We start from the raw sequence: 56,962 nt of genomic DNA, 5'->3' as shown, positions 1-56,962 counted from the left end.
CCCCTGCAGCAGGTCTGGACCCGGGAGGCGGCCGGCGCCTACCAGGCTGAACAGCTGCGATGGCAGCACGCGGTCAGCGCACTGAACCAAATCCTGTTCGACCTGGGCGGCGCCGTGCGTGACGGCGCCGCCGACGTTGCGGATGCCGATCGGCGCGCTGCGGGAGCTTGGGGGAGGTAGGAGAGGCCGCCCCCGAACACGGTGTGGCCCCGGCGGTGGACAGTCGGCGGGGCCACACCGGCCCCCATGCCGGTGATCGCCGTTTTGACCTGCCCCGATCACCGCCGGTAGGCTGCACCGTTGGCGTGCGGTGCCTCTTGGCACAGCGGGTTCTCGGGTCAATGTCGGTCGCCGAGAATCTCCCCGTGTCCACGCCTGACCGGCACCCGGCTCGCACCGGGATCCGCCAGAACCGGGTAACCCCGGCTCGAGTAAAAGAAGAGGTAAGCGCTGTGCCCACCTATGCGCCGAAGGCGGGTGACACCACACGTTCGTGGTATGTCATCGACGCCACCGACGTGGTGCTCGGCCGGCTCGCCGTTGCGGCAGCAACCCTGCTGCGCGGCAAGCACAAGCCGACGTTCGCGCCGAACGTTGACGGCGGTGACTTCGTCATCATCATCAACGCCGACAAGGTCGCCATCAGCGGCGACAAACTGCAGAAGAAGATGGCTTACCGCCACTCGGGCTACCCGGGCGGGCTGCGCAAGCGCAGCATCGGTGAGCTGATGGAGACCCGTCCCGACCGTGTCGTGGAGAAGGCGATCCTCGGGATGATCCCACACACCAAGCTGGGGCGTCAGATTCAGCGCAAGCTGCACGTCTACGCCGGGCCGGTGCACCCGCACGCCGCCCAGCAGCCGATCCCGTTCGAAATCAAGCAGGTGGCGCAATGACCGAGACGGCAATTGAAGGTACCGAGGCCGCCGAGGCCGCCGTGGTTGACGAGACCGTAGAGGTGCACGCTGAGGCGGCGCCGGTTTACGAGCCGCACGACCTGGGCCGTCCCATCCAGACCGTCGGCCGCCGCAAGGAGGCCGTGGTGCGTGTGCGCCTGGTGCCCGGCACCGGCAAGTTCAACCTGGACGGACGCACCCTGGAGGACTACTTCCCGAACAAGGTGCACCAGCAGCTGATCAAGGCTCCGCTGGTCACGGTGGACCGGGTGGACCACTTCGACGTCTACGCCCACCTCGACGGTGGCGGCCCCTCCGGGCAGGCCGGTGCGCTGCGACTGGCCCTGGCCCGCGCGCTGATCCTGGTCCAGCCCGAAGACCGTCCGGCGCTGAAGAAGGCCGGCTTCCTGACTCGTGACCCTCGGGCCACCGAGCGCAAGAAGTACGGTCTCAAGAAGGCCCGCAAGGCTCCGCAGTACAGCAAGCGCTGATCTGCGATTGCACTCTGGCAGCGAGTTGGGGGCGCCTTCCGCACGCGGAAGGTGCCCCCGGCTTGCTTTTGAGGGTGCGTGTTTCCGGTCCGCCACCGGCGTGTCGGGCCGGGCGAACGCGCGCTCGCGGCGATAAAGGATAGTTATGGGTCGACTTTTCGGCACCGACGGCGTCCGCGGGGTCGCCAACCGCGAGCTCACCGCCGAGCTGGCACTCGCGCTGGGCGGCGCAGCGGCGCAGCGCCTGGCCACCGGCACCGGCCGCCGGGTGGCAGTGGTCGGCCGTGACCCGCGGGCCAGTGGCGAGATGCTGGAGGCCGCGGTCATCGCCGGGCTCACCAGCCAGGGCATCGACGCGCTGCGCACCGGTGTGCTGCCGACTCCGGCCGTGGCATACCTGACCAGCGCTTATGAGGCTGATTTCGGTGTGATGATCTCGGCCTCGCACAACCCGATGCCCGACAACGGCATCAAATTCTTCGGCCCCGGCGGACACAAACTCGACGACGCCACCGAGGACCAGATCGAAGACCTGGTGGCCGCCGGACCGGGCTTGCGCCCCATCGGCGCCGAGCTGGGCCGGGTGGTGGACGCCAAGGATGCGCTGGACTGCTACCTGCGGCACCTGGGCGAATCCAATCGCACACGGCTGGATGGTCTGACCGTGGTGGTGGACTGCGCGCACGGCGCCGCATCGGAGGCGGCGCCGCGGGCCTACCGGGCCGCCGGCGCCACCGTGATCACGATCAACGCCGAACCCGATGGACTCAACATCAACGAGGGTTGCGGCTCCACGCACCTGGAACCGTTGCGCGACGCGGTGCTCGCCCACGGCGCCGATCTGGGCCTGGCGCACGACGGGGACGCCGACCGCTGCCTGGCCGTCGACGCCGCCGGCAACGTGATCGACGGTGACGCCATCATGGTGGTGCTGGCGCTGGCCATGCGCGAGGCCGGAGAACTTGTTGACGACACCCTGGTGGCAACCGTGATGAGCAATCTCGGGCTGCACCTGGCCATGCGCGAGGCCGGGGTCACGGTGCACACAACCGACGTCGGCGACCGCTATGTCCTGGAGCAGTTGCGGGCCGGCGGGTTCACTCTCGGTGGCGAACAGTCCGGCCATATCGTGTTGCCCCAGGTGGCCACCACCGGTGACGGCATCATCACCGGCCTGCGTCTGATGGCGCGAATGGCTCAGACTCGCGCCTCGCTGGCCGGCCTGGCGTCGGCTATGCGGACGCTGCCGCAGGTGCTGATCAATGTCGAGGTCACGGACAAGGCCGAGGCGGTGGGCCGCCCCGCTGTGCGGGATGCGGTGCGGCGTGCCACCGAAGAGCTCGGTGATACCGGGCGGATCCTGTTGCGTCCGTCGGGCACCGAGCAGCTGGTCCGGGTGATGGTGGAAGCGTCCGACGAGCAGACGGCCCGCCGGATCGCCGGCGACGTCGCCGACGCGGTACGCACCCGGCGCTGAGCCCAGCGAAACCGGGAACCCGTTCAGCGCTGTCGGCGTCATACCCGTATGGGACGACAACAGCTCTACCTCGACGCCTCGGCGCTGCGATCGGTGGCGGACCACTATGACGCCGCCGCGGCGGCCATCGATTCGGCGTCCCGTATCCGGTTGGGGGAGTTGACCTTCCACGGTGGCACAGCCGGACGTGACCATATCGGGGCGGGGGAGGCGCTGCGTCGTGGTTTGCAGGCATGGCTGCCCGAGTTGACGCGCTGGTCGCGGGCCAACACCGAGATCGCTGCAGCACTGCGAGTCGGCCTGGCTCGTTACAGTCAGGCCGAGGCCGCTGCCGGCGAGCGGCTGGGCTGACGTGGCCCAGCGATACGACGTGCCCGGACGGCTGGCCGAGGGGCGCGAGGCGGTCACCCGCGCACAGACTTACGTGTCGGCCTGTCATCGGCGGGGATACCGGCATCCGGAACTCACCGGCTACGACGGTCAGCTCACCGACCACTACGACGGTGAAGCCGGCCTCGACCTGCGCTCGCTCGACGCCGACTGTGCCGCGCTCACCGCGCTGGCCGCAGTCGCTGATGAGGTACTGCGCACGCAACGGCAGCAACTGATCGAGTTGAACCATGCCTGGCACGGATCGGGTGCTGATGTCGCAGCGGAATTCCTGCTCCGGCACCGCGATGCCGCGGCGCAGCTGACCGCCGGGCTGCGCGCCGCTGCGACGGCCTGTGGCGTGCTGCGCGATGAGCTGTGGCGGCTGGTGGACGACAAGGTTGCCGCGGTGAAGGCCGTCGATGAGCGGGTGGACGCCCACCGGCATTCCTGGCTGGCGGCCGCGCACGCGGTGACCTCCGGTGCCGCCGATGAGGGTGCCGCCGAAGTGGTGGACAAGCAGGTGATGCCTTATGTGGACAACGACGTCGGCGGCGAGTGGGTGGCGGCTGTCCGCAAGGCGCGCGACGGCATTGATGCGGCCTACCGCGCCGCGGTCGCGGCGGCCGAGCCCGGGGTGGGTGTGGTGTTCGCGATTCCGGGGGACCTCGGCCCGGTGGGTCAATCGGACGGGGCGGGGCTCGGTGTGCCGTTTCCCGTTGCGCAGATGGCGGGTTCCGGTGCTGTTCCGCCGGCTCAGCCGGTCGCCGTGGCGCCGGTCCCCCCGACGCGCACCGGCGGCGACCCGGCGCCCGCCGCAGCGCTCGATGATCTGCCGGGTGACCTGGACCGGCCCGGTGCCCTCGGTCTGCCCAGTGACCTGGGGCTGCCGTCGGGGGGCCTGCCCGGCAGCGCGGGCGGCGGGTTGGGCGGACTCACGGGCTTGGGCGGGCTGATACCTCGGCTTGTCGATGCACTGGGCAATCCCGGCGACGGGCAACCGTTCGACGAGCCGTTTGACGACGACGCTGATCCCACGGACACCGACGACGCTGATCCCACGGACACCGAAGACCCCGACGATTCCGAGCCGGCCGAAGCCGACACGGAGCCGGATTCCGAGGACCCGACGACGGACGTGCCGGTCGACGATGCTGAGCCGGAGCCCGCAGCCGAATCGACCGCACCCGACAACGGCGACAGCGAGGCCGACGAGGCTGCTGAGCCGACCGAGGTCATCGCGCCCAAGACTCCGTGCGAGATCGCGGCCGAGGAATTGCCGCAGGTGGGGGAGTGATGCGCACTGTTACGGGCCCGCTGCTCGGTTCCCGAGAACCCCGGTGCCTTGCGGCTGGTGGCAGGTCAGGATGGCACCAGGGCGCGCAGCTCCTCGACGTAGCGCAGGACTTCGCTCGGGTCGGTTGCCAACGGTGCGACCAGCAGAGTCGTCACGCCGGCCTCGGCGTAGGCCGCCAGCCGCTGGGCCACCAGACCGCGCGGCCCGACCAGTGAGATGTTGCGCACCAGCTCGTCGGGCACGGCGTCGATCGCCTCCGCCTTGCGACCGGACAGGTACAGCTCCTGAATGCGGTTGGCGACATCGCCGAAGCCGTATCGGGTGGCCAGGTCGTGGTAGAAATTTCGGCCCTTGGCCCCCATTCCGCCGATGTACAGCGCCAGCTGCGGTTTCACCCACGCCAGCCGGTCCTCGACGTCATCGCCGATGGCCAGTGTCGTCCCCACGATGACATCCAGCGGCCCCAGTGCCGGATCGCGTTTGGCCGCACCGGCTTTCAGGGACTCGCCCCACACGTCATCGGCCCGTTCTGGATAGAAGAAAACCGGCTGCCAACCGTCGGCGATCTCGGCGGTCAGTTCGACGTTCTTGGGGCCCAACGCGGCGATCGAGATCGGAATGCGTTCGCGTACCGGATGATTGATGAGCTGCAGGGACTTGCCCAGCCCGGTGCCGCGCTCGGCGGGCAGCGGCAGTTGATAGTGCTTTCCGTCGTAGCGCAGGCGCTCACGCCGCCACACCTTCCGGCAGATCTCCACGACTTCGCGGGTACGGCCCAGCGGTGCGTCGAACGGCACGCCATGGAAGCCCTCCACCACCTGGGGCCCCGAAGTGCCCAGACCCAGGGCGAAGCGGCCGTCGGAGACGTAGTCCAAACCGGCGGCCGTCATCGCCAGCAGGGCGGGCGTGCGGGTGTAGATCGGCAGGACCCCGGTGAGCAGCTCGACTCGCGAGGTCTTCGCCGCCAGGTATCCCAGTTGGCTGATCGCGTCGAACGAGTACGCCTCAGCGACGGCGACTACCTCGATCCCGACACGCTCCAGCTCAACAACCCGTTCCGCCGCTTCCTTGAACCCGCCCGCATAGGACAGCTGTATACCGATTCGCACCCTCCACTCATACCAGGCATCGGGCCAAAGGCCATCCGTATCAGGAACAGGACTCCCGTTCACTCTCAGGGAACAATTATGCCGTGCCGCGATATAAGTAGAGGTGAACGACTCTGACCTGCAAAAATGATTGAAAATTATCGCAGGAAGATATTTTCATCTTAAAGTTACTCACGGTTAGGGCCAGGCGCGCGCGGCAGCGCAGTAACGCGAGTCCAAGAGGTCACCAATAGTGTCGGGTTCCATCGACGTACAGGGGCCCAGGTCAGGGCTGCACTGGCGCCGCGGGCGCCGGGGGGTGCCTCCGTCAACGTCGGCGAGGGGCATGGCCGCCGGAGGTGCGGCAGGCCCGGGCGGTGCCGCCACCGGTACCGGCACCCCCGGTCAGGGCGCAGTCCGGGCACGCCGGCAACCACCGGCGCGGCCGTCGGCCCGGCGCATAGCCGAGTTGTAAGAGCGCGAGCCTCGGCGACCCGGCGGGGTATTGGCTTGTCGAGAGTTGGCTACCGAGATCTGCAAGAAGTCCACCGAAGAGGCGCTTGGGGCGCTCATGATGGCAACAGATCCACATGAGAATCCGGATGCCAAAAGCTCACAAGTTAACTGTCAACTGGATTTGAGGTATTTGCGCCGCTCTCGCCGGAATTCGAGCATTTTCCGTTGTTCCCAATAATTTCATATCCGTGCAGGTAAGTGCACTTATATGAACGGAATTGCCAAACGGGGGTCGAGCGGTCCACGGTGCGACTGCGCGCCGGGGGATAGTTCACGATGGCAGCGGCGGGACTGGATGCAGCGGACGCCGCAGGGTGAGCTACTTGAAGAGCGCGGCGACCTTCTCCTCCGGGCTCACCGGCTCCGGCAGGGCGTCGAGCGCCTTGGTCTTAGGCAGGTGGACCTGGGGGTCTGCGAAGTCCCGGAAGGTCTTGTCGCCTACCAGCTGGGCCAGCAGAAATCCGGTCAGCAGGGCCCGTACCCGCCGCTGGGAGTGCCGGTCCGAGGTCGGTAGGCCGAAGAACCGGGTCAGCCGGCGGCCCTGCGGCAGCCCGGCCGGTGACACCTTGTCGACAACCCGCAGGGTGGACGTCTGCCAGGCATGCGCCAGCGCGGTCGCGTTGGAACGCAGGTCCTTCGGGTCGCCCGGACTGCTGAACACCACGCCCGGCACATCCAGCGTCAACGCCGCCTGCTCCGCGGGTGGCGTGGTGGCGCTCGGGAAGATCGCCGCCACGGCCTTGGGTGTCACCGACAAGGTGGTCGCGGCGAACACCGCGGCCGACCCACCGAACCCGTGGCCGGCCACTGCGAGCCGATTGCGGTCGACACTGATCCGGCCCGGCCCCAACCGGACCTCGGTGGCGATCTCCAGGGCCCGGCCCAGGTCGGCGGCCAGGTCCAGCACCGACGGCGCCAACCCCCGCCCGGTGTCAGGAGCCGCCGCCACGATGCCCCATGAGGCCAGGTGCTCCAGCAGTCCGGCGTAGTGCTCCGCGCCGGTCAGCCAGTCGTGGCCGAAGGCCACCGCGGGAAGCCGGTATCCGGAAGCCGGGGTGTACACCACCCCGGCCAGGCCGGCATAGGCCAGATCCCCACGCAGGACACGATGCGGTCCGGGTCGGGTCAACGAGGCGTAAAGACGCTTGATGCTGGCCATCTGATGACCGTAACGCACGTCGGCGCGCGTGTTGATCCCTCAGCCCTGCCGTGCCTTCCAGTACTGCAGTGCCACCGCCCGCTGCGCCGCCGCAGCGGTCTGGGCCGCCGCCAGGGGCTCAGCCGGACCGCCGGTGGAGTCCTGCGCCGCGCGCCACTGCGCCACCGCGGTGAACCCCCCGTCGAGGAACTGCTGCCGGGCGGCGAGTCGCTGGATCTTGCCGCTGGAGGTGGTCGGGATCGAGCCCGGTTTCACCAGGACCACGGCGTGGGCCCCGATTCCATGGTGGCGGTCGATGGCGGCGTTGATGGCCTCCGGTACGCCGGCCAACGCTGCGGCGTCACCGGCGGCTCCGGTCTCCTGTACGACCACGAGCTGCTCGCCGGCCCCTGGTTTGGGCGTCACCGAGAAGGCCGCCCCGCGACCGGACAACAGCGCTGCATGGCTGCCCTGGACCGTCTTCTCGATGTCGTTGGGGTAGTAGTTGTTGCCTCGGAGAATGATCAGGTCCTTGCAACGCCCGGTGATGAACACCTCGCCTGCTCGCATAAAGCCCAGGTCGCCGGTGCGCAGGTAGGGCCCCTCGCCGGTGTCGGCCAGGTAGGCGCCGAACGTCTGCTCGGTGTCCTCCGGCTTGCCGCGGTAGCCGTGGGCGACGCATGGACCGGAGACCCAGATCTCGCCGACCTGCTCGGAGTCGCGGCGCCGGCGAGTCTCTGGATCGACGATCACGATTTGCTGACCGCCGCGGGGCTTGCCGCACCCGACCAACTCCACCAAGCCCGGATCATCGTCGGCGGCGTCGGCGATCTCGACGACCCGATCCTCACCCAGCGCATTGCGGTCGATACGTCGGATCACCGGCGCGGCGGAGTCCGATCCGCCCGAGACCAGCAGGGTGGCTTCGGCCAAGCCGTACACCGGAAGGAACGCCTCCGGCCGGAATCCGGCGGGAGCGAATGCTTCGGCGAAGGCGCGCAGGGTGCTGGCCTGGACCGGTTCGGCCCCGTTCATCGCCGTTGACCAGTGCGACAGGTCCAGCGCCGCGCGTTCCTCGGCGGTGCTGCGTTCGACGCAGAGCTGGTAGGCGAAATTCGGGGCGGTGGTTCCGGTGGCGCGGTACTTCGACATGGCCTCCAGCCACCGCATCGGGCGGGTGATGAACGCGGCCGGCGACATCAACACCGTGGTGCAGCCGACGTAGATCATCTCCAAGATGCCGCCGATCAGGCCCATGTCGTGGTGTTGCGGCAGCCAGTACACGGTGATCGCATGGCCGTCGCCGCCCCACGCCTCACCGATCGCGGCCAGGTTCGCCAGCAGGTTGGCGTGCGTCAGGACCACACCTTTGGGTGCTCGGGTGGACCCTGAGGTGTATTGCAGCGTGGCGACGGTGTCACCGTCGATGTCCGGTGGTTCCCATTGGTCTGGGTCGGCGCCGGGGTCTTCCGGGGCCAGCCACTGCAGCGGGCGTCTGGTCAGACCGTCTACCTGCGACCTGATTCGGTCCTGCGTCGTGGCGTCCGCCAAGGCGAGACGGGCTCGCGCATCGGGGGCAATCAGCGCCAGCCGGCCGATCCGGTCCTGTACGGGCACGGCCACCGCACCGGCGTACAGGCAGCCGAAGTAGGCGGCCACACTGTCCAGGCCGGGTCGGCAGACGACAAGCACCCGACGTCCCGCCGCTCCCTGTTGTTGGAGGCCCGCTGCGATCGCCCGCGCGCGGCGGTCAAGTTCGGCATAGGTCAGCCGGCCCTGTTCCTCTGCGCCGTCTGGGTCGAACACGAACGCGACCTTGTCGGGGGAGCGGTCGGCCTGTCGACCCAGTAGGTCCACCAGCGTGCGTGGGGTGGCTGCATCGTCGTGGGGCATGTCGTCACCTAGACCGTCGTGTTCTGGCCGGCCCCGCCGTGGGTGTGCGCGGGAGTCCCAAACATAACCGCTGCAGTCCGCCTCCGAGCCGGGTTGGCCGCAATGCCCGGGGCAGTCCGAGAATGTGCGAGTCGGAGATATCCGCATCGTGCCGCGGCTCCCGCAAGAAAATAGATAATTCGAGATTCAAACCTTGTGTCACAGGTTTTTATTAGATATGGTTTTCCTCACATTGAGTTGTCTCCATGGTCGCGTCATCTGATGTTGAGGAGCTACACAAATGAATTCCACACTTCGTCCCTTTGTCACCGCCGGCGTTGCGCTGGTAGGGGCCGGCATGATCACGGTTACGCCGGTGGCCACGCCGATGCTCGAGGCTCATGCGATGCACGATGTCGCTCTGACCGCCGATCTGGACTTCACAGGCGCTTGGTCCGACGCGATCGCCACCGCGCAGGCCAACCTCGCGGACTTGCAGACCGCGGCGCAGGACGCCAACAGTGCCTTGGATGAGGTACTGAGTGACCCTGAGAACCTCAACATGGACTTGGAGCAGTTGGGTGCTGCGCTGACCTTCCTCGCCGGGGACCAGAAGACGTTCATCGACCCGTTGACCGCATGGACGCTCAACGGTGCCGGACCCGACGGCGATGCCACCGTCGACGCCACCCACGCTCTGCTGTTCCCGATCCTGACCAATCAGGCCGGCGAACTTGCTCCTGACCTCTTCCCGACGATCCCGGAACCGATTCCGGAGATCGTCAACTTCCTGGCATCACCACTGTCCGGGGTCCTGATCGGAGCTCTGGGGCCGTCGGTGGCGCCGCTGGTGGCGTTGGCCAACAGTGTCGAAGCCATCGGCGCCAATCTCGGCGGTGAGGATCCGGACGCCATGGCGGTGCTGCAGGAGCTGATCAACATCCCGGCCAACATGTTCAACGGCTGGCTCAACGGCGCCACCCTCAATCTGGACTTCTTGATCCCCGTGGTCAGCGAGGCCGGCCTGCTCCCGGAGGGTGCCGACATCACATCGCTGAGCTTCGCCTTCGGCGGACTCCTGACTCCCGGCGTTGTCGGCGCCGATCCGACCGACTTCGGAACCTTCGGCGATGCCATTCCGGGGGGCGGCTCGATCCTCAACTCGCTGGGCCTGACCCTGAGTATCACCGATCCGCTCGAACTGGAGCTGCCCTTCCTCGCTCACGGGGTCGGGCTGGCCGGCGCGCTGATCGGTTTGGAGCAGGTGCTGGCGGAGGTGCTCAGCGGCGTCTTGGACTTCGATGGGCCTCCTGTCGAGGTTCCGGATCTCGGGGCGGCTACCGACTTCGACCTGTCCTGGGTGGCCGACCTGTTCAGCGGTGCCTGGTAGCACTCGGCGGGGGATGATCGCCCCGGGGAGTGAGAGTCTCGGCGCATAGCCCGGATGCCACTGACCTGCGCGGTTGTCTGGGGCGGGCCGCCGGTGCACTACCCTGAACAGCTATGTGTGGAATCGTCGGCTACGTCGGGCAGCGCCCTGCTTGCGACGTGGTCGTCGAGGCCCTTCGCCGCATGGAATACCGCGGTTATGACTCCGCGGGCGTTGCCGTGGTCGACGGGATCGGGCAGCTGACTGTCCGGCGGCGGGCCGGCCGGCTGGCCAATCTGGAAGCCGAACTGGCCGCGACCGATCCCGCACTGCTGGTCGGGGGTACCGGGTTGGGGCACACCCGGTGGGCCACCCACGGCCGTCCCACCGATCTCAACGCCCACCCGCACTGCGACGCGTCCGGCAAGTTCGCCGTGGTGCACAACGGCATCATCGAGAACTTCGCGGTGCTGCGCGATGAGTTGGAACGCGGCGGGGTGGAGTTCTCCAGCGAGACCGACAGCGAGGTGACCGTCCACCTGCTGGCGCGGGAGTACCAGTCCGGCGACACCGCCGGGGACTTCGTGGCCTCGGCGCTGGCGGTGCTGCGCCGGCTGGAAGGCCACTTCACTGTGGTGTTCGCCCACGCCGATGAGCCGGGCACGATCGTGGCGGCGCGTCGATCCACTCCGCTGGTGGTCGGTATCGGCGACGGCGAGATGTTCCTGGGCTCGGATGTGGCGGCATTCATCCCGTACACCCGCGAAGCCGTCGAGCTGGGCCAAGACCAGGCGGTGGTCATCACCGCCGACGGTTACCGCATCACCGACTTCGCGGGCAATGACGACGCTGTCCACGCCCGGCGCTTCCATATCGACTGGGACCTGTCTGCCGCCGAGAAGGGCGGCTACGAGTACTTCATGCTCAAGGAGATCGCCGAGCAGCCCACTGCAGTGGCCGAAACTCTGTTGGGGCACTTCGAAGACGGTCGGATCGTGCTCGACGAGCAGCGCTTGAGCGATCAGGAACTGCGCGAGATCGACAAGGTGTTCGTGGTGGCGTGCGGCACCGCCTACCACTCCGGCCTGTTGGCCAAGTACGCGATCGAGCACTGGACGCGGCTGCCGGTGGAAGTCGAGCTGGCCAGTGAATTCCGCTACCGCGACCCGGTTTTGGACCGAAGCACCCTGGTGGTGGCGATCAGCCAGTCCGGCGAAACCGCCGACACCCTGGAGGCCGTTCGGCACGCCAAGGAACAGAAGGCCAAGGTGCTCGCGGTCTGCAACACCAACGGATCGCAGATTCCGCGGGAGTGCGACGCAGTGCTCTACACCCGGGCCGGGCCGGAGATCGGTGTCGCGTCTACGAAGACCTTCCTGGCGCAGATCACCGCGAATTACCTGGTCGGCCTGGCGCTGGCGCAGGCTCGTGGCACCAAGTACCCCGACGAGGTCGAGCGCGAGTACCGGCAACTGGAGGCGATGCCCGAGTTGGTGTCGCATGTGTTGGAAGGCATCGACTCGGTCGCCGAGTTGGCGCGTCAGTTCGCGTCGTCGAGTGCGGTGCTCTTCCTCGGGCGCCACGTCGGCTACCCGGTGGCCTTGGAAGGTGCGCTCAAGCTCAAGGAGCTGGCCTACATGCACGCCGAAGGCTTTGCCGCCGGCGAACTCAAGCACGGCCCGATTGCGCTGATCGAGGACGACCTTCCGGTGATCGTCGTGATGCCGTCGCCCAAGAACGCGGCGATGTTGCACTCCAAGCTGCTGTCCAACATTCGCGAGATCCAGGCCCGCGGTGCCGTCACCATCGTGATCGCCGAGGAGGGCGACGAGACGGTACGCCCCTACGCCGATCACCTGATCGAAATCCCTGCGGTGTCAACGCTGTACCAGCCGTTGTTGTCGACCATCCCGCTGCAGGTGTTCGCTGCCGGGGTGGCGCAGGCTCGCGGCTACGACGTGGACAAGCCGCGTAATCTGGCTAAGTCAGTCACCGTCGAGTAGCGGGAGCTTTCAGTGCGAGGATTGTTGGCGATGGCGTGCGCCACCATGGCGGTGCTTACTCAGGTCCCCAATGCCGCTGCGGCAAACGAGGTTCCCGACCTCGGCCCACTCTTCGACGACAGCGGGCCGTTGCCCGGCACGGTTGCCGACCTCACCGGAATCCCGGATCTGGCGTTCACCACCCCGTCAGGTCTGGCCTGCCGTAAGAGCCGCGGGAAGGTGACGCACAGTGTGGCCTGCGCCGGAAACCTCGTCGGCGTCCCGGCGGGGACCCGTCTGGTGAGTCTGGGAACTGTCTCTGCGGACGGCAGCGGCCCGGCCCAGTTCTTGCCGACGGCGCCCACCGGGCTGCTCGGCGACCCCGCGAAGGTTCCGTCGATCATGTTGTTTCCCGGCCACAAGATCGTGTTCTGGGATTTCTCGCCCACCGAGTCACTGGTGTGCGGCGCGCCGCTGGGCACCGATGTCGCGTGTGTGCTAAAGGCTGCGCGTGAGAGCGGCGCCGAGGGCGGCGGCTCGCCGGTGACGCACGGGTTCGTGATCTCGGCACCGCACAGCGAGGTCTTCTGACGCGCCGCAGATTGCGGGACAGCACCGGATGTGGTTGCCTCAGACCCATTTATGTGTCGCTCGTCGGCGGAAAACTCGGCGGCAGTCGCGGTGACGATGAGACGATGCAGCCGTTGTGGTCGATCGCCGGGCTGACTGAGTGAGGGAGAACCGTCTTGGCCAACGTGGATCCTGCCGTTCACTTCAACCGGCCCAGGCTATTTCTGATCATCGGTATGACGATCTTCTTCGTCGCGTCCTACTTCGTCACCGTCAAGCTGTATGAGCGGGCGGGGTGTGGATGCCCGCGCCACCTGACCGAAGCTGTGGAGTCGTCGGATGGAACGGCCGTCACCATCGACATCGAAGATCTCCAGACGGTGAAGGGGACCCTGACCGGCAAGGTCACCCTCACCCCGGGACCGGGGCTGCTCGACCCGGTCACTCACGGCCTCACCCAGGACGTGAGCGTCGCGGTGCACTCCGCGGTCACCCCGACCAAGCGCAGCTGGACGAAGGGGATGGTGCCCGGCGAGTTTCCGGTGCCGTTGACCATCTCCGGCAATTCGGCGAAGTGGCCGTTCGATCACTACAAGACCGGGCCGATCACCGTCGACGTCCTGCGCGGGGATGCCGCACTGCCGGAACGGATGTCGGTGACGTTCATCGACCACATCGCCGGCTGGAAGAATGAGATCGCCGCCGACCGCGACACCGGCCCCTACCGGGTGTCATTGCACCGGTCGCCGAGCACCGTGGCGTTCGGGGCCGTGATCGTCGTCGTCTTGATCGCGTTGGCTGTGGTGGCGGTGGTGGTCGCGAACCTGACGTTTTTGGGCTGGCGCAAATTCCAGCCGCCGATGACGACGTGGTACGCCGCCATGCTGTTCGCGGTGGTGCCGTTGCGAAACGCGCTGCCGGATGCCCCGCCGATCGGCTCGTGGATCGACGTCACCGTCACGCTCTGGGTGATTGTGGCGCTGGTGATGTCGATGATGGTGTTCATCTACTGCTGGTGGCGCGACACCGAACCGAGCCCGTAAGACCGGGCTGACACCCTTGGGCGGCAGCGCAATCAGGCCACCGCCCCAGCGGCTCAGCCGCCGACCTCGGCGATATAGCCGGCAATGCCCGCAACACACGCCGCGGCGGTCAGCACCAAGGTCGCTACGGCGAACGGCCAGGCCGGGTTACGTTGCACCAGCCGAACAATGGTCACGACCGTTCCGGTCACGCCGACTGCTGCGGCAATTGCGAACCCGATCATGATCACCGTGACGCCGGCATCGAGGTTGCAGGTCGCAGGCGGGCAGTAGTCGGTGAAGGCCATCATGAACAGTCCCAGAACCGCCGCCACACCGCTGCCGATGACCGTCAGGACCAGGACGGACAGGGACGCCGCGAGATCTCCTCGCGAGATCGGCGGTTTCGGTTCAGGGAAGCTCTGCGACATTCTCAGGGATGCTACCGATGCCGGTGCCCTGCTGTGACGAGGTTTCGCGAGCTCTGGACGAAGGTTCGGCCGATCCGGTGACGGCGACTCCGCTCAACTCAGCGCCACCGTGCGATGACGAACTGCGACCAATCCGGTTCACGCACCGCCGACCAGTACTCGTCGAGCCGCCACGGGCTCACCGTGTGGATCTCGCCGTCGTCGTTCTTGAAGTAGGAGTACTTGACGGCCGGATGCGCCCACACCGTCTGGGCGATCGCGGCCTGGGTGGCCTGATGCCACTCGGTGGCGGCCTGCACGGTCGGCTCGATCGAGTGCAGTCGTTCGGCGGCGAGCTTGGCCAGGCAGGCGTCGATGTAACGCATCTCCAACTCGGAGTTGAAGATCAGGCTGCCGCCGTGCGCCAGATGTGCGCCGGGCCCGTAGAGCATGAAGAAGTTGGGGAAGCCGGGCACCGTGATACCCAGGTACGCGTACGGCCTGCTGCCCCACAGCTCGTGCAGATCGGCGCCGTCGCGGCCGGTGATACGCATCGGCCACAACACGTCGGTGTGCCGAAAGCCGGTGGCGTAGACGATCACATCCACGTCGTGGTGGACACCGTCTGAGGTCTGAACACCCCGCGGGGTGATCGCGCGAATCGGGGTGCGTATCAGTTCGACGTCGTCACGGCGCAGGGTCCCCAGCCAGGTGCCGTTGTCCTGCAGGGTGCGCTTGCCGGTCGCCGGATAGTCCGGCAGAACCTTGGCCAGCAGCTCGTCGTCGTCGCCCACCTGGTCGGTGATCCAGCCGGTGAACATCTGCCGGGCCAGGGCGTTGAGCTCGCTGACCGCATAGTCCTGATCGGGGTAGTCCGGGTCTACCCGGGCGGCCTCGAGGCCCTTGTCGGCGCCCGGCCACAGCAGCAGGAAGCGGTACCAGCGGCCGTAGAACGGCAGGTGCCGCAACGCCCATCGCACCCCGTCTTCGACGGCGTCGTGATACATCGGGTTGGGGAACATCCACTGTGCGGTGCGCTGAAACACCGTGAGGTGCTCCACCGTGTCGGCTATCGCGGGTGCTATCTGAAATCCGCTGGCGCCGGCCCCGATCAGCGCCACACGCTTACCGGCCAGGTCGACACTGTGGTCCCACGCCGCGGAGTGAAACGCCGGCCCGGCGAAACTGTCCGCCCCGTGCAGGTCGGGCAGATGCGGTCGATTGAGCTGACCGACTGCGGTGATCAGCGCGCGCGACACCAGGGTGGACACCGAACCGTCGGCGCTTCGGGTGGTGACCGTCCAGGTTCCGGTGTCCTCGTTCCACGCGGCGTCGGTGACCTCCGTGCCCCACCGAATATGCTCGCTCAGGCCGTGTTTGGTGACCAGGTCGGTGAAGTATGCCCGCAACTCGGGCTGTTCGGCGAAGTAGTGTCCCCAGTCGTTGTTGGGTTCGAAGCTGTAGCAGTAGAAGTGGTTCGCGACGTCCACCCGGGCGCCCGGATAGTCGTTCTCCCACCAGGTTCCGCCCGGCCCCTCGTTCTTCTCGATGATTGTGAAGGGAATGCCGGCCTGCGACAGCCGGATTCCGGCCAGCACGCCCGATTCGCCGCAGCCGATCACCACCACCGACAGCTCCGCCGCGTGCTCCACCGGCGCAGGGCTGCGCGGGTCCACGCCGTCGAGGTCGAGTTCTTCGGCGAGCAGCCCCAGGTAGGCATCCGGGACGGTCTCGCAGGCCGCCCAGTCCATCATCTCCTTGATCAGCTCGGCGGGTAGGGGAGCGGGTTGCGGGCAGCCGCGGTCGCGGTAGTCGACAATCACCGGCAGCGCTTCGGCGCGAGCGCGGGCCTTGTCCTCCTCGGACATGAACCCCTGAATCTCGTTGAGGAAGAGCCCGTTCTGCTTGAAGTCCCGGATGAATCGGGGGTCGCCGGTGATATGCACGCAGGACAGCAACAGGGTGGGAACAGACACCTGCTCCAGGGCGGCGGCGATGTCAGACGCAGTGGTGGTGAACGGTTCTCCGGCGTAGCGGTTGCGCAACGGCTCGACCTCTCCCCGTATCGCTACTGTGCGACGCGAAATTGAGTCGGACGATACGCGAGGCGCGGTGCCCGATCAAGGAATCGATGACGGGGATCCGGCGGGATCGACTCACCCGGCCGCGTCGACCTTCGAGGTGATGCCGTTGAGAATGTCTTGCGCCGCGTTGGCCGGCATGCTGTTCCCACAGACATCGGCCTGGGCGATCACGTTGTTACGGATGGTCAGAGCGTCCTGACATGACCAACCGCCGCCACCCTCACTGATCGCCGTCGTCTTGACGAGCTCATCGGACTCGGTGACCTCGGTGGTGGTCCAGAAAACGCGCGGCTCGTTGTCGCCGTTGGTCACGGTCATGTTCATGGTGCGGCCCGCGCACCTTTTCCACCTGTCGCTCTGCTTCGCGTAGAACGCCTGCGCGTGCTCCGCGCGCGGAAACATCACCACCGATACCAACAGGCCGTGCTTGAGTTCGGGGGTGTCGATGTCGGGCGGGCTGTACCAGCGCTGCCAGCGGATCGAGGTCCAACCCGAACCGGCGTAGACGGGTCCCGAGGCGACCGAACTGATGCCCTGGCAATCCGTGTCCACCACGGTGACCTCGTCCATCGCCTCACCGCTCATCACAAGACCGAGTTCGGGATCGGCCACCGCCCCGGCGAGGGCTTCTTGGCGAGGCAGCAGCCCTTCGAGCTTGGAGACCGGCACGGGTGGCTTCTCGGGGGATGGCGAGGCAGTTGTCGAGGTCGCCGTCTTCGCGGCGGGCTTGGCGGTGTCGTGGTGACCACGCCCGGACAGCGTCACAGTCAGCACAATGCCGATCACCGCAACCACGGCGACCGTGGCCAACAGGGCCCACATCTTCCGGTTGGGCCCCGATGATCCCGGCGGGGGGCCACCGAGCCCAGGCGGCAGCGGCGGGGGGAACTGCCCGCCCGGTATCGGGCCGAGCGGCTGGTTCATCGGCGCGTAGGGGGGCCGCTGCTGGTACGGATTCGGTATCGGACCGTGCGGTTCGCTCATGAATGCCCCCACATCCCGTCGAGGCCGATCGCAGGCGGATGGCCCGATTTTCACAGAGGTTATCAGCGGACGGTCTGTCCGTGCCTGCGATGAGCGTGCGACGCTGTACGCCGTGGTGGACGTCAGAACGCGGCTGGCCGCGGTGTGGCACTTCGTGCACACCGCGCCGCTGACCTACCTGTGGCTGGCGGTGCTGGGACTCACCACCGTCATCCAGCACCTGGTCGGCCAGCGCCTGTACAGCATGCTCGTCGAGCAATCCACCAACCTGCACCATCTGGCCACCGACCCGCTGGAGGTGCTGGTCTCCAGCCTGCTGTGGATCGACGGCAAGGACTTCTCGCCGTACCTGGTGCTGTTCACCCTGTTCCTGGCGCCGGCCGAACACTGGCTGGGGCACCTGCGTTGGCTGATGGTCGGATTGATCTCCCACGTCGGCGCCACCTATGTCAGCGAGGGAGCGCTCTACGCGCTGATCCACCTGCACCGGGAATCCGAGCGGTTGACCTACGCCCGCGACATCGGCGTCAGCTACTTCCTGGTGGGAGTGATGGCGGTGCTCACCTACCGCATCCGTCGGCCGTGGCGCTGGGTCTACCTGGCCGGTCTGATCCTCATCTTCACCGTGCCCCTGCTCCTCGATCCCGACTTCACCGCGATCGGCCACGCCGCCGCGTTGGTCATCGGGTTGTGCTGCTACCCGCTGACTTTGAGCCATCCGCCACGACATCACCCGAACGTCGTCGGCGGCCACTAGCCTGACAGTCGCGAGCAGGCGAGGAGGTCACGTGCGGCATTACTACAGCGTTGAGGTCATTCGCGCTGCCGAGGCTCCGCTGTTGGCGAGCCTGCCCGACGGGGTGCTGATGCGCCGAGCCGCGTTCGGGCTGGCGACCGCGATCGCGCGGGAACTGGTCGCGCGCACCGGCGGAACAACCGGGCGCCACGTGTGTGCGGTGGTGGGTTCCGGCGACAACGGCGGCGACGCGCTGTGGGCGGCCACCCTGCTGCGCCGCCGCGGCGCAGCGGCCAGCGCCATCCTGCTCGAGCCCGAGCGCGCCCACGCCAAAGGCCTCGCGGCTTTTCGGCGTGCCGGCGGCCGGATCGTCGACAGCGTGCCGCCCGCAACAGATCTGGTGATCGACGGAGTGGTCGGCATCTCCGGGCGAGGCCCGTTGCGGCCCAACGCCGCGGCGGTCTTCGCCGGGGTCGAGGCGGCGGGCATTCCGGTGGTGGCCGTCGACATCCCCAGTGGCCTGGATCCGCACACCGGTGCGGCGGAAGGTCCCGCGGTGCACGCCGCTCTCACCGTCACCTTCGGCGGCCTCAAACCGGTGCACGCACTGGGGCAGTGTGGGCGGGTCGAGCTCGTCGACATCGGCCTGGACCTGCCCGACACCGACATGCACTCTTTGACTGCCGCCGACGTCGAGGCCTGCTGGCCGGCGCCCGGACCGCGCGACGACAAGTACACCCAGGGCGTCACCGGAATCCTGGCGGGCTCGGCGACCTACCCGGGTGCGGCGATCCTGTGCGCCGGGGCGGCGGTGGCGGCCACCTCCGGCATGGTGCGCTACGCCGGAAGCGCTGATGCCCAAGTGGTTTCGCACTGGCCTGAAGTTGTTGCCGCGCCCAGTCCGGCGGCTGCCGGGAAGGTGCAGGCCTGGGCCGTGGGTCCCGGTCTGGGCACCGGCGAACAGGCTGCCGCCGCGCTGTGGTTCGCACTCGGCAGCGATCTGCCGGTGATCGTCGACGCCGACGCGTTGACCATCTTGGCGGCCCACCCGGCCTTGGTGGCCGACCGCAACGCACCCACGGTGCTGACCCCGCATGCCGGCGAATACGCCCGGCTTGCCGGGCACCCGCCCGGACTCGACCGGGTCGGCGCGGCCCGCGAGCTGGCCGACCGCTTCGGGGCCACCGTGTTGCTCAAGGGCAACGTCACCGTCATCGCCGATCCGTCCGGGCAGGTCTACCTCAACCCGGCCGGCGGATCATGGGCCGCCACCGCAGGCTCCGGAGATGTGCTGTCCGGGATGATCGGCGCGCTGTTGGCATCGGGCCTGCCGCCCGCTCAGGCCGCTGCCGCCGCCGCGTTCGTGCACACCCGGGCCGCCGCGGCCTCAGCCGCCGACCCCGGGCCCGGCGACACCCCGACGTCGGCCTCGCGCATCCTGAACCACATTCGCACCGCCCTTGCCCAGCTGTAGAGGAGAGTCGCAAGTGACCCATTCCCACCCGTCCGTGCCGGCGCACGCCATCGCCCCCGCCTACACCGGCCGGATGTTCACCTCGCCGGTCCCCGCGCTGCGATTGCCTGACGACCCGATGGACCCGCAGGCCGCCTACCGCTTCATCCACGACGAGCTGATGCTCGACGGCAGTTCTCGGCTGAATCTGGCCACCTTTGTCACCACCTGGATGGACCCCGAAGCGTCGGCGCTGATGGCGGAGTCCTTCGACAAGAACATGATCGACAAGGACGAGTACCCGGCCACCGCGGCCATTGAGCAGCGGTGCGTGTGCATGGTCGCCGATCTGTTCCACGCCGAGAACCTGCGCGACGACGACCCCGCAAGCGCCATCGGGGTGTCCACCGTCGGCTCCAGCGAGGCAGTGATGCTGGGCGGGCTGGCGCTGAAGTGGCGCTGGCGCCAGCGGGTCGGTGAGGATTGGAAGAACCGCACCCCGAACCTGGTGATGGGCTCCAACGTCCAGGTGGTGTGGGAGAAGTTCTGCCGCTACTTCGACGTTGAACCCCGCTATCTGCCGATGGGCGAGGACCGCTACGTGATCACCCCCGAGCAGGTGGTCGACGCCGTCGACGAGAACACCATCGGGGTGGTGGCCATCCTGGGCACCACCTACACCGGGGAGCTCGAACCCGTCGAACAGATCTGTGCCGCACTCGACAAACTCGCCGCGGGCGGCGGCCCGGACGTGCCGGTGCATGTGGATGCGGCCAGTGGCGGATTCGTGGTGCCCTTCGTGCACCCGGACCTCAAGTGGGATTTCCGGCTGCCGCGGGTGGTCTCGATCAACGTCAGCGGCCACAAGTACGGCCTGACCTATCCGGGTATCGGCTTCGTGGTGTGGCGCAACGCCGACCACCTGCCCGAGGAGCTGGTGTTCCGGGTCAACTATCTGGGCGGTGACATGCCCACGTTCACGCTGAACTTCTCCCGGCCGGGTAACCAGGTAGTCGGCCAGTACTACAACTTCCTGCGGCTGGGCCGGGCCGGCTACACCGAGGTGATGCGGGCCCTGTCCGACACCGCCCGCTGGCTGTCGCACCAATTGGCCGACAGCGGGCACTTCGAGGTGATCAGTGACGGCTCGGCGATTCCGGTGGTGAGTTTCCGGCTGGCCGGTGAGCGCGGCTACACCGAGTTCGACGTGTCGCACGAACTGCGCACGTTCGGCTGGCAGGTGCCCGCCTACACCATGCCGGAAGGCGCCGAGGATGTCGCGGTGCTGCGCGTCGTGGTCCGCGAGGGGCTCTCGGCGGACCTCGCCCGGGCCCTCTTCGACGACATTATGAAGTCGGTGACGACGCTGGACCGGCTCAAGCCGGCGGGCCATTTCGACGATCAGCAGCACTTTTCGCACTGATCGGCGGGTGGCGCCGGCGGGCCGCGAGCCTTGTCGCCGTCACGCGCGCCCTCCACGTTCGCCGAGTGTGCGTTTTGAGTGGCAAATCGGCGCCGGAGCCGATCAAAGCGCACACTCGGCGCCGCGAGGTCACCAGATCTGGGGGCAGCCGCGGCTGACCAGAGCTGAGCCGACGCGCTCCAAAAACCTCCCCGGCGTCAGGTGCAGCGTGCGGCTCGTCAGTTTGATGTCGATCCAGCCGAGGTTGAGCAGGGTGTTGTAGCGTTCGGCGTCACGTTCGCGCTGTTTGGGATCGGTCCAATGGTGGGCGCCCTCGAAGTCGACGCCCACCATGTACTCCTTCCAACCCATGTCGATGCGGGCGACGACGTGGCCGTAGCCATCGTGCACCGGGATCTGGGTCTGAGGGCGGGGGAAGCCGGCCTTCACGAGGACCAACCGCGTGAGGGACTCGTATGGTGACTCAGCGCCGCCGTCGACAAGCCGCAGCGTCTGCTCGAGTCGCCGGAGGCCCCGGGCGCCCGGGTGCGCGGCGGCGACAGCGGCCACATCGCCAACTCTGAGATCTGTGGCGTTGATCAGGGCGTCGAGACGCTGAACGCCTTGGCGCTGATCGAGGCGCCTTCCCAGGTCGAACGCTGTGCGCGCGGCCGTGGTGACCGGCAGCCCGCCCACCACTCGAACCTCGCCGGCTCGGAGCGTGTCGGTGTGTACGGCGAGTAGCTGCGGTGTTCGTCGGTTGGTGTGGACCAGTTCGGCGGGGCTGCCCGGGTCGATCCACTTTGCGCCAAGCAGCGCTGACGCCGAAAGGCCGGCGAGAACACCACGCCGCCGAGACCAGAGCCAGGCCGCGCGAGCCCGTTGCGTTGCCGAGACAGCCGGCTCGCGTGGCACCCAGACGCCCGGGTAGAGACGCAGATAGTCGCGACGCAGCACGCCAGGGGTGACGGCGCCCGCGGCCAGCGCTTCTGACGCCCGAATCGGCCACCGCGGAGCTGACACGACCGCAGTGTGGCGCCCCGGGTGGACTCGGTGTCGACGGTGATCCACAGGACGATCCGGCCGACCGCGAGCCGAGTGTGCGTTTTGAGGGGCGAACGGCGCCCGAAGCCGCTCAAAACGCACACTCGGCGACCTGACGAGCCGGTTTGGCCGCTTCTGGGACAATCGAAGCTGACATGACTGCCGTATCCCGAACGTCCGGCCTGCTCGCGCAGGCGCTGGTGGACTTGGACGCCATCGCCCACAACGTGCGGACGCTGAACGAACACGCCGGCGCCGCCGGGGTGATGGCTGTGGTCAAGGCCGACGGCTACGGCCACGGGGCGGTTCAGGTGGCCCGCGCCGCCCTTGCCGCCGGCGCGGCCGAACTCGGGGTGGCCACCGTCGACGAGGCCCTGACACTGCGAGCAGCCGGCATCACCGCGCCGGTGCTGGCGTGGCTGCACGGACCGCACACCGACTTCGCTCCCGCGCTGGCTGCCGACGTACAGATCGCGGTCTCCTCGGTGTCGCAGCTGAACGAGCTGCTGGACGCGGTAGGGCGCACCGGACAGACAGCGACTGTCACGGTCAAGGCCGACACCGGGATGAACCGCAACGGGGTGGGGGCCGCCGACTTCCCCGTATTAGTGACCGCGCTGCGGCGAGCCGTCGCTGACGACGCGATCCGGGTGCGCGGCCTGATGTCGCATCTGGCCTGTGCCGATGAGATCGCCAGCCCGGTCAACGACCTTCAGGCCCAACGTTTTTCTGACCTGATCGGTCTGGCCCGGGAGCAGGGCCTGGAATTCCCGGTTGCGCATCTGGCCAACTCGGCTGCGGCCATGACGCGCACCGATCTGGCCTTCGACATGGTTCGGCCCGGAATAGCCCTGTACGGCCTGAGTCCCATTCCCGAGCGTGGCGACATGGGCCTGATTCCAGCCATGACGCTGAAATCGCTTGTGGTCCTGGTTCGTTCCATCAAAGCTGGGGAGGCGGTCTCCTACGGGCACACCTGGGTCAGCCCGGTCGACACCACCGTGGCATTGGTGCCGATGGGCTACGCCGACGGGGTGTACCGGTCCCTGAGCGGACGGTTCGACGTGCTGATCAACGGCCGGCGCCGGCACAGTGTCGGTCGGGTGTGCATGGACCAATTCGTCGTCGACCTCGGCCCTGGCCCCGTGGATGTCGCCGAGGGGGACGAGGTCATCCTGTTCGGGTCCGGAGCGCACGGCGAACCGCTGGCCCAGGACTGGGCCGACGCGTTGAGCACCATCCACTATGAGGTGGTCAACAGCCCGCGCGGACGCGTCGCCCGGACTTATCGGGGTACCGGTGGCCGATAACCGCCGCGGGCCGTGGCGGGCCGGTGGTTGGCTGGCCGGGGTGGCCGGCCTGGCCGCCGTCGGCACCATCGCCGGAACCACCATCGCCCGGTCGGTGACACGGCGCACCACCGCCGAAGACGCCTACGCCGACGAAGATTTCGAGATCCTCGACAACGATCACAGTTCGGTGGTCGTCACCGACGACGGCGTCGAACTGGCCGTGCGCGACGTAGGTCCACGCAATGCGCCGTTGACCGTGGTGTTCGCACACGGATTCTGCCTGCGAATGGGGTCGTTTCACTTCCAGCGGGCGCGGTTGGCGGCCGAGTGGGGTGACCAGGTGCGCATGGTCTTCTACGACCAGCGTGGTCATGGCGACTCCGGCGTCGCCCCGCCGGAGACCTACACCGTGCCGCGGCTCGGCCAAGACCTGGAGGCGGTGCTGCGGGCCACCGTGCCGCGCGGCCCGATAGTGCTGGTCGGACACTCGATGGGCGCCATGACGGTGCTGGCGCACGCGCGGCAGTTTCCCCGGCGCTACGGCAGCCGGATCGTCGGTGCGGCGTTGATATCGTCGGCGGCCAAGGGCGTTTCGCGGTCGCCGCTGGGTCAGATCCTGCGCAATCCTGCGTTGGAGGCCGTGCAGTTCAGCGTGCGGTACGCGCCGCAGTTGGTGCACCGAGGGCGCGGCGCGGCCCGTGGGGTGATCGCACCGATCCTGCGTGCGGCCTCCTACGGCACCGACCAGATCAGCCCGAGTGTGGTGGCATTCTCCGAGGAGATGATGCATTCCACGCCGGTCGCCACCATGGTGGGCTTCCTGCATGCCCTGGAAGTGCATGACGAGAGTGCCGCGCTGGTGACGCTGGCCCAGATCCCCACCCTGGTGGCCTGCGGCGACCAGGACCTGCTCACCCCGCCGGGGTACTCGCGGGCGATGGCGGCCGCGTTGTGGGATTGTGAGCTGGTGACCGTGCCCGGGGCTGGGCATTTGGTGCAGTTGGAGGAACCTGATGTCATCGATGAGGCGCTGGTGCGTCTGGTGGAGCGCGCCACTCCGCGCCGTGCCATGCTGACTCGCCGACTGCGCCGAAAGGTCGGACGCAATGGCTGAGCTGCAGGAGGAGATGCTGGCCACCGCTGAGGACACGATGGCGCTGGGGTTCCGGCTGGGCGAACAGTTGCGAGCCGGCGACGTGGTGGTGCTGTCCGGCCCGCTCGGTGCCGGAAAGACCGTATTGGCCAAGGGGATCGCCGCCGCACTCGACGTCGATGGTCCGGTGACGTCGCCGACGTATGTCTTGGCCCGTGAGCACCGGGCCCGCCGTCCGGACCACCCGGACATGATTCACGTCGACCTCTACCGGCTGCTCGACGAATCCGGGCTGGACCTGCTTGCCGAGCTGGACTCGCTGGACCTCGACACCGAACTCGACGACGCCGTCGTCGTGGTCGAGTGGGGCGAAGGACTGGCCGAGCGGCTCTCCGAACGGCACCTGGACATCCGGTTGGACCGCGCGGCGGACTCCGAGACGCGCACCGCGACATGGCGGTGGTACACGCCGTGACCGGAGCGATTCTGACCATTGACACCGCCACCCCTGCCGTCACCGCGGGCGTGGTGCGTCTGGATGAGGCTGGTCGACCGAGCGTATTGTCCGAGCGGGTCACTCCCGATGCGCGAGCCCACGCCGAACAGCTGACCCCCAATGTGCTGGGTGCACTGGCCGACGCCGGACTGAGCATGGCCGACCTGACCGCGGTCGTAGTCGGCTGCGGGCCGGGACCGTTCACCGGCCTGCGGGTCGGGATGGCCAGCGCCGCCGCCTACGGCCACGCCCTGGGTATCCCGGTGTACGGCGTGTGCAGTCTCGATGCGATCGGGGTGCGTGCCCCTGGAGCCACCCTGGTGGTCACCGATGCCCGCCGTCGGGAGGTTTACTGGGCGCGCTATCGCGACGGCACCCGGGTGGCAGGCCCCGCCGTGTGTGCCCCGGCCGACGTCGATCCCGCCGACGCCGCCGCGGTGGCCGGTTCGCCCGCGCATACCGCGCTGTTCGACCTGCCGGCCCTCGAGGTCACCTATCCCAGTCCCGCGGGACTGGTTGCCGCAGTGCGGGATTGGAACCAGGTGCCGGAAACGCTGGTGCCGCTGTATCTGCGCCGGCCTGACGCCAAACCCCCGACTTCGGTCACGGCGCCGGTGACGCTGAGTGCGATGCTGGTCAGCGACGCCGTGCGCTGCGCTGAACTGGAAGCTCAGCTGTTCGACGGCGACGACCCGTGGCCGGCCGCAGCGTTCATCCGGGCGGTCGGCGCGCGCGACAACCACTACGTCGTCGCCCGGGTCGGCGATGCCGTGGTGGGCTACGCCGGAATCGCCAGGCTGGGCCGTACTCCGCCGTTCGAGTACGAGGTGCACACCATCGGGGTGGACAAGGCCCATCAGGGTCGCGGCATTGGGCGGCGACTGCTCGCCGACCTGCTGGACTACGCCGACGGCGGAGTGGTCCACTTGGAGGTCCGCACCGACAACACCGCGGCGATCGCGCTCTACCGCGACGTCGGCTTCGTCGAGACCGGACTGCGTAAGCGCTACTACCGCAACGGCGCGGACGCCTACACGATGCGGCGGGAGGCGACCTCGTGACCACTGTGCTGGCGATCGAATCCTCGTGTGACGAAACCGGTGTCGGCATCACCCGGCTGGAATCCGACGGCACCCTGACGCTGTTGGCCGACGAGGTGGCCTCCAGCGTCGAAGAGCACACCCGATTCGGCGGGGTGGTGCCGGAGATCGCCTCGCGCGCTCATCTCGAGGCGTTGGGCCCGACCATGCGCCGCGCGCTGGCGACGGCCGGGGTGGACAAGCCCGACGCAGTGGCGGCCACCATCGGACCGGGCCTGGCGGGGGCGCTGCTGGTGGGCGCGGCCGCGGCTAAGGCCTACGCGGCGGCCTGGGGCGTGCCGTTCTACGCCGTCAACCACCTGGGTGGGCACCTGGCCGCCGACGTCTACGCCCATGGCCCGCTCCCGGAGTGTGTGGGTCTGCTGGTCTCCGGCGGCCACACGCACCTGCTGTACGTCCGGTCGCTGGGGGAGCCGATCGTCGAGATGGGCAGCACCGTCGACGACGCCGCGGGGGAGGCCTATGACAAGGTCGCCCGGCTGCTCGGGCTGGGCTACCCGGGCGGGCGGGTGCTCGACGAGCTGGCCCGCACCGGGGACCCGACCGCGATCGTGTTCCCGCGCGGAATGACCGGCCCCCGCGACGCGCCGTACACGTTCAGCTTCTCGGGGCTCAAGACCGCGGTGGCCCGCTATGTGGAGCGCAACCCCGGCTTCGTCCCCGCCGATGTGGCGGCCGGTTTTCAGGAGTCGGTCGCCGATGTGCTGACCGCCAAGGCGGTGCGTGCGGCCACCGACCTCGGGGTCGACACCCTGCTGATCGCGGGCGGGGTGGCCGCCAATTCGCGGTTGCGGGAGCTGGCTGAGCAGCGCTGCGCGGCGGCGGGCTTGACGCTGCGGATCCCGCCGCTACGGTTGTGCACCGACAACGGCGCGATGATCGCGTCGTTCGCGGCGCATCTGATTGCGGCCGGAGCGGCGCCGTCGGCGCTGGACGTGGCCACCAATCCTGGGCTGCCGGTGGTGCAGGGTCAGATCGCGTGACTCGGCACAGGGGTCCCCTTGAGTGCTAGCACTCTCATGTATAGAGTGCTAGGTGGCAGTCGATCGGATTCTCGCTCGGCACCCGCGACGACGACGCGAGGGCTCCTAACGAATGCCGAACACCTTAAGTAAGTACGTTCCGATGGGCTCGGCATCGGCCGGGTCGCATCCAGACAATGTGGAGGGCTCCAATCGTGGCGAGCGTGAACATCAAGCCACTCGAGGACAAGATCCTCGTTCAGGCCAACGAGGCCGAGACCACGACCGCTTCCGGTCTGGTCATTCCGGACACTGCCAAGGAGAAGCCGCAGGAAGGCACCGTTGTCGCCGTCGGCCCCGGCCGGTGGGATGAGGATGGCGACAAGCGGATCCCGCTGGACGTCAAGGAAGGCGACGTCGTCATCTACAGCAAGTACGGCGGCACCGAGATCAAGTACGGCGGCGAGGAGTACCTGATCCTGTCGGCGCGCGACGTGCTGGCCATCGTCGGCAAGTAGCCACAGAGCAGCCACCGTGTCCGCCCCGGAGATCCCCGTTTTGCGGGTGATGTCCGGGGCGGCACGCGTAGAGAAAAGGGCTTAAACAGCTATGAGCAAGCAGATTGAGTTCAACGAGGCCGCGCGCCGGGCAATGGAAGCCGGCGTGAACAAGCTCGCCGACGCCGTCCGGGTGACGCTGGGCCCGCGCGGTCGCACCGTGGTGCTGGCCAAGTCCTTCGGCGGTCCGACGGTGACCATGGACGGCGTCACGGTGGCTCGCGACGTGGACCTGGAGGACCCGTTCGAGAACCTCGGCGCGCAGCTGGTGAAGTCGGTGGCCACCAAGACCAACGACGTGGCCGGCGACGGCACCACCACCGCCACCGTGCTGGCTCAGGCCATCATCTCCGGCGGGCTGCGCAACGTTGCGGCCGGCGCCAATCCGATCGCGCTGGGCTCCGGCATCGCCAAGGCCGCCGACGCGGTGTCGCAGGCGCTGCTGGCCGCGGCCATCCCGGTCTCCGGCAAGGAGTCGATCGCGCAGGTGGCCACCGTGTCCTCGCGCGACGAGGAGATCGGTGAGCTGGTCGGTGAGGCGATGACCAAGGTCGGCAGTGACGGCGTGGTCAGCGTTGAGGAGTCCTCGACGCTGTCCACCGAGCTGGTGGTCACCGACGGTGTCGGCTTCGACAAGGGTTTCCTGTCGGCGTACTTCGTCACCGACTTCGACTCCCAGGAAGCCGTCCTCGAAAACCCCCTGATCCTGCTGCACCGCGACAAGATCAGCTCGCTGCCGGACCTGCTTCCGCTGCTGGAGAAGGTCGTCGAGGCGAACAAGCCGTTGCTGATCATCGCCGAGGACGTCGAGGGCGAGCCGTTGTCGACCCTGGTGGTCAACGCGATCCGCAAGACGCTCAAGGCCGTTGCGGTCAAGGCGCCGTACTTCGGTGACCGCCGCAAGGCGTTCCTGGAGGACCTCGCGATCGTCACCGGCGCCCAGGTGATCAACCCCGACGTCGGCCTGACACTGCGGGAGGCCGGTCTGGACGTGCTGGGCACCGCCCGCCGCGTGGTGGTCAGCAAGGACGACACCGTGATCGTCGACGGTGCGGGAACCGCCGAGGCCATCGCCGGACGGGTCAAGCAGCTGCGCGCCGAGATCGAGGCGACCGACTCCGACTGGGACCGCGAGAAGCTCGAGGAGCGGCTGGCCAAGCTGGCCGGCGGCGTAGCCGTGATCAAGGTCGGCGCCGCCACCGAGACCGCACTCAAGGAGCGCAAGCACCGGGTCGAAGACGCGGTGTCGGCGGCCAAGGCTGCGGTGGAAGAGGGCATCGTCAGCGGCGGCGGCTCAGCGCTGGTGCAGGCCCGCGCGTCGTTGTCGGAGCTGGCGTCCTCGCTGACCGGCGACGAGAAGCGGGGCGTGGAGGTGTTCGCCGGGGCGCTGAGCGCGCCGCTGTACTGGATCGCCACCAACGCCGGTGAAGACGGTGCCGTGGTGACCAGCAAGGTCGCCGAGTTGCCGGCCGGGCAGGGCTTCAACGCAGCCACGCTGTCCTACGGTGACCTGGCCGCCGACGGCGTGATCGACCCGGTCAAGGTGACCCGGTCGGCGGTGCTCAACGCCGCTTCGGTGGCGCGGATGGTGTTGACCACCGAGACCGCGGTGGTCGACAAGCCCGCCGACGCCGACGAACACGCCGGCCACGGGCATCACGGGCACGCTCACTAGAAGCACACCCACGCAAACCGCCCCCGCCCCTGTGGCGGGGGCGTTTTCGTTGGATCCCGCGTTCAGCGCACAGCGATGCAGTTGAGGACTCTCGGCCCTGGGAGGCCGAGGGCGGACGTAGGCTTTCTTCGCAGAGCGCGTCACACGTGACGTACATGTCGCGAGCGCGCGGCCAGAGAGGGGGCCGTCATGGGCCGACCATCCGAAGTCACGTCTGTCAGCTCACTGGACCTGGACCGTTACCTCGGGCTCTGGTACGAGATCGGACGGCTTCCGCTGCGGTGGGAGCATCCCGAGTCCAGCGATATCACCGCGACCTACACGCGCCGCGACGATGGCAGCGTGCGTGTCGACAACCGGTGCATCGACGAGAACGGCAAGCCGTCGCAGGCGATCGGCCGGGCAACGCCGGTGGACGGCCATCCGGGCCGGTTGCAGGTTTCGTTCCTGCCGGAACTGCTGCGCTGGATACCGTTTACGAAGGGTGACTACTGGGTGCTGAAGATCGACGGCGCCTACTCGGTTGTTCTCGTCGGCACTCCTAACCGCAAGAACCTGTGGTTGCTGGCCCGTCAACCGGTGATCGACCCTGCGACGCAGGAGGCCTACCTGGCTGAGGCGACGCGGCAGGGGTTCGGTCTCGACGAGTGGATCGTGCCGAGGCAGTCCGGTGCACGCGTCACCGACGACCAGCTGAACGGCTGACAGGGCCGAATCCGCGGTACCCCGCCAGGCGAGCACCGCAGCGGCAATCGAGTGAGGCGACCCGATGGAAGAACCGCTGGTAGTAGAGCACCGCGATGATCGCGGGGTCGTCACGCTGACCCTGAACCGCCCGCAGTCGTTCAACGCGCTCTCCGAGGCGATGCTCGCCGCGCTGGGGGAGACGATTGATGGGCTTGCCGACGACCCGGGGGTGCGCGCCGTCGTGCTCGGGGCAGCCGGCATGGCCTTCTGCGCCGGCCACGACCTGAAGGAAATGCGGGCTGAGCCGTCGCTGGAGTACTACCAGCAACTGTTTGCTCAGTGCACCGCCGTGATGCTCGCGATCCAGCGCCTGCCGGTCCCGGTGGTTGCCCGGGTTCATGGTCTGGCCACTGCCGCTGGTTGCCAGCTGGTCGCGATGTGCGATCTGGCGGTGGCGAGCGAGACCGCGCGCTTCGCCGTGAGCGGCATCAACGTCGGGCTCTTCTGTGCCACTCCGGGTGTGGCGCTGTCCCGCAATGTGCCCCGCAAGGCCGCCTTCGAGATGCTCGTCACCGGCGAATTCGTCACCGCTGAACAGGCTCGGGTGTTGGGGCTGGTCAACAAGGTGGCGGCGCCCGAGGCGCTGGACGATGAGATCGAGGCCCTGGTGGCCGGCATCGTCGCGAAACCGGCTGCCGCCGTGGCTATGGGCAAGGCCCTGTTCTACCGGCAGCTCGAAGCCGGCATCGAGTCGGCCTATGAGGATGCGGCCGCGACGATGGCTTGCAACATGATGGAACCGAGTGCGCTCGAGGGCGTCGCGGCATTCATTGAGAAGCGCCCGCCCCGGTGGTGAGGGCCGGCCTACTCGCCATTTCGGGCCGAGTGTGCGGTTTGGTCGGGCATGTCTGCGGGGGTCGGTGAGTGAACCGCACACTCGAGCGGTGCTGGCGGAATCCGCGCCGTGCTTGACGCGCCGCCCCCCGCGGCGCAGTGTGTGATGCACGTCATGAGATCACCGGCAAAGGCGGCAGTGAATGACCACAAGGGACCAGTACACCGAAGTGCCCACGCCCTACTCGTGGGAGGTACCCAGCGCCGGCGACGCGCGCTTCACCTGGGAGTACGACGACGGGCGATCCCGGCTGCTGTCGCTGTATCAGAAGGGCAAGGACAAGCAGTGGGACGCGCAGTCACGCATCGACTGGTCCCAAGACGTCGACCCGCTGAACCCGATCGGGCTGCCTGACGAGGCCCATCCGCTGTTCGGCAGCCCGATGTGGGAGTCCGCGGATGAGGCGCGTCGGGCCGAGATGCGCCAGCATTCCCAGGCCTGGCAGTTCTCCCAGTTCCTGCACGGCGAGCAGGGCGCGATGGTGTGTGCGGCCAAGATCGTCGAGGTCGTCCCGGATCTGGACGCGAAGTTCTACGCGGCCACCCAGACCATGGACGAGGCGCGGCACGTCGAGGCGTTCTCGCGGTTCCTGCAGGAGAAAATCGGCATCGTCTACCCGATCAACAAGAACCTGAGCGCGCTCCTCGGGGACACCCTGCGCGACTCGCGCTGGGACATGCCCTATCTCGGCATGCAGGTCCTCATCGAGGGGCTGGCTTTGGCGGCCTTCGGTGTGCAGCGCGACCTGGCGGCGCCGGATTCACTGGCCAAGAAGGTACTGGCCTATGTCATGCAGGACGAGGCCCGCCATGTGGCCTTCGGCCGAATCTCGTTGAAGGACTACTACTCGCAGCTCACTGACTCCGAACGCGATGAACGCGAAGAGTTCGTCGTAGACGCCTGTTACCTGATGCGCGACCGATTCCGCGGCGAAGAGGTCTTCGAGACCCTCGACATGGACGTCAAAGAGTGCGCGCAATGGGTCGACTCCTCGCCGCTGATGATCCAGTTCCGTTCGCACCTGTTTAGTCGCATCGTGCCGATCGTCAAGGACATCGGGCTGTGGGGTCCCAAGGTGCAGAAGGCATTCCGCGACATGGGCGTGCTCGACATGGCCGGTTTCGACATCGAGGCATTGATGAAGGCCGACGAGGACCAAGCGGAATCCCTGGACCGGGCCCACGCAGAGATGGCCGCGCGGGCCGTCGAGGTCGATGAGGTGATCGCGGCGGGCGCGAGTTAACCGGGCGGGCTGGGCGCCAACAGCCCGGCCGAGGCGAACTTCAGTCCGGCCCGCAGCTCATCAAGCGCGATCGGGTCGTCGGACTCGATGTAGCGCATGGTGGTTGCCACGGCCATGTTGAAGAACAGCCAGGCCAGAGCGCTCGGGCTCAATTCGTCGCGGTATTGGCTGCGGTAGTGGCTCATGTGCAGTGTGGTCATCGCCAACAGGGTGGCGTTGAGTCCGGAGATGTTTTCGAACGCGCGCAGATGATCGGGCCGCTGGGCCAGATAGCGGACCAGCCGACGATTGGCGATCGTGTAGTCGATGAGGATGTCGATCGATGCCTCCATCGCGGAGGCGGGCCGGTCCAGGGTGACCGCCCTGAGCATGTCCTCGATCGCGGGGGCCTGCTCGGCGGCCAGCCGCTCCACCGCGGCGTCGATGATCTGCTCCTTGTTCGCGAAGTACTGGTAGATCGATCCCTTGCTGATGTCTGCCTGCTCGGCGATCAGGTTGGTGGTGATCTGCTCGGGCGGGTACCGGTGCAGCAACGACGCCGTCGACGCCACTATTTTTGCGACCATCTCGCGGGAGCGTGCCTGCTTTGGTGACTTACGGCGCTGCGAACTGGAACTATGTATGTTCACGTGGCGACCTAACGCGACTTGTATGCGACCTTGCGGTCATATTAGCGTCGGGCCGGGACCTTGGCACGTGACGACAGGGGAAGCCGATGACCTCTACACCCGATCTTGAGGCGCACCAGCCCGCCGGGGAGATCGAGGCGATCACGGAGCCCGAGGATCTCGAGCAGATCGAGCTCGTCCCGCCGGACTCGCTGACCGCCGAGCACACCGGGCGATGGACCTTCCTCATCCTCGAGGGCGCGGCGTTCATGATGCAGGCCATGCATCCGGTGATCGCCGAGGTCACCGGCCGCTACTCCGCGGCCTTCCACGGAGACCCGGGCGGCCGGGCGATCCGGTCGGTCGACTCGGTGCTGCGCTGGACCTACGGGGGAACCGAGGCCAAGGCCGAAGGTGATCGTGTTCGCGCCCTGCACAAACCGCTCACCATGAAAAGCGCGGAAACCGGCAAGCAGATAAGCGCTTTGCATCCCGAGGCCTATCAGTGGGTGATCGCCACCGGCTACATCATCAATGCTCAGGCGGGCCGGTTGATGATCGGCCGCGAATTCACCGACGCCGAAAAGGACGAACTGCTGCGCGACAACCGACGGCTGGCTCGGCTGCTGCACGTACCGATGCGCGGCTATCCCGAGACGCAACAGGAAATGGCCGACTATTACGAGCGGATGATCGACACTTTGCGGGGCACGCCGCAGGCGCTGCAATTGATCGCCGACCTGCAGGCCGGCAAGGCCGACCTGCCGCCCGCGGTTCCGAAGCTGTTGGCGCCGCTGGTGCAGGCCGCGCTACGACCCACGCTGCGGTTCAACTACCTGTCGGTGGTCGGGCTACTGGATCCGCGTCTTCGCGAGAAGCTCGGTGTCACCTGGAGTGCCGAGGAGGAGCGCCAGCTCGTTCGCATCTACACCGCCATTCGGATCGCCTACCGCGTGCTTCCCGACCGGCTCACCTACTTCCCGCTGGCCTACCACGCCCGCAAGCACCACCAGTGCCTGGAGAAGATGAAGCAGAGGCAGGAGAAGTCGTTCGCCTATCACCTCCGATCGGAATAACTCGAAGAGGTAGTCCGGCCAGTACCCCGAGGCCGAACCGGCGAATACATTGCATCGGTTATCAATTCATTTCTCGGGGTCCACCGGCGCGACGTGAATATGGGTGATTAGCCGCCGCGCAGAACGGGTATGAATCCTGCGCGGCGTTGACCTCAACGGCGACTAAAGGTGTCGAAAAGGAGATCACCATGAACGCAGTGGCGGCCACCGAATTCCTGGCCCGTTCCACAACACTTACCAGCGTGGGATGGATCGGCTACATCGTGATCGGTGCTATTGCCGGCTGGATCGCGGGTATGGCCATGAAGACCAAGTACGGCCTGCTCACCGACATCATCGTAGGTGTCGTCGGAGCGTTGATCGGCGGATTCCTGCTCAGCTTCGTCGTCGACACGGCGAGTGGTGGCTGGTGGTTCACCCTGTTCACCGCAATCTTAGGTTCGATAATCCTGCTCTGGCTGGTGCGCCTCGTCGGACGGGAGGCGTAGGGAATGACGATGTTGAAAAGCATTGCGATTGGGGCCTTTGCGCTGGGGGCGCTGATTTCCGGCGGTTGTTCGGCCTCGGAGGTGATCAACACCGGCGGCGACACGAGGTGCAAGGACTTCGTCGAGCAGGACGAGCAGAAGCAGAACGACGAAATCACCAAGATGCTCAAGGACAAGAGTGGTGTCGACCCCTCGAGCCTGGAGATCTCGGCGACGCGTCTGTCGGCAACGACCTACTGCAAGACGCTGGGCACGCCGGACAGCAAGATATCTGAGGCGCCGCACGGCTGATCAGACGTTCCGACCCGATAGGCACCGCGCTTGTAGCGCGGTGCCTATCGGCGTCCGAGGCCGTCGCTGACCCGCGTTCAGTCCGGTGACGACAAGCCTGCGTTGGGCCGCAACCCGCCCGGGGCATACGGTCCGGTGACCAGTGACGGGCAGGGGGCGAACGGGCCCACCATCTTGCCGGAGTCGGGGCAGTAGCTGACGTCGCCCAGATCGCCGCACAGTCGCTCGTCGTAGCAGAGGGCCGTGCCGGCCTGGGCCGGTGAAGCCAGACCGATGCCCGCTGCGGCGGCAAGCGTTGCGGTTACCGACAGGGCTGTTACCAGTGCAGATCGCATAGTCGCGAGTCAACACCAGAGGTCCGACAGGCAGGCAGGGAGCGAACAGCCCCCGGAAAACCGGGGGCTGCTCAGGTACCCACGGGCCGCTATGTTAACGGCCGGTCGGGAAAGTGCCTAGCCGCTGGGGCGCAGATGGCGACGCAGTACGGCGTGCCGCTCGGCCTCAGACATGCCGCCCCAGATGCCGTAGGGCTCGCCGACGGCGAGCGCGTGAGTGCGGCACTGTTCCAGCACCGGGCAACTGTGGCACCACTTCTTGGCGTTCTGCTCGCGCTGGGCTCGCGCGCGGCCGCGCTCTCCATCGGGCGGAAAAAACACCGACGAGTCGACCCCTCGACATGCTCCCCGGAGCTGCCAATCCCATACGTCCGCATTGCGGCCGGGCAAGTGCTCAACCTGTGGCATGGGAACCCCTCTCAAAACTCCGTTGGGGCCGGATCTTTCGGATGCGGCTGTCGAGCGGTAGCTGGGTGTAGCGCGTAAAACAGCGCCGGCTGACTTCCGGCGCCGAGGGGACCGTAACGGAACGATCTGAAGTAAAACCAACGCGATCGTTAAGAAAGGCTGGCCTAAAAGGGTGGAGTTTCCGTGAGAGTGGATGTTATTCCGCATTCTGTGGAGTGGTTATGCGACGGGGGTACCGCGTAACGTCGCGCAACGATGATTGAGGATCCCCACGCCGTCTTGGTGAACGCCGCGTTCGGCGATGAACCCGGCCGCTGGCCCCTGCCCGCCGCCACTACTCCCCGGCAGCTGTGGCTGCGCGCCGTCGTGGCCGGGGGACAGGGCCGCTACGCCTCCGCCGCCGCCGACCTGGCGGCGCTGCTGCGCGAAGTGCCGGCCGGGCCGCTGGCCTCCCAGGCGTACAGCACCCAGGGCTCGTTCCTGCGCCAAGTCGGCTGGCACGAGCTGGCCCGCGGTCTGGATGGCCGGGCGCTGGCACTGGCCCTCGACGCACGCGAAGTCGACCCGGAGGCCCGCGCCGACGCGCTCGTCGGGCTGGCCGCCGACGCGCTGGGGGTCGGGCGTTTCGCGGCGTCCGCGGCACTGCTGGCCCAAGCCGAACCGGAGCCGTCCACCGCGCATCCGCGCCTGGCCGTCCGCCGGCATTGGGTGACCGCAGAATTGGCGATGGTCACCGGCGATGGAGCCACCGCGGTGCGCCATGCCGAGCAGGCGTGCGACCTGGTGAGCGAACCTATGGTGCGCCACCGGGTGAAAAGCCAGGTGGTGCTGGCCGGCGCGCTGTGCTGCGCGGGGAAACCCGATCGTGCGCGAGTGGTGGCCGAGGCCGCGCTGGAAGACACCGGCCGGCTGGGGCTGGTCCCCCTGCAATGGGCGCTGGCGTGCATGTTGGCCGATGTCGGCAGTGCTACGCGGACGGCTGAAGAGCTACGGGTCCTGCGTGAAGAGGCTGCCGAGCTGGTGGCCCACCGCGGCGGGAACTGGAAGCGAGTCTGATCAGCGGTAGCCGTCGGCTTCCGAGGTCGCTCCGTTGAGCGACGCATCGGCGTAGCCGCGGCAGTAGTCCCACGTCACGTAGCTGTCCGGCTCCGGGTCGTAGGCCGGCTCGTGCGGCCGGACCGTGCCGTCGATGAGCAGCTGCAGCAGGTTGGCGCGCAGCATGTCCCAGTCGTGGTAGTGGTCCTGCTGGCAGTCGTCACAGCACACCACCAGGCCGCGAATTCCCCGGCGGGCCAACAAGGCTTCGTAGACCGCCAGATCGGCGAGGTCGGCCTCGACCGCGGTCCGTTCCTGCGGGTCCAGCGGTTGGCCCGGTTCGACGGCATCCAACGCGGCCGACGGGTCATACGGATCGTCGGCGAATGGGTCCGGCGGCAAACCGGGTGGCAGGTGGTCACGCACGCCCATCAGGGTACGCAGTCGCCATGACAGAACGCCAGCGGCGGGTGGGGCCCGCCCGGAGGCCAAGGGTGGTGGCGGGCGAAAGCAGCTGTGCGCCGCGATTAAGATGGACTTCTCACCCCGGCTTTGTAGTGGAGGCTCCCAGATGGCCGTTGGTTGTCCAAAACAGAGGTCAGCGCTCCGATGACCGGCGCCATGGGTCCGCAGGATGATGCGGTGTATGCCGGTGGTGCCCTCGACGGGCAGTCCCCCAAGATCGCGATGCTGGGGCTGACCTTCGACGACGTCCTGCTGCTTCCGGCAGCGTCCGACGTGGTGCCGGCCACCGCCGACACCGCGAGTCGGCTGACCCGCAACATCGAGCTCAAGGTGCCGCTGGTCAGCTCCGCGATGGACACCGTCACCGAAGCCCGGATGGCGATCGCGATGGCCCGCGCCGGTGGCATGGGCGTGTTGCACCGCAATCTGCCCGTCGCCGAGCAGGCCGGCCAGGTCGAGACCGTCAAGCGGTCCGAGGCCGGGATGGTCACCGACCCGGTCACCTGCACGCCGGAGAACACCCTGGCCGAGGTGGACGCGATGTGCGCCCGCTTCCGGATCTCGGGCCTGCCCGTCGTCGACAACGAGGGCTCGCTGGTCGGGATCATCACCAACCGAGACATGCGCTTCGAGGTCGACCAGAACAAGCCGGTCGCCGAGGTGATGACCAAGGCGCCGCTGATCACCGCGCAGGAGGGCGTCTCCGCCGACGCCGCGCTGGGCCTGCTGCGCCGGCACAAGATCGAGAAGCTGCCGATCGTCGACGGCCACGGCAAGCTGACCGGGCTGATCACCGTCAAGGACTTCGTCAAGACCGAGCAACACCCGCTGGCCACCAAAGACAGCGACGGCCGGCTGCTGGTCGGTGCCGCAGTCGGCGTCGGCGACGACGCCTGGGTCCGGGCGATGACGCTGGTCGACGCCGGGGTCGATGTGCTGATCGTGGACACCGCGCATGCCCACAATCGCGGGGTCCTGGACATGGTCGGCAAGCTCAAAGCCGAAGTCGGGGAGCGGGTCGAGGTGGTCGGCGGCAACGTAGCCACCCGAAGCGGAGCCGCCGCTCTGGTCGAGGCCGGCGCCGACGCGGTGAAGGTCGGGGTGGGTCCCGGCTCGATCTGCACCACCCGCGTGGTCGCCGGGGTGGGCGCCCCACAGATCACCGCCATCATGGAGGCCGTGGCCGTGTGCACCCCCGCAGGCGTGCCGGTGATCGCCGACGGGGGACTGCAGTACTCCGGAGACATCGCCAAGGCGCTGGCCGCCGGCGCCTCGACGACGATGCTCGGCTCGCTGCTGGCCGGCACCGCCGAATCGCCCGGCGACCTGATTTTCGTCAACGGCAAGCAGTTCAAGAGCTACCGCGGGATGGGTTCGCTGGGGGCTATGCAGGGTCGCGGCGGCGCCAAGTCCTACTCCAAGGACCGCTACTTCCAGGACGACGCGCTCTCCGAGGACAAGCTGGTGCCCGAGGGCATCGAGGGCCGGGTGCCGTTCCGGGGTCCGCTGAGCACGGTCATCCACCAGCTCACCGGCGGCCTGCGGGCGGCGATGGGCTACACCGGTTCGGCCACCATCGAGCAGCTGCAGCAGGCGCAGTTCGTGCGCATCACCGCCGCGGGGCTGAAGGAAAGCCACCCGCACGACATCACCATGACCGTCGAAGCGCCCAACTACTACGTGCGCTGAGCAGACGTTCGTCCCGGCACATTCTCGCGCAGCGAAAACAGAAACGAGGCTGACCCGTCATGCGTGACATGGTTGAGATCGGCATGGGCCGCACCGCCCGTCGCACCTATGAGCTCGACGACATCAACATCGTGCCGTCCCGGCGTACTCGTTCCTCCAAGGACGTGTCCACCGCCTGGCAACTCGATGCCTACCGCTTCGAGATGCCGGTACTGGCCCATCCCACCGACGCGCTGGTCTCCCCGGAGTTCGCCATCGAACTGGGCCGCCTCGGCGGTCTGGGGGTGCTCAACGCTGAGGGGTTGATCGGTCGTCACGCCGACGTCGAGGCCAAGATCGCCCAGGTGACCGAGGCCGCCGCCAAGGAACCGGAGCCGGCGGCGGCGATCCGGCTGCTGCAGCAACTGCACGCCGCGCCGCTGAACCCCGAGCTGCTCGGTGCGGCCGTGGCGCGCATCAGTGCCGCCGGCGTGACCACCGCGGTGCGGGTGAGCCCGCAGAACGCCGCGGCGCTGACCCCGGCACTGGTGGCTGCCGGCGTCGACCTGCTGGTCATCCAGGGCACCATCATCTCCGCCGAGCGTGTCGCCGTGGACCGCGACGGGGCCGGTGAACCCCTGAACCTGAAGACCTTCATCTCCGAGTTGGACATCCCGGTGGTGGCCGGCGGGGTGATCGACCACCGCACCGCGCTGCACCTGATGCGGACCGGCGCGGCCGGGGTGATCGTCGGCTACGGCTCCACCTCCGGGGTGACCACCTCTGATGAGGTGCTGGGCATCTCGGTGCCGATGGCCACCGCGATCGCCGACGCGGCCTCCGCACGTCGCGAGTACCTCGATGAGACCGGCGGGCGCTATGTGCACGTGCTGGCCGATGGTGACATTCACACCTCCGGGGACCTGGCCAAGGCGATCGCCTGCGGCGCCGACGCGGTGGTGCTGGGCACGCCGCTGGCCGCTGCCGCCGAGGCGCAGGGCGACGGCTGGTACTGGCCGTCGGCTGCCGCCCACCCGTCCCTGCCGCGCGGGGCGCTGATGCAGGTCGCATACGGGGAACGGCCCAGCCTGGCGCAGGTGCTCGAGGGGCCCTCCGATGACCCGTTCGGTTCGCTGAACCTGGTCGGCGGGCTGCGTCGGTCGATGGCCAAGGCCGGCTACTGCGACCTCAAGGAGTTCCAGAAGGTCGGCCTGACCGTCGGGAGCTGACGGACCTTTCCGGCGAGCAGACGCCACTTCCCCGGCGAGCAGACGCCAAAGCCCCCTCCGTGACGGGTTTTGGGGGACTTTCGCGTCTGCTCGCCGGAGAAAGTTACCGCCCGGTATCCTCGTGGGGTGTCGGCGCAATCTGATCACCAGCCTGACTACGACGTCCTGATCATCGGCTCGGGTTTCGGCGGCAGCGTGAGTGCGTTGCGGCTGACCGAGAAGGGGTATCGGGTCGGCGTGCTGGAAGCCGGACGCCGGTACGCCGACCCCGATTTCGCCAAGAACTCCTGGCACCTGCGCGAGTTTCTGTGGGCGCCGAAGCTGGGCTGCTACGGCATCCAGCGCATCCACCTGCTCAACAACGTGATGGTGCTGGCCGGCGCGGGGGTCGGCGGCGGGTCGCTGAACTACGCCAACACGCTCTATGTGCCCCCGGAGCCGTTCTTCGCCGACAAGCAGTGGGCGCACATCACCGACTGGCGCGCCGAGTTGATGCCGCACTACGACCAGGCCAAGCGGATGCTCGGGGTGGTCAAGAATCCGACCTTCACCGACGCCGACCGGATCGTCAAGCAGGTCGCCGACGAGATGGGGGTCGGCGACACGTTCGTGGCCACTCCGGTCGGGGTGTTCTTCGGCCCGGACGGCGCCAGCGGCGTCAAAGAACCCGGCAAGACGGTGCCCGACCCGTACTTCGGCGGCGCCGGTCCGCAGCGCACCGGTTGCATCGAATGCGGCGAGTGCATGACGGGCTGCCGCTGGGGCGCCAAGAACACCTTGGTCAAGAACTACCTGTATCTGGCGGAATCGGCTGGTGCACAAGTGCATCCGATGACGACGGTGACCGCCTTCGAGCAGGGGGGTGACGGGCTGTGGCAGGTGAGCACGGTGCGAACCGGCCTGAGCATGCGCCGGCACCGCAAAACCTTCACGGCCCGGTATCTGATCCTGGCCGCCGGCACCTACAACACCCAGCGGCTGCTGTTCAAGATGCGCGATAAGGGCAAGCTGCCCAAGCTGTCGGACAAGCTGGGTGTGCTGACCCGCACCAACTCCGAATCCATCGTCGGTGCGGCGACATTGAACGTCAACCCGGAGCTGGACCTGACCCACGGTGTGGCGATCACGTCCTCGATCCACCCCACCGCCGACACCCACGTCGAACCGGTGCGCTACGGCAAGGGCTCCAACGCGATGGGGCTGTTGCAGACCCTGATGACCGACGGCACCGGTCCGCAGGGCACTGACATTCCGCGGTGGCGCCAGCTGCTGACGCAAGCCGGCGAAGACCCCCGCCACATCCTGCGGCTGCTCAACCCGCGGCGCTGGAGCGAGCGCACCGTGATCGCTCTGGTCATGCAGCATCTGGACAACTCGATCACCACCTTCACCAAACGCGGCAAGCTGGGCTTCCGCCGCTACAGCAGCAAGCAGGGCCACGGCGAGCCGAACCCGAGCTGGATCCCGGTCGGCAACGAGGTCACCCGCCGTATCGCCGCCAAGATCGACGGTGTGGCCGGCGGTACCTGGGGCGAGCTGTTCAATATCCCGCTCACCGCGCACTTCCTGGGCGGGGCGGCGATCGGGGACAGCCCCGAGAACGGCGTCATCGACCCCTACCAGCGGGTGTACGGCTACCCGACCCTGGCGGTGATGGACGGCGCGGCGGTCTCGGCCAACCTCGGGGTCAACCCGTCGTTGTCGATCACCGCTCAGGCCGAGCGGGCCGCATCGCTGTGGCCCAACAAGGGTGAGGCCGATCTGCGGCCGGCCCAGGGCGAGGCCTACCGGCGACTGGACCCGATCGCGCCGAAGAACCCGGTGGTGCCGGACAGCGCCTTCGGCGCGCTGCGCTGGTCCTCCGGTAACGCCTGAGGCGTCACCGCGCGACCTCTCGGCGGTGCATCGGCTCCCGCCCGGGCGGCTGAGTCGGGGTGGGCAGCAACGGTTCACGTCGATGGATCGGCAGCGTCGTCGGGGACTGCGTGCTCAGTTCGATGTCCTCACCGGCATGGCGAATAGTCAGCTGACTGTCGGGGCCATCGCGCAGCGTGTAGGTGACTTTGCTGTGGTTGGCGTCGACCGTCAGCCGATTTCCCCGCCAACGCAACCCGAACCGTAGCCGTGAGATCCCGTCCGGCAGCGCGGGATCCAACGACAGCACACCGGCGTCGTCACGCAGACCGCCGAACCCGGCCACCAAGGCGAGCCACGTTCCCGCCAGCGCCGCCATATGCAGGCCGTCGCGGGTGTTGTCGTGCAGATCGCGCAGGTCGACGAAAGCCGTCTCGTAGGTGTAGTCGTGAGCCAACTCCAGGTGCCCCACTTCGGCGCACATCACCGCCTGGGTGCACGCCGACAGCGAGGAGTCGCGTACCGTGCGCCGCTCGTAGTAGTCGACGTTGCGCGCCTTCTGTTCGGCGGTGAACGCGTGGCTGCGCCAATGCATGGCCAACAGCAGGTCGGCCTGCTTGACCACCTGCGCCGGGTACAGCCGCACATAGGGCTCGTTGAGCAGCAGGGGATAGGCGTTGTGGGTGTCGAAGTCCCATTCCGCGGCCGTGGTGAAACCATCGCACTGCGGATGCACCCCCAGTTCTTCGTCATAGGGGATGTGCGCCGCCTCGGCCGCGTCTCGCCAGCCCGCCATCTCCTCGGTGGTGACCCCCAGCTCATGGGCGGCGTCGGGATGGCGAGCGCACGCCTGCGCGGCAGTACGCAGATTGTGGGCGGCCATCAGGTTGGTGAATGTGTTGTCCCGGACGATCGCGGTGTATTCATCGGGACCGGTGACCCCGTACAGGTGCCATACCCCATGCCGGTCGTGGTGTCCGAGCGAGCGCCAGAGTCGCGCGGTCTCCACCAGCACCGCCAGCCCGCATTCCTGCTCCACCGAGTGGTCACCGGTGACCACCCGGTACTGCTCGAACGCCGCCGCGATGTCGGCGTTGATGTGCCAGGCGGCGGTGCCCGCCGGCCAGTAGCCGGAGCACTCCTGGCCGCGGATCGTCCGCCACGGGAAGGCCGCGCCGGACAGCCCCAGCTCGGCGGCGCGTTCGCGCGCGAGATCGAGGGTGGTGGCCCGCCAGCGCAACGCATCGGCTGCGGCGTGGGGAGCGGTGTAGATCAGCACCGGCAGGATGAAACTCTCGCTGTCCCAGAAGGTGTGGCCGTCATAACCGGTGCCGGTCAGACCTTTGCTCGGAATGGCGCGGCGTTCGGCGCGGGCACTGGCCTGCAGCAGGTGGAACAGCGCGAAGCGGATCGCCTGCTGGCAGTCCGGGTCGCCGTGGACCTCGACGTCGGCGCCGTCCCAGAACTCGTCGAGGTAGGCCCGTTGCGCGTCGACCAGGCCCTGCCAGCCGCTGTAGCGGGCACCGGTCAGCGCCGCGATGGCCTGATCGCGCAGCGCGGGCCGTGACCGCTCACTGGACCAGCCGTAGGCCAGGTATTTGACGATGCGCAACTTCTGGCCGGGGCGCAGGCCGCACACGATGGTGGTCGCCGCCACGTCGGGGATCGTCATCGTGGAGACCTGAACCCGGCCGGGCACCTCGACCTCGTGATCCATGGCCACGGCCATCATCAGTTCGCTGGCCCGGGTGCGATGCACCAGCACCGCTGCGGCGCTGGTGTTCTCGCGTTCCACGGCCTCCAGCGGGTTCTCCAGAATCGCCGCAACCCGAGGGTCGGTGGAGGTCGGCGGCTGGTCCTCATTGGCGACCAGCTCGGACTGCACCGTCACACGGACGAATTCGTCGACCGCCTCGACGACGTACTCGATGGCCGCGATGCTGCGGTGCGCCAGCGACACCAGTCGGGTGGAGTGCACCTTGACCTGCTTTTTCGCCGGAGACCGCCAGTGAACGTGACGGGTCAGGGTGCCCGCGCGCAGGTCGAGGATCCGCTCATGCTCGATCAGTTCGCCGTAGCGGACGTCCAGCGGTTCGTCGTCGACCATCAACCGGATGATCTTGCCGTTGGTCACGTCCACGACGGTCTGCCCGGCCTGGGGGTAGCCGAAACCGGACTCGGCGTGCGGCAGCGGCCGCACCTCGTAGAACGAGTTCAGGTAGGTCCCGGGCAGGCCATACGGTTCACCCTCGTCGAGGTTGCCGCGCAGGCCGATATGCCCGTTGGAGAGTGCGAACAAGGACTCGGTCTGCCCGAGTAGATCCAGATTGAGATGGGTTTCCCGGATCTTCCACGGCTCTATCGGAAAGTAATCCTCGGCGATCATCGGCCCGCTCTCACAACAGTTCCTCCAGATCGGTGACGACGATGTCGGCGCCGTGGCTCAGCAGGTCATCGCGCTGGCCCACCCGGTCCACACCCACCACGAAGCCGAACCCGCCGGCTCGCCCGGCCGCCACCCCGGACAGCGCGTCCTCGAATACCGCTGCCTGTGCGGGGGCGACACCGAGCAGCTGCGCCGCCCGCAGGAACGAGTCCGGTGCGGGCTTGCCCGCGATGTGTTCGGTGCGCAGGGTCACCCCGTCGACCCGCTGCGCGATGAACTTGTCCAGACCGGTGAGCGCCAGCACCTCACCGGCGTTGGCGCTGGCCGAAACCACCGCGGTGGCCAGGCCGGCGTCGGTGACAGCGGCCAGGTAACGCCGGGACCCCTCGAACACCTCCACGCCGTCGGCCTGCAGCGTCACCCGAAACGCTTCGTTCTTGCGGTTGCCCAGACCGTGCACGGTTTCGATCTCGGGAGGGTCGTCGTCGGTGCCGTCGGGCAGCGTGATGCCGCGGCTGGCCAGGAACGTGCGCACCCCGTCGTCGCGCTTGCGGCCGTCGACGAAGCGCCGATAGTCGTCTTCGGGGTCGAACGGCACGAACGGCTCACCGGTGCGTTCGGAGCGCGCCGCCAGGTAGGCGTCGAACATGGCCTTCCAGGCGCGGGTGTGCACGCTGGCGGTGTCGGTGAGCACTCCATCGAGGTCGAACAGGCAGGCACGTACCGCTTCGGGCAGACCCAGCACGTGTCTTCCTCCTTCTTTCCGCGTGCCTCCACTTCACCATGCCCGCCGTTGGTCGGGCGACTTTTTGCCGCCACTAGACTCTTTGCGGTGTCGTCACCATCGCCTCGTCCCGTCTTGGTCATCGACTTCGGCGCGCAATACGCCCAATTGATCGCCCGCCGGGTTCGGGAGGCGCGGGTGTTCTCCGAAGTCATCCCGCACACCGCGACCGTCGAAGAGATCGCCGCACGTGATCCGCTGGCGATCGTGCTGTCCGGTGGGCCTGCCAGCGTCTACGCCGAGGGCGCTCCCCAGCTCGATCCGGCACTGTTCGACCTCGACCTTCCGGTGTTCGGTATCTGCTACGGCTTCCAAGCCATGGCGTCGGCCCTCGGCGGCACCGTCGAGCGCACCGGAACCAGCGAATACGGCCGCACCGAACTGACCGTGACCGGCGGTGAACTGCACTCGGGACTGCCCGGCAACCAGCCGGTGTGGATGAGCCACGGCGACGCGGTGACCGTCGCGCCGGACGGGTTCACCGTGGTGGCCGGAACCGCCGGTGCCCCGGTGGCCGCATTCGAGAACCGCGCCCGCCGTCTGGCGGGGGTGCAGTACCACCCAGAGGTGATCCACACTCCCTACGGCCAGCGGGTGCTCAGCCGGTTCCTGCACGAGTTCGCCGGAATCGACGCGGCCTGGACGCCGGCCAACATCGCCGATGCGCTGATCGAGCAGGTGCGCGAACAGATCGGCGACGGCCACGCCATCTGTGGACTGTCCGGCGGGGTGGACTCCGCGGTGGCCGCGGCCCTGGTGCAGCGTGCCATCGGGGACCGCCTGACCTGTGTGTTCGTCGACCATGGCCTGTTGCGCGCCGGGGAGCGCGAGCAGGTGCAGAACGACTTCGTCTCCGCCACCGGGGCCAAGCTTGTCACCGTGGACGCCGAAGAGGTGTTCCTCGAAGCGCTGTCCGGGGTGTCCGACCCCGAGGGCAAGCGAAAGATCATCGGGCGCCAATTCATCCGGGCGTTCGAGGGTGCGGTGCGCGACACCTTGGGAGACCACGACGTCGAGTTCCTGGTCCAGGGCACGCTGTATCCGGACGTGGTGGAATCCGGCGGGGGTGCCGGCACCGCGAACATCAAGAGCCACCACAACGTCGGCGGGTTGCCCGACGACCTGAAGTTCAGTCTGGTCGAGCCGCTGCGGCTGCTGTTCAAGGACGAGGTGCGTGCGGTCGGACGGGAGTTGGGGCTGCCGGAGGAGATCGTTGCCCGCCAACCCTTCCCGGGGCCCGGGCTGGGCATCCGGATCGTCGGTGAGGTCACCGGCCCGCGGCTGGCGACGCTGCGGCAGGCCGACGCGATAGCCCGCGAGGAGTTGACGGCCGCCGGCCTGGATCACCAGATCTGGCAGTGCCCGGTGGTGCTGTTGGCCGATGTCCGTTCGGTGGGCGTCCAGGGCGACGGCCGCACCTATGGCCATCCGATCGTGCTGCGGCCGGTGTCCAGTGAGGACGCCATGACCGCCGACTGGACTCGGGTGCCCTACGAGGTGCTGGAGCGAATCTCAACCCGGATAACCAATGAGGTTTCCGAGGTCAACCGCGTAGTCTTGGACATCACCAGCAAACCACCCGGCACGATTGAGTGGGAGTAGCCACGATGATTGCTGAGTTTTCGGCCGACAGCGTTGTGCGCCGCGAATTCTGGGCGCAAGTGTGCCCTGGACTCTCGATAGAGGCCGGGGGCGACCGCCCCTCCACCTCGGTCGGCGCGTTCGACGCCCATCTGGCGAACTTGAAGCGTGAGGGCTACGTCCAGGTGCCCGACGCGCTGCCGGAATCGGCCGTCGTGCCCATCCGCACGGGTGTGTCGACGCTGTACCAGCAAGGAATCCCGCTGGCCTTCGCCTTCGTCTACGACGAGCTGTGGCTGGCATTCCAGGGGTTCTCGGAGTTCCTCACCAGCGTGATGGGCGAGGGGTATCGGGCATTGCCCGACTTCTGGGTCTGGCACGTCAATCCCAGCGACAACGCCGTGGGCTGGGGGCCGCACCGCGACAAGTTGGTCAACACCCTCGATCACGACAATTCGCCGCGGACGCTGACGGTGTGGCTGCCGTTCACCGATGCCACCCCGCTCAACGGATGCATGTACATGCTGCCCGCCCATCTCGATCATCGTTTCGTCGAGCGTCGCTGGGACGGGGCGGACAACACGGTGGTCCACAATCTTCAGGACATCCGGGCGCTGCCTGCCACGGCGGGCACCATGTTCGCCTGGAACCAGGCCGTTCTGCACTGGGGTGGTCGCGGCAGCCGTCTGGGAGCCGCGCCGCGGATCAGCGCCGCCTTCGAATTTCAGCGTTCCGACTGTGCGCCGTTCAACAGCCCGTTGCTGGATCCGCACCGCATGCCGACGTTCACCGAGCGGCTGGGGCTGATCGGCAAACAGGTTCTGCAATACCGTCATATGTATCCGCTGGCTCCTGATGTCGAAGCCATTGCGACCTTGATCGCGGAGCGCTACATGCCCGAGGTGGCTGCCCCGATGGGGGTCGGCGCGGCTCTCTGACGGGCCGGGTTATCCCTACACCGGCGTACTGCGCAGCGCCGCGGGAAGGCTCGGCAGAAAATGCTCGGTCGCGAACGCCCGGATGTCCTCGACGGAATCCAGCGGCTCGCGCGACGGCAACAGCAGTGCCATGGCCGCGTAGCGCAGGATGGTGTCGGCCAATTCGGTGACCACCGCCGCGCCCATGCGTTCGGCGAACCCGGCGGGGAAGATCACCTGCAGCGCTTGCGACATCCGGTCCAGGATCGCGCCGTAGTGCTGTCGGTATAACGCCAGTGCCAGTTCCGGCTCGTCGGTGATCATCCGGTTGAGCACCCGGTGCCGGCGGAACTGCATGATCGCCGAGGTGAACGCCTCCACATAGTAATTCGACTGCGGGCCAGAGTTTTTCAGTTCAGCGGCGATATCGGCGTAGAGCGCGGCATTCTCCCGGTCGATGACCGCGGCGACCAGCTCATCGCGGCCGGCGAATCGGCGGTAGATGGTGGTGCGGCTGACCCCGGCGCGGCGAGCGACGTCGTCCAGCGCGACCCGCCGGAAGCCGTGCTGCTCGAACTCGGCCACCGCGGCGTCGAGGATGGCGGTGGTTGCCGGGTCAGCCCCGGGTGTAGCCGGCATAGGCGAATCGGTTGTAGCGCAGCCGCAATGGCAGATGATCCCACGCCCAGTTGACCGGCCGCGACCGGCAGAGCGCGGCGAACCGCTGATAGCGCCGCTCTTGCCGATCGCTCCACGGCAGACCCAATTGGGCGCGGGTGCTCGGCGGCATACCGCCGGTGGTGAGAAACGCCGCGAGCGGATTGAAGACCGCCGAGATCGCCCGCCACAGCGTCGGTGGCACCCCCTTGGGGCAGGGGAAGCCCTTGGTGACGTAGCCGACGCCGTACTTGGCGGTCGGATGGTCGACGAGAACCTTGTCCAGCATCTGATTCCAGTAGCGCTCGAACTCGGCGTAATCGGCCGGCATCACCCGGTCGCTGACCCCGTAGCGGCGGTACCAGGTCTTCGATTCGAGGTAGATCTGCTCCTTCTCGTCCGGGGTCAGCCGCTTGACGAAGGTGTCGGCGAAGTACAGCACCTGGTCGACGAAGGTGGCGTGTGCCCAGAAGTAGGTCTCGGGATCCAGGGCGTGATACCGGCTTCCGTCGGGCATCTCCCCCTTGATGTTGTGGTGGAAGTCGCGTACCTGCTGACCGGCGTTGTCGGAGTCTTCGCCGTAGACGGTCATGAAGATCGGCGGCAGCGAACGTTTGATGCGGGCGGCGGTGTCGGTGAAGAACACCGAGTGGTCCAGCACGCCCTGACCGAGCTCGGCGAGCATGTTCTGCAGCACTGCGGGACGTGGCCCGATCAAGAACATCCGGTTGTCGCCGAAGTAGCGCCATACCAGGGACTGGGGCCCCAACGGCAGCGCGTCGGTAGCCGCATCGGTCTCCACGGATTGGGTCATGCGGAACAGTGTTACACATTTTGAACTGTGTACCGAAGGGCGGCCTCGGGGGCCGTCGGGGCGGTGCTGATGGGGCGTGAGAGGCCGTTGATGCGCGGTCGGGAAATCCGGCTTGACGGTTGTCGGTGGGGGAGTGTTCACTCAGGGAATCGAACATAGTTTCGAACAGATTCGAGTTTTTCCGGAGGCGAACATGACGGCGGCGGTGGACTTGGGGCAACGTCATAGCTCCGGAGAAAATCGCGCTGACCAGCTGGAACGGCTGCGCCGGCAGATGGCGGCGGTGTCGGGCAAGGTGGGTGCGAGCCGGCGGGGGGCCGGATCGTCGGCGGCAGCGGCCCCGGCCGCCGAAGCCGTCCTGCCGGTCCCGTCGCTGCTGGCCGAAGTGCTGCCCGCCGGACTGCCGCGCGGCACGGTGGCGGTGCTCTCCGGGGCCCGCTCGCTGATGCTGAGCATGGTGGCCACGGTGACGGCGGCCGGCGGAAACGCAGCCATCGTCGGTCAGCCGGATCTGGGGCTGTTGGCCGCCTCCGAGATGGGCGCCGACCTGAGCCGGCTCGCGGTGATCCCCGACCCCGGCAACGACCCGGTGGAGGTGGCCACGGTGCTGATGGACGGCATGGATCTGGTGGTGCTCGGACTGGGCGGCCGGTCGGTGCCGCCGGCGCGCACCCGGGTGGTGCTGGCCCGCGCGCGTCACCGGGGCTGCGCCCTGCTGGTCTCCGGCGGCACCTGGCAGGGCACGGCGCTGCAGCTGGACGCCCGGGTGAGCGGCTACGAGACGGTGGGCGACACGATGGCGGGCGGCGGCGCCGTCCCCGGCTTCGGGCGGATCGGGGCGGTGCGGATCGAGGTGCGGGCCGCCGGGCGCGCCGCCGGGCGGACCAGGGCCGGGTAGCGAGACTTCTCATGGCCGACTCTCGAGTACTGGCGCTGTGGTGCATGGACTGGCCGGCCGTCGCCGCGGCGGCCGCGGCGGGGTTGCCGGCCACCGCGCCGATCGCGGTCACCCTGGCCAACCGGGTGATCGCCTGCTCGGCAGCCGCCCGGGCGGCGGGGGTGCGGCGTGGGCTGCGCCGCCGAGAAGCGGCCGCCCGCTGCCCGGCGCTGCACGTGGTGGCCGCCGACACCGATCGCGATGCCCGGCTGTTCGAGCCGGTCCTGGCTGCGGTCGACGAACTGATGCCGGCCGCTGAGGTGTTGCGGCCCGGGCTGCTGGTGGTGTCGGTGCGTGGTGCGGTGCGCGCCTTCGGCTCTGAGGAGCAGGCCGCCGAGCGTCTTGTCGATGCAGTGGCCGCGGCGGCCGATGTCGAATGCCAGGTCGGGATCGCCGACGGGCTCTCCACCGCGGTGCTCGCCGCGCGCGCCGGCGTAGTGGTACCGCGCGGGGGAGACGCCCGATTCCTGTCGGGATTGTCGATCCGGCAGCTGGCCGCCGAGCCCAGCCTGTCCGGTCCCGGGCGAGACGGCCTGGTTGACCTGTTGTGGCGCTTGGGTATTCGAACCATCGGGCAATTCGCTGCGCTGCCCCGTCCGGATGTCACCTCGCGGTTCGGTCCCGACGCGCTCACCGCACACCGGTTCGCCCGTGCTGAGCCGGAGCGCGGGCCGTCCGGGCGGGAGCCCACGCCGGATCTCGAGGCCGTGCTGCACTGCGACCCGCCGCTCGACCGGGTCGACGCCGCGGCGTTCGCCGGCCGCTCGCTGGCCGGTGCGCTGCACCGGACACTGATGGCCGCCGGGCTCGGCTGCACCCGGCTGGCCATTCACGCCGTCACCGACACCGGGGAAGAGCTGACTCGGGTGTGGCGGTGCGCCGAGCCGTTGACCGAGGACGCCACCGCGGATCGGGTGCGCTGGCAACTGGACGGCTGGCTGAACAGCCGCGTTGCCTCTGATCGGCCCACCGGTCCGGTGACGCTGCTGCGGCTGGAGCCGGTGGAGGTGGCATCGGCGGCCGAGGCGCTGCAGTTACCGCTGTGGGGCGGCCTCGGGGAGGAGGACCGGTTGCGCGCCCGCCGGGCCCTGGTGCGGGTGCAGAGTCTGCTCGGCCCCGAGGCGGTGCGGGTGCCGGTGCTCTCCGGCGGCCGCGGCCCCGCGGAGCGCATCACCTTGACCCCGCTGGGGGATGAGCCGGTGCCGCTGGCCGATCCGCGCCAGCCGTGGCCCGGCCGGCTCCCCGAACCCTCGCCGGCGGTGCTGCTCGACGACCCGGTGGAACTCCTTGACGCCGAACGCAACCCGATCCGGGTGACGGGCCGGGGATTCTTCTCCGCCGATCCGGCGTGGCTGGTTGCCCGGGGTCGCGACGAGCGGCTGCGCTGGTGGGCCGGCCCCTGGCCGGTCGACGAGCGGTGGTGGGATCCGCAGCGGGAGGGGCCGGGATCCGGGCGCACCGCCCGGGTTCAGGCGCTGCTGGAGGGCTCGCCGGGAAGCGCAGTGCCCGGGCAGGCCCTGCTGCTGTGTTACCGGCTACGGCGGTGGTATCTGGAGGGGGTGTACGAGTGAACCGGAGTCAATCATCCCGCGGTGCAAGAGAACCGGCGAATGCCCCGACCCGCTGCACGAACCGGTTGAAGAACACCGTTGGGTCAACGCCCACCCCGACCAGCGCGTTGGGTTGTGCGGTATCCCAGTCGGGGATCGTGCGCCCGCGCGCATCGCCGGGCACCAGCTCGACGCGTACCGCAGCCGGGCGCGTCGTCACCAGCGTGGGTTCCAGTGCGACCGCTGCGGCCAGCGGATCGTGCAGATACGCCAGGTAGCCGTGGCCGCGCGCCTCATGTGCCTCGAAATAGAACCGCAGCGCGTCATTGATCATCCGGACTATTGGGTGGCCGGCCGACTGCGCCAGCCGCGCCAGGATCGCCGGCGTGATCGCGATGTGTCGGGTCAGATCCAGGCCGCAGACGATCGGGAGCCGTTGCGGCGCAACCGCTCCCCATGCCGCGAACACTTCAGCTGCTGCTTCCGGATCGAATCCGATGTTGAACTCGGCCCAGCCGGACCGCTCACCGGAGAACGCGCCGCCCATGATCACCAGCCGACGCAGCAGCGTGGGCAGCGCGGGCTCAGCCCGCAGTGCCAATGCCAGGTTGGTCAGCGGGCCGGTAGCCAGACCGATCAGGCGCCCCGGATGTTCCCGGGCCGCTGCGACCCAGGCTGCGGCAGCGTCGGATCCGGTGAGCTGTCCGGTGCCGGGCGGCAACTCGGCATACCCCAGCCCCTGCGGCCCGTGAAGGTTCACCGCGGTACGAGCCGGTCCGTTCAGCGGCTCGTCGGCACCTTTGGACACTGGGACTCCGGTCGCCCCGCACAATTCCAACAGGGCCAGGTTGTTGCGGCAGACCTGCTGCACCGCAACGTTTCCGCCGGTTGCGGCGATCCCGACGAGTTCGGCATCCGAGCTGGCCAGCAGATACACCAGCGCGACCGCGTCGTCGACGCCGGTATCGAAGTCGGCGAAGACCGGTGTCACGAGCGTCGGTTCACCAGTACACGCCCGGAACTGACCGCACCGCCCGCTTGACCGGGCGGGGCACCCGCACCCGGGGGATCGCCCGCGACGGCCGCTTCGGGCGACGCTGCGTCGATTGCCTCGCAACGGGCGCGCCAGATTCGGCGGATGCCACACCGCGTGCCGCGGCCGACTCCGGGTAGCCCAGGTAGACCTGATGCAGCACTCGCCGGGCCAGCCCGGGGGTGAGGTAGTTGCCGGTCTCGGACAGTGTCCCCAGCGGGGTGTCGATCCGGTCCGGCTTCTCGATCAGGCCGCGCACCACCATGGCGGCGGCGTGTTCGGCGCTGATCGCACCGACCGGGAGTAGTTTCCCCGTCGGCGCGATCATCGGAGTGGCCACCAGCGGCATGTGGATGGTGGTGAAGGTGATGTGGTCAGACAGGGTCTCGGTCGACACCACGTCGGCGAACGCGTCCAGCGCGGCCTTGGTGGGCACGTACGCGCTGTAGCGCGGGCTGTGCGCCAGCACTCCCTCGCTGGAGACGTTGACCACGTGACCGAACCGTCGTTCCCGCCAGTGCGGCAGCAATGCCAGCACCATCCGCACCGCACCGAAGTAGTTGACCGCCATCGTGCGCTCGTAGTCGTGCAGCCGGTCGGTGGAGTTGACCACCGAGCGGCGGATCGACCGGCCGGCGTTGTTCACCAGGTAGTCGACGTGCCCGAACCGGCCCAGGATGTCCTTGACGGTGTGCTCCACCGACGCCGAATCGGTGACGTCGCAGGTGAATGCGTGCGCCTGCCCGCCGCCGGCGCGGATCTCGGCCACCAGATCATCGAGTGCCGGGCCGCTGCGGGCCAGCGCGAAGACGGTTCCGCCGCGCTCGGCCACGGCGATCGCCGAGGCTCGGCCGATGCCGCTGGACGCCCCGGTGATGACGACGTGCCGACCGACCAGGGGCCCGGCCGGGTCGTCGCGGCGGGCGCGGTCGGGATCCAGATGTTGCGCCCAGTACCGCCACAGTCGCGGCGCGTAATCGGCGAACTCGGGCAACCGGACACTGTCGCCCAGGGCGGCGCGGGTGGCGTCGGCGACGAACGTCGGCCGCAGGTTCACCAGGTCGAGCACCTCGGCGGGAAGACCCAGCTGGGTGGCGATCATGTTCCGCCACACGCGGGCGCGTCCGTGGACGTTGAGCACCGGGGCCGCAACGGCGCCGGGCAGCGTGGCGCGCAGCGGCGGAAGACCGGCTTCTCGCGCGACGGCCCGATAGATGTCAGGCAGCCCGATGGATCGCGGTGCGGTGAGGTGGAAGGTGCGCCCGTCGCATCCGTCGGCGTGCATCAACTCGATCAACGCATCGACGACGTAGTCGACCGGAACGACGTTGGTGCGTCCGGTGTCCGGCACCGCCATCGGGGTGAGCCGGGGCAGCGCCGCCAGCTTGGCCAGCAGCGGAAAGAAGTAGTAGGGCCCGTCGGCCTTGTCCATCTCGCCGGTGCGGGAATCGCCCACCACCACCGCCGGCCGGTACACCCGGTAGCGCAGTCCCGGCGCTGAGCGCACCAGCGCTTCGGCCTCGAACTTGGTCTGGTGATACGGGGTCGGCAGTTGCTGGCCGACGTCGAAGTCGTCTTCGGTGAATTCGCCGGCGAAGTCGCCGGCCACCGCGATCGACGACATGTGCGACAAGGTGGCGCCGAGCCGCTTCGTCAGGCCGATCACCGCGCGAGTGCCCTCGACGTTGGCTGCCTGCTGTTCGGCCGCGCCGGCGGTGATGTCATAGACGGCCGCACAGTGCAGGACGTGGTCGATGTCGCCGAGTTCGGCGATCACCGTGTCATTCAGCCCCAGGTTCTCGGCGGTCAGGTCGCCGACCAGCGGTTTGACCCGCTCGCCCCACGCCTGGGCGTCGGCCGCGGCGAGGGTTTCGAAGCGGCCCAGCGAGGCGCGGCGCACCAGCACCCACACCTGGGCCTGTGGCCTGGTCTCCAGCAGACGTGACACCGCTCGCCGCCCAATAAACCCGGTACCGCCGGTAACGACATAACGCATGCGGTCATGGTGGTCGCTCGAGTCGGCTACGTCAACAGTCGCTCCTCGGCTCCCGACGTCAGAACGCGCGAATGCCGTCCCAGTCCACCAGTTTCCAGCCGGTGGCCGGATTGCCGGTGATCACCACTTTGCCGAGGTTGGGCAGCGGGTGGTTGGTCAACAGCTCGTCGCGGGGATTCTTCACGTTCATCAGCGTCCATGTTGCGATCGACACCCCGTGCGCGAACGCCACCGGATTGGCGTCGCCGGCGTCGTAGATCTGCCGGACCGCGGCGCCGAACTCATCGTTGAACTGGTTGCCGTCGATCGAGCCGGGGAGGGTTGCGGTCCGCTCACCGTTGATCCAGGCCAGCGGGGCCAGCAGATACGCCGCGCCGCCTGTCGACTCGGGCTTGTCGCCGAACCAGCCGGCGCCGATCTCGCGCAGCCCGGGCAGGATCTGCACCTGGCGGCCGAGTTCGCGCGCCAGTGGTGCGGCGGTCTGCTGGGCGCGCAGCATCGAGGAGGCGTAGACGGCGTCATAGTGGTTGCGCGAGAGCTGATTTGCCATCTCCTGGGCTCGAACGCGGCCCTTCTCGGTCAGCCCGGGGCCAGGCACCGAGGTGTCGACGATCCCGGAGGCGTTGGCTTCCGATTCGGCGTGCCGTATCAGCGTCAGCGTGATGTCACGCGGGTGCGGTGTCCCCGAACAACCGCTGAGCACCAGCACTGCGGCCAGCCCCGCCGCCAGCAGTGCGAACAGAGTCCTGCCGCGATTCCAGATGCTTTTCCCCATGTCGACAGCCTGCCGTGTGGATAGCATCGGCGGGACCGGTTCTGCTGAAAATGGTGGGGCCAATTCGTCCGAGGCGAAGGAGAATCCGTGGCACTGGACCCGACGGCCGTTGGCGCGACCGCAGACCCGATGACATTCGCATGGACCGAGCGCGACACCATGCTCTATGCACTCGGGGTCGGTGCCGGAACAGCTGATCTGGCGTTCACCACCGAGAACAGCCATGACACCCCGCAGCAGGTGCTGCCCACCTATGCCGTCATCTGCTGCATGGGCTTTGCCGCCGCCGGCAAGATCGGCACCTTCAATCCGGCGCTGCTGCTGCACGGGTCCCAGGAGGTGCGGCTGTTCGCGCCGCTTCCGCCCGCCGGAAGCCTGCAGGTGGTGGCCGAGGTGGCCGACATCCAGGACAAGGGCGAGGGCAAGAACGCCGTCGTGATGCTGCGGGCACGCGGGACCGATTCGACGACGTCCGAACTGGTCGTTGAGACGCTGACCACCCTGGTGATCCGCAAGGCCGGCGGCTTCGGCGGGCAGCCCGGGCAACGGGCGGTTGCGCCGCAGATCCCGGACTCCGAACCGGATTCCCGCGTGGCGTATGCGACCCGGGAGGACCAGGCGCTGCTTTATCGGCTCTCCGGGGACCGCAACCCGCTGCACAGCGATCCGTGGTTCGCCACCACACTGGCCGGTTTCCCCAAGCCGATCCTGCACGGGCTGTGCACCTACGGTTTCGCCGGGCGAGCGCTGGTCGCCGAACTCGGCGGCGGTGACGCCAGCCGGGTCAGCGCCATCTCGGCGCGGTTCACCGATCCGGTGTTCCCGGGGGAGACGCTGACCACCTCGATCTGGCGCACCGAGCCGGGTAAGGCGGTGTTCCGTACCGAGGCCGCCGGTCCCGACGGCGCCAACCCACGGGTGGTCCTCGACGACGGCGCGGTGGAGTGCCGGGACTGACGCTGCTTCCCATTCGACACTGTGTTCACTTGTGTCACTGTGGTTTTGGTTGTGGATAAGTTCTGCGACTTGTCGGGGGTCGGCGCTACCATTAGCACATGCGTTCGAATAGTCGGGAAGAGATCGTCGAAGTCTTCGACGCCCTCGCGGCCTATCTCGATCAGGCGCTGGATCTCGACTTCGACGCACTGACCCCACGCGAATGCCTGGCCTTGCTGCAGCGCTGCGAGCAGCTACGCCGGCGCCTACCCGCCGTCGAGCACCCGATGATCAACCGGCTCGCCACCACCGACCCGGTGGAATTGGGCGGCAAACCCCGCTGGGTAATCGCCGAGGAACTGCATCTGAGTAGCGGCGAGGCCGGGCGCCGCATCGCCGAAGCCGCCGCCCTGGGACCCCGCCGGGCCATGACGGGGGAGTCGTTGGACCCGGCACTGCCCGCAGTGGCTTTGGCCCAGCGGGACGGGAAGATCGGGGCCGCGCACGTTGCGGTGATCCGCTCCTTCTTTCACTACCTGCCCAGCGATATCGATGCCGGCACCTTGACCCAGGCCGAACGCCACCTCACCGAACTGGCAGGCCAGTACCGGCCCGAGCAACTCGCCAAACTCGCCCAACGGCTCGCCGATCACCTGCACCCCGACGGCAACTACACCGACGAAGACCGCGCCAAACGCCGCGGCATCATCCTCGGCCCCCAAGACCGCGACGGCATGAGCCCGATCAAGGGCTACCTGGACCCCCAAGCCCGCGCCACCCTCGACGCCGTCCTGGCCCGCTGGGCCGCCCCCGGCATGTGCAACCCGAATGATGAGACCCCCTGCACCGGCGGCACCCCCAGGCAAGCGGCCATCGACTCCGACACCCGCAGTGCCGCGCAACGCAACCACGACGCCCTGACCGCCATGGGCCGCGCCC

54 protein-coding genes (1 of these 54 cut by a window edge) are annotated in these 56,962 nt (G+C 68.1%); 36 read left to right on the top strand and 18 right to left on the bottom strand.

The window, feature by feature from the left end; translation table 11 throughout:
• From AWC18_RS14080 to AWC18_RS14055, 6 genes are all read left to right on the top strand, one after another.
• A protein-coding gene (locus AWC18_RS14080) for a WXG100 family type VII secretion target (protein ID WP_085139142.1) crosses the window boundary here: on the top strand, window positions 1-180 show its 3' portion. It extends 117 nt beyond the left edge of the window; only the last 180 of its 297 coding nucleotides appear in the window; its start codon lies beyond the left edge, outside the window; the stop codon is at window positions 178-180.
• A gap of 272 nt (window positions 181-452) precedes the next feature.
• Window positions 453-896 carry a 50S ribosomal protein L13 gene (rplM, locus tag AWC18_RS14075; RefSeq protein WP_064996378.1) on the top strand — a complete coding sequence of 148 codons (444 nt, stop codon included), beginning with the start codon at window positions 453-455 and terminating at the stop codon, window positions 894-896.
• Complete coding sequence (rpsI, locus tag AWC18_RS14070; protein ID WP_109560091.1) at window positions 893-1,387, top strand: 30S ribosomal protein S9; 495 nt, start codon at window positions 893-895, stop codon at window positions 1,385-1,387. The genes rplM and rpsI overlap by 4 nt, the downstream gene beginning before the upstream one ends.
• A 145-nt stretch (window positions 1,388-1,532) precedes the next feature.
• Entirely contained in the window at window positions 1,533-2,864 is a 1,332-nt protein-coding gene (gene glmM, locus AWC18_RS14065; protein ID WP_085139141.1) for a phosphoglucosamine mutase, read from the top strand.
• A gap of 48 nt (window positions 2,865-2,912) precedes the next feature.
• Window positions 2,913-3,215 carry a type VII secretion target gene (locus tag AWC18_RS14060; RefSeq protein ID WP_085139140.1) on the top strand — a complete coding sequence of 101 codons (303 nt, stop codon included), beginning with the start codon at window positions 2,913-2,915 and terminating at the stop codon, window positions 3,213-3,215.
• Between the two features lies 1 nt (window position 3,216).
• The gene (locus tag AWC18_RS14055; RefSeq protein ID WP_085139139.1) at window positions 3,217-4,530 is read left to right on the top strand and encodes a hypothetical protein; all 1,314 of its coding nucleotides are present in this window, start codon (window positions 3,217-3,219) and stop codon (window positions 4,528-4,530) included.
• A gap of 65 nt (window positions 4,531-4,595) precedes the next feature.
• On the opposite strand, the gene AWC18_RS14050 is transcribed toward AWC18_RS14055, so the two are convergent.
• The 3 genes from AWC18_RS14050 to AWC18_RS14040 form a co-directional block, all read right to left on the bottom strand.
• On the bottom strand, window positions 4,596-5,639 hold the full coding sequence (locus AWC18_RS14050; protein ID WP_085139138.1) for an LLM class F420-dependent oxidoreductase: 1,044 nt from the start codon (window positions 5,637-5,639) through the stop codon (window positions 4,596-4,598).
• A gap of 814 nt (window positions 5,640-6,453) precedes the next feature.
• Entirely contained in the window at window positions 6,454-7,293 is an 840-nt protein-coding gene (locus AWC18_RS14045) for a dienelactone hydrolase family protein (protein WP_085139137.1), read from the bottom strand.
• A 39-nt stretch (window positions 7,294-7,332) separates the two neighbouring features.
• Window positions 7,333-9,165: a fatty acyl-AMP ligase gene (locus AWC18_RS14040; RefSeq protein ID WP_085139136.1), complete on the bottom strand. Its 1,833-nt coding sequence runs from the start codon at window positions 9,163-9,165 to the stop codon at window positions 7,333-7,335.
• A gap of 280 nt (window positions 9,166-9,445) precedes the next feature.
• Between AWC18_RS14040 and gjpA the strand changes: the two genes are divergently transcribed.
• The 4 genes from gjpA (at window position 9,446) to AWC18_RS14020 (ending at window position 14,108) form a co-directional block, all read left to right on the top strand.
• Entirely contained in the window at window positions 9,446-10,534 is a 1,089-nt protein-coding gene (gene gjpA, locus AWC18_RS14035; RefSeq protein ID WP_064997755.1) for an outer membrane porin GjpA, read from the top strand.
• A 113-nt stretch (window positions 10,535-10,647) separates the two neighbouring features.
• Window positions 10,648-12,516 (top strand): glutamine--fructose-6-phosphate transaminase (isomerizing), encoded by a 1,869-nt coding sequence (gene glmS, locus AWC18_RS14030; protein ID WP_085139135.1) that lies wholly within the window; start codon window positions 10,648-10,650, stop codon window positions 12,514-12,516.
• Between the two features lie 12 nt (window positions 12,517-12,528).
• Window positions 12,529-13,086, top strand: coding sequence for a hypothetical protein (locus AWC18_RS14025; protein ID WP_234806529.1), 558 nt, complete (start codon window positions 12,529-12,531; stop codon window positions 13,084-13,086).
• A gap of 215 nt (window positions 13,087-13,301) precedes the next feature.
• Window positions 13,302-14,108: a DUF4436 domain-containing protein gene (locus tag AWC18_RS14020; RefSeq protein WP_085139149.1), complete on the top strand. Its 807-nt coding sequence runs from the start codon at window positions 13,302-13,304 to the stop codon at window positions 14,106-14,108.
• A 53-nt stretch (window positions 14,109-14,161) separates the two neighbouring features.
• Here AWC18_RS14020 and AWC18_RS14015 read toward each other — a convergent pair whose 3' ends face one another.
• The 3 genes from AWC18_RS14015 to AWC18_RS14005 all read right to left on the bottom strand — a co-directional run bounded on the left by AWC18_RS14015 (window position 14,162) and on the right by AWC18_RS14005 (window position 17,565).
• Window positions 14,162-14,518: a hypothetical protein gene (locus tag AWC18_RS14015; protein ID WP_085139133.1), complete on the bottom strand. Its 357-nt coding sequence runs from the start codon at window positions 14,516-14,518 to the stop codon at window positions 14,162-14,164.
• 98 nt (window positions 14,519-14,616) lie between these two features.
• A complete protein-coding gene (locus AWC18_RS14010) occupies window positions 14,617-16,542 on the bottom strand; it encodes a flavin-containing monooxygenase (protein ID WP_085139132.1) in 1,926 nt (641 codons plus the stop codon).
• A 111-nt stretch (window positions 16,543-16,653) separates the two neighbouring features.
• Window positions 16,654-17,565 carry a sensor domain-containing protein gene (locus AWC18_RS14005; protein WP_085139131.1) on the bottom strand — a complete coding sequence of 304 codons (912 nt, stop codon included), beginning with the start codon at window positions 17,563-17,565 and terminating at the stop codon, window positions 16,654-16,656.
• 112 nt (window positions 17,566-17,677) lie between these two features.
• Between AWC18_RS14005 and AWC18_RS14000 the strand changes: the two genes are divergently transcribed.
• From AWC18_RS14000 to gad, 3 genes are read left to right on the top strand one after another with little or no spacing between them, the layout of a single operon-like run.
• Complete coding sequence (locus tag AWC18_RS14000; RefSeq protein ID WP_064997749.1) at window positions 17,678-18,322, top strand: rhomboid-like protein; 645 nt, start codon at window positions 17,678-17,680, stop codon at window positions 18,320-18,322.
• Window positions 18,323-18,353: 31 nt separating this feature from the next.
• Window positions 18,354-19,775 carry a bifunctional ADP-dependent NAD(P)H-hydrate dehydratase/NAD(P)H-hydrate epimerase gene (locus tag AWC18_RS13995; RefSeq protein ID WP_064997748.1) on the top strand — a complete coding sequence of 474 codons (1,422 nt, stop codon included), beginning with the start codon at window positions 18,354-18,356 and terminating at the stop codon, window positions 19,773-19,775.
• A 13-nt stretch (window positions 19,776-19,788) separates the two neighbouring features.
• A complete protein-coding gene (gad, locus tag AWC18_RS13990) occupies window positions 19,789-21,177 on the top strand; it encodes a glutamate decarboxylase (protein WP_085139130.1) in 1,389 nt (462 codons plus the stop codon).
• A gap of 129 nt (window positions 21,178-21,306) precedes the next feature.
• Here gad and AWC18_RS13985 read toward each other — a convergent pair whose 3' ends face one another.
• On the bottom strand, window positions 21,307-22,179 hold the full coding sequence (locus AWC18_RS13985) for a putative endonuclease domain-containing protein (protein ID WP_085139129.1): 873 nt from the start codon (window positions 22,177-22,179) through the stop codon (window positions 21,307-21,309).
• 176 nt (window positions 22,180-22,355) lie between these two features.
• On the opposite strand from AWC18_RS13985, the gene alr reads away from it, so the two are divergent.
• The 10 genes from alr to AWC18_RS13935 all read left to right on the top strand — a co-directional run bounded on the left by alr (window position 22,356) and on the right by AWC18_RS13935 (window position 32,200).
• Window positions 22,356-23,510: an alanine racemase gene (alr, locus tag AWC18_RS13980; protein ID WP_085139128.1), complete on the top strand. Its 1,155-nt coding sequence runs from the start codon at window positions 22,356-22,358 to the stop codon at window positions 23,508-23,510.
• The gene (locus tag AWC18_RS13975) at window positions 23,500-24,606 is read left to right on the top strand and encodes an alpha/beta fold hydrolase (protein ID WP_234806528.1); all 1,107 of its coding nucleotides are present in this window, start codon (window positions 23,500-23,502) and stop codon (window positions 24,604-24,606) included. Before alr ends, AWC18_RS13975 begins: the two co-directional genes overlap by 11 nt.
• On the top strand, window positions 24,599-25,060 hold the full coding sequence (gene tsaE, locus AWC18_RS13970; protein ID WP_085139126.1) for a tRNA (adenosine(37)-N6)-threonylcarbamoyltransferase complex ATPase subunit type 1 TsaE: 462 nt from the start codon (window positions 24,599-24,601) through the stop codon (window positions 25,058-25,060). The genes AWC18_RS13975 and tsaE overlap by 8 nt, the downstream gene beginning before the upstream one ends.
• Window positions 25,057-26,142, top strand: a complete 1,086-nt coding sequence (gene tsaB / locus AWC18_RS13965; RefSeq protein ID WP_085139148.1) for a tRNA (adenosine(37)-N6)-threonylcarbamoyltransferase complex dimerization subunit type 1 TsaB — start codon at window positions 25,057-25,059, stop codon at window positions 26,140-26,142. The genes tsaE and tsaB overlap by 4 nt, the downstream gene beginning before the upstream one ends.
• On the top strand, window positions 26,139-27,164 hold the full coding sequence (tsaD, locus tag AWC18_RS13960; RefSeq protein WP_085139125.1) for a tRNA (adenosine(37)-N6)-threonylcarbamoyltransferase complex transferase subunit TsaD: 1,026 nt from the start codon (window positions 26,139-26,141) through the stop codon (window positions 27,162-27,164). Before tsaB ends, tsaD begins: the two co-directional genes overlap by 4 nt.
• A 194-nt stretch (window positions 27,165-27,358) precedes the next feature.
• Entirely contained in the window at window positions 27,359-27,661 is a 303-nt protein-coding gene (gene groES / locus AWC18_RS13955) for a co-chaperone GroES (protein WP_047321158.1), read from the top strand.
• Between the two features lie 91 nt (window positions 27,662-27,752).
• Window positions 27,753-29,375, top strand: a complete 1,623-nt coding sequence (groL, locus tag AWC18_RS13950) for a chaperonin GroEL (RefSeq protein ID WP_085139124.1) — start codon at window positions 27,753-27,755, stop codon at window positions 29,373-29,375.
• Between the two features lie 189 nt (window positions 29,376-29,564).
• Window positions 29,565-30,080 (top strand): lipocalin family protein, encoded by a 516-nt coding sequence (locus tag AWC18_RS13945; protein WP_085139123.1) that lies wholly within the window; start codon window positions 29,565-29,567, stop codon window positions 30,078-30,080.
• Window positions 30,081-30,144: 64 nt separating this feature from the next.
• Window positions 30,145-30,918 carry an enoyl-CoA hydratase gene (locus AWC18_RS13940; RefSeq protein ID WP_085139122.1) on the top strand — a complete coding sequence of 258 codons (774 nt, stop codon included), beginning with the start codon at window positions 30,145-30,147 and terminating at the stop codon, window positions 30,916-30,918.
• Between the two features lie 181 nt (window positions 30,919-31,099).
• Window positions 31,100-32,200: a ferritin-like domain-containing protein gene (locus AWC18_RS13935; RefSeq protein WP_085139121.1), complete on the top strand. Its 1,101-nt coding sequence runs from the start codon at window positions 31,100-31,102 to the stop codon at window positions 32,198-32,200.
• Here AWC18_RS13935 and AWC18_RS13930 read toward each other — a convergent pair.
• Window positions 32,197-32,766 carry a TetR/AcrR family transcriptional regulator gene (locus AWC18_RS13930; RefSeq protein WP_064997737.1) on the bottom strand — a complete coding sequence of 190 codons (570 nt, stop codon included), beginning with the start codon at window positions 32,764-32,766 and terminating at the stop codon, window positions 32,197-32,199. The two genes, AWC18_RS13935 and AWC18_RS13930, sit on opposite strands and share 4 nt — an antisense overlap.
• A gap of 149 nt (window positions 32,767-32,915) precedes the next feature.
• On the opposite strand from AWC18_RS13930, the gene AWC18_RS13925 reads away from it, so the two are divergent.
• From AWC18_RS13925 to AWC18_RS13915, 3 genes are all read left to right on the top strand, one after another.
• Window positions 32,916-33,884 (top strand): oxygenase MpaB family protein, encoded by a 969-nt coding sequence (locus AWC18_RS13925; RefSeq protein ID WP_064997736.1) that lies wholly within the window; start codon window positions 32,916-32,918, stop codon window positions 33,882-33,884.
• 188 nt (window positions 33,885-34,072) lie between these two features.
• The gene (locus AWC18_RS13920) at window positions 34,073-34,372 is read left to right on the top strand and encodes a GlsB/YeaQ/YmgE family stress response membrane protein (protein ID WP_064998280.1); all 300 of its coding nucleotides are present in this window, start codon (window positions 34,073-34,075) and stop codon (window positions 34,370-34,372) included.
• Window positions 34,373-34,381: 9 nt separating this feature from the next.
• The gene (locus AWC18_RS13915) at window positions 34,382-34,663 is read left to right on the top strand and encodes a hypothetical protein (RefSeq protein ID WP_064998283.1); all 282 of its coding nucleotides are present in this window, start codon (window positions 34,382-34,384) and stop codon (window positions 34,661-34,663) included.
• A gap of 77 nt (window positions 34,664-34,740) precedes the next feature.
• On the opposite strand, the gene AWC18_RS13910 is transcribed toward AWC18_RS13915, so the two are convergent.
• Both AWC18_RS13910 and AWC18_RS13905 read right to left on the bottom strand, forming a co-directional pair.
• Window positions 34,741-34,998 carry a hypothetical protein gene (locus AWC18_RS13910; protein WP_064998279.1) on the bottom strand — a complete coding sequence of 86 codons (258 nt, stop codon included), beginning with the start codon at window positions 34,996-34,998 and terminating at the stop codon, window positions 34,741-34,743.
• Window positions 34,999-35,115: 117 nt separating this feature from the next.
• Window positions 35,116-35,406: a WhiB family transcriptional regulator gene (locus AWC18_RS13905; RefSeq protein WP_064998278.1), complete on the bottom strand. Its 291-nt coding sequence runs from the start codon at window positions 35,404-35,406 to the stop codon at window positions 35,116-35,118.
• 255 nt (window positions 35,407-35,661) lie between these two features.
• On the opposite strand from AWC18_RS13905, the gene AWC18_RS13900 reads away from it, so the two are divergent.
• Entirely contained in the window at window positions 35,662-36,462 is an 801-nt protein-coding gene (locus AWC18_RS13900) for a hypothetical protein (RefSeq protein WP_085139120.1), read from the top strand.
• On the opposite strand, the gene AWC18_RS13895 is transcribed toward AWC18_RS13900, so the two are convergent.
• Window positions 36,463-36,867: a DUF5319 domain-containing protein gene (locus AWC18_RS13895; RefSeq protein ID WP_064998282.1), complete on the bottom strand. Its 405-nt coding sequence runs from the start codon at window positions 36,865-36,867 to the stop codon at window positions 36,463-36,465. It lies immediately after the preceding gene.
• 195 nt (window positions 36,868-37,062) lie between these two features.
• On the opposite strand from AWC18_RS13895, the gene guaB reads away from it, so the two are divergent.
• The 3 genes from guaB to AWC18_RS13880 all read left to right on the top strand — a co-directional run bounded on the left by guaB (window position 37,063) and on the right by AWC18_RS13880 (window position 41,678).
• Window positions 37,063-38,595 carry an IMP dehydrogenase gene (guaB, locus tag AWC18_RS13890; RefSeq protein WP_085139147.1) on the top strand — a complete coding sequence of 511 codons (1,533 nt, stop codon included), beginning with the start codon at window positions 37,063-37,065 and terminating at the stop codon, window positions 38,593-38,595.
• A 59-nt stretch (window positions 38,596-38,654) separates the two neighbouring features.
• Window positions 38,655-39,803: a GuaB3 family IMP dehydrogenase-related protein gene (locus AWC18_RS13885; RefSeq protein ID WP_085139119.1), complete on the top strand. Its 1,149-nt coding sequence runs from the start codon at window positions 38,655-38,657 to the stop codon at window positions 39,801-39,803.
• A 126-nt stretch (window positions 39,804-39,929) separates the two neighbouring features.
• Window positions 39,930-41,678 (top strand): GMC family oxidoreductase, encoded by a 1,749-nt coding sequence (locus tag AWC18_RS13880; RefSeq protein WP_085139118.1) that lies wholly within the window; start codon window positions 39,930-39,932, stop codon window positions 41,676-41,678.
• Between the two features lie 4 nt (window positions 41,679-41,682).
• On the opposite strand, the gene AWC18_RS13875 is transcribed toward AWC18_RS13880, so the two are convergent.
• Window positions 41,683-44,043, bottom strand: a complete 2,361-nt coding sequence (locus AWC18_RS13875) for a glycoside hydrolase family 65 protein (RefSeq protein ID WP_085139117.1) — start codon at window positions 44,041-44,043, stop codon at window positions 41,683-41,685.
• A gap of 10 nt (window positions 44,044-44,053) precedes the next feature.
• Window positions 44,054-44,788 carry a beta-phosphoglucomutase family hydrolase gene (locus tag AWC18_RS13870; RefSeq protein ID WP_085139116.1) on the bottom strand — a complete coding sequence of 245 codons (735 nt, stop codon included), beginning with the start codon at window positions 44,786-44,788 and terminating at the stop codon, window positions 44,054-44,056.
• Window positions 44,789-44,875: 87 nt separating this feature from the next.
• Between AWC18_RS13870 and guaA the strand changes: the two genes are divergently transcribed.
• Together guaA and AWC18_RS13860 are read left to right on the top strand one after the other, a co-directional pair.
• Window positions 44,876-46,429, top strand: a complete 1,554-nt coding sequence (gene guaA / locus AWC18_RS13865; RefSeq protein WP_085139115.1) for a glutamine-hydrolyzing GMP synthase — start codon at window positions 44,876-44,878, stop codon at window positions 46,427-46,429.
• 5 nt (window positions 46,430-46,434) lie between these two features.
• A complete protein-coding gene (locus tag AWC18_RS13860) occupies window positions 46,435-47,346 on the top strand; it encodes a phytanoyl-CoA dioxygenase family protein (protein ID WP_076050364.1) in 912 nt (303 codons plus the stop codon).
• Between the two features lie 15 nt (window positions 47,347-47,361).
• Here the strand turns inward: AWC18_RS13860 and AWC18_RS13855 are convergent, their stop codons facing one another.
• Window positions 47,362-47,964: a TetR/AcrR family transcriptional regulator gene (locus tag AWC18_RS13855; protein ID WP_085139114.1), complete on the bottom strand. Its 603-nt coding sequence runs from the start codon at window positions 47,962-47,964 to the stop codon at window positions 47,362-47,364.
• Window positions 47,942-48,796 carry an oxygenase MpaB family protein gene (locus AWC18_RS13850; RefSeq protein WP_085139113.1) on the bottom strand — a complete coding sequence of 285 codons (855 nt, stop codon included), beginning with the start codon at window positions 48,794-48,796 and terminating at the stop codon, window positions 47,942-47,944. The genes AWC18_RS13855 and AWC18_RS13850 overlap by 23 nt, the downstream gene beginning before the upstream one ends.
• Window positions 48,797-48,989: 193 nt before the next feature.
• Here AWC18_RS13850 and imuA' point away from each other — a divergent pair, with 193 nt between their 5' ends.
• Together imuA' and AWC18_RS13840 are read left to right on the top strand one after the other, a co-directional pair.
• Complete coding sequence (gene imuA', locus AWC18_RS13845) at window positions 48,990-49,694, top strand: DnaE2-dependent mutagenesis accessory factor ImuA' (RefSeq protein ID WP_085139112.1); 705 nt, start codon at window positions 48,990-48,992, stop codon at window positions 49,692-49,694.
• Between the two features lie 11 nt (window positions 49,695-49,705).
• Window positions 49,706-51,304 (top strand): DNA polymerase Y family protein, encoded by a 1,599-nt coding sequence (locus AWC18_RS13840; protein WP_085139111.1) that lies wholly within the window; start codon window positions 49,706-49,708, stop codon window positions 51,302-51,304.
• Window positions 51,305-51,311: 7 nt separating this feature from the next.
• On the opposite strand, the gene AWC18_RS13835 is transcribed toward AWC18_RS13840, so the two are convergent.
• The 3 genes from AWC18_RS13835 to AWC18_RS13825 are packed head-to-tail and all read right to left on the bottom strand — an operon-like array spanning window position 51,312 to window position 55,087.
• Window positions 51,312-52,274: a nucleoside hydrolase gene (locus tag AWC18_RS13835; RefSeq protein WP_085139110.1), complete on the bottom strand. Its 963-nt coding sequence runs from the start codon at window positions 52,272-52,274 to the stop codon at window positions 51,312-51,314.
• 10 nt (window positions 52,275-52,284) lie between these two features.
• A complete protein-coding gene (locus tag AWC18_RS13830) occupies window positions 52,285-54,312 on the bottom strand; it encodes an SDR family oxidoreductase (RefSeq protein ID WP_085139109.1) in 2,028 nt (675 codons plus the stop codon).
• Between the two features lie 58 nt (window positions 54,313-54,370).
• The gene (locus AWC18_RS13825) at window positions 54,371-55,087 is read right to left on the bottom strand and encodes a histidine phosphatase family protein (RefSeq protein ID WP_085139108.1); all 717 of its coding nucleotides are present in this window, start codon (window positions 55,085-55,087) and stop codon (window positions 54,371-54,373) included.
• 87 nt (window positions 55,088-55,174) lie between these two features.
• Between AWC18_RS13825 and AWC18_RS13820 the strand changes: the two genes are divergently transcribed.
• Together AWC18_RS13820 and AWC18_RS13815 are read left to right on the top strand one after the other, a co-directional pair.
• Window positions 55,175-56,044: a MaoC/PaaZ C-terminal domain-containing protein gene (locus AWC18_RS13820; RefSeq protein ID WP_085139107.1), complete on the top strand. Its 870-nt coding sequence runs from the start codon at window positions 55,175-55,177 to the stop codon at window positions 56,042-56,044.
• A gap of 98 nt (window positions 56,045-56,142) precedes the next feature.
• Window positions 56,143-56,962, top strand: an 820-nt coding sequence (locus tag AWC18_RS13815; protein WP_133054996.1) for a DUF222 domain-containing protein, incomplete at its 3' end; no start/stop codon positions are given.

Origin of the sequence: Mycolicibacter nonchromogenicus, from assembly GCF_002101775.1 — a bacterium.
GTDB lineage: Bacteria > Actinomycetota > Actinomycetes > Mycobacteriales > Mycobacteriaceae > Mycobacterium > Mycobacterium nonchromogenicum.
The sequence above is the reverse complement of the archived record's forward strand: the minus strand, read 5'-3'. Positions and strand labels throughout refer to the sequence as shown.

Bases quoted from the DNA above. Each gene is read 5' to 3' on its own strand.
- rpsI (WP_109560091.1), top strand. From the start codon at position 893: ATGACCGAGACGGCAATTGAAGGTACCGAGGCCGCCGAGGCCGCCGTG.
- glmM (WP_085139141.1), top strand. From the start codon at position 1,533: ATGGGTCGACTTTTCGGCACCGACGGCGTCCGCGGGGTCGCCAACCGC.
- AWC18_RS14060 (WP_085139140.1), top strand. From the start codon at position 2,913: ATGGGACGACAACAGCTCTACCTCGACGCCTCGGCGCTGCGATCGGTG.
- AWC18_RS14045 (WP_085139137.1), bottom strand. From the start codon at position 7,293: ATGGCCAGCATCAAGCGTCTTTACGCCTCGTTGACCCGACCCGGACCG.
- AWC18_RS14040 (WP_085139136.1), bottom strand. From the start codon at position 9,165: ATGCCCCACGACGATGCAGCCACCCCACGCACGCTGGTGGACCTACTG.
- gjpA (WP_064997755.1), top strand. From the start codon at position 9,446: ATGAATTCCACACTTCGTCCCTTTGTCACCGCCGGCGTTGCGCTGGTA.
- glmS (WP_085139135.1), top strand. From the start codon at position 10,648: ATGTGTGGAATCGTCGGCTACGTCGGGCAGCGCCCTGCTTGCGACGTG.
- AWC18_RS14020 (WP_085139149.1), top strand. From the start codon at position 13,302: ATGACGATCTTCTTCGTCGCGTCCTACTTCGTCACCGTCAAGCTGTAT.
- AWC18_RS14015 (WP_085139133.1), bottom strand. From the start codon at position 14,518: ATGTCGCAGAGCTTCCCTGAACCGAAACCGCCGATCTCGCGAGGAGAT.
- AWC18_RS14005 (WP_085139131.1), bottom strand. From the start codon at position 17,565: ATGAGCGAACCGCACGGTCCGATACCGAATCCGTACCAGCAGCGGCCC.
- alr (WP_085139128.1), top strand. From the start codon at position 22,356: ATGACTGCCGTATCCCGAACGTCCGGCCTGCTCGCGCAGGCGCTGGTG.
- tsaE (WP_085139126.1), top strand. From the start codon at position 24,599: ATGGCTGAGCTGCAGGAGGAGATGCTGGCCACCGCTGAGGACACGATG.
- groL (WP_085139124.1), top strand. From the start codon at position 27,753: ATGAGCAAGCAGATTGAGTTCAACGAGGCCGCGCGCCGGGCAATGGAA.
- AWC18_RS13945 (WP_085139123.1), top strand. From the start codon at position 29,565: ATGGGCCGACCATCCGAAGTCACGTCTGTCAGCTCACTGGACCTGGAC.
- AWC18_RS13940 (WP_085139122.1), top strand. From the start codon at position 30,145: ATGGAAGAACCGCTGGTAGTAGAGCACCGCGATGATCGCGGGGTCGTC.
- AWC18_RS13935 (WP_085139121.1), top strand. From the start codon at position 31,100: ATGACCACAAGGGACCAGTACACCGAAGTGCCCACGCCCTACTCGTGG.
- AWC18_RS13930 (WP_064997737.1), bottom strand. From the start codon at position 32,766: ATGGTCGCAAAAATAGTGGCGTCGACGGCGTCGTTGCTGCACCGGTAC.
- AWC18_RS13925 (WP_064997736.1), top strand. From the start codon at position 32,916: ATGACCTCTACACCCGATCTTGAGGCGCACCAGCCCGCCGGGGAGATC.
- AWC18_RS13920 (WP_064998280.1), top strand. From the start codon at position 34,073: ATGAACGCAGTGGCGGCCACCGAATTCCTGGCCCGTTCCACAACACTT.
- AWC18_RS13915 (WP_064998283.1), top strand. From the start codon at position 34,382: ATGTTGAAAAGCATTGCGATTGGGGCCTTTGCGCTGGGGGCGCTGATT.
- AWC18_RS13910 (WP_064998279.1), bottom strand. From the start codon at position 34,998: ATGCGATCTGCACTGGTAACAGCCCTGTCGGTAACCGCAACGCTTGCC.
- AWC18_RS13905 (WP_064998278.1), bottom strand. From the start codon at position 35,406: ATGCCACAGGTTGAGCACTTGCCCGGCCGCAATGCGGACGTATGGGAT.
- AWC18_RS13900 (WP_085139120.1), top strand. From the start codon at position 35,662: ATGATTGAGGATCCCCACGCCGTCTTGGTGAACGCCGCGTTCGGCGAT.
- guaB (WP_085139147.1), top strand. From the start codon at position 37,063: ATGGGTCCGCAGGATGATGCGGTGTATGCCGGTGGTGCCCTCGACGGG.
- AWC18_RS13885 (WP_085139119.1), top strand. From the start codon at position 38,655: ATGCGTGACATGGTTGAGATCGGCATGGGCCGCACCGCCCGTCGCACC.
- AWC18_RS13875 (WP_085139117.1), bottom strand. From the start codon at position 44,043: ATGATCGCCGAGGATTACTTTCCGATAGAGCCGTGGAAGATCCGGGAA.
- AWC18_RS13860 (WP_076050364.1), top strand. From the start codon at position 46,435: ATGATTGCTGAGTTTTCGGCCGACAGCGTTGTGCGCCGCGAATTCTGG.
- AWC18_RS13855 (WP_085139114.1), bottom strand. From the start codon at position 47,964: ATGCCGGCTACACCCGGGGCTGACCCGGCAACCACCGCCATCCTCGAC.
- AWC18_RS13850 (WP_085139113.1), bottom strand. From the start codon at position 48,796: ATGACCCAATCCGTGGAGACCGATGCGGCTACCGACGCGCTGCCGTTG.
- imuA' (WP_085139112.1), top strand. From the start codon at position 48,990: ATGACGGCGGCGGTGGACTTGGGGCAACGTCATAGCTCCGGAGAAAAT.
- AWC18_RS13840 (WP_085139111.1), top strand. From the start codon at position 49,706: ATGGCCGACTCTCGAGTACTGGCGCTGTGGTGCATGGACTGGCCGGCC.
- AWC18_RS13830 (WP_085139109.1), bottom strand. From the start codon at position 54,312: ATGCGTTATGTCGTTACCGGCGGTACCGGGTTTATTGGGCGGCGAGCG.
- AWC18_RS13825 (WP_085139108.1), bottom strand. From the start codon at position 55,087: ATGGGGAAAAGCATCTGGAATCGCGGCAGGACTCTGTTCGCACTGCTG.